At 63.1% G+C, this 55,896-nt stretch carries 56 protein-coding genes and 1 tRNA gene (1 of these 57 only partly in view); 36 read left to right on the top strand and 21 right to left on the bottom strand.

The features are described from left to right. The 6 genes from JQ641_RS32930 to JQ641_RS32905 form a co-directional block, all read left to right on the top strand. Positions 1–56 carry the 3' end of an NAD(P)/FAD-dependent oxidoreductase gene (locus tag JQ641_RS32930; RefSeq protein ID WP_212000429.1) on the top strand. The gene continues 1,162 nt to the left of window position 1, outside the view, so the window shows 56 of its 1,218 coding nt (coding positions 1,163–1,218); the start codon falls outside the window, past its left edge; the stop codon is at positions 54–56. Between the two features lie 92 nt (positions 57–148). Continuing rightward, on the top strand, positions 149–1,075 hold the full coding sequence (locus JQ641_RS32925) for an MBL fold metallo-hydrolase (RefSeq protein WP_212000427.1): 927 nt from the start codon (positions 149–151) through the stop codon (positions 1,073–1,075). A gap of 125 nt (positions 1,076–1,200) precedes the next feature. After that, entirely contained in the window at positions 1,201–2,130 is a 930-nt protein-coding gene (locus JQ641_RS32920) for an MBL fold metallo-hydrolase (RefSeq protein ID WP_212000422.1), read from the top strand. A 110-nt stretch (positions 2,131–2,240) separates the two neighbouring features. Further along, positions 2,241–3,041: an acetoacetate decarboxylase gene (locus tag JQ641_RS32915; protein ID WP_212000421.1), complete on the top strand. Its 801-nt coding sequence runs from the start codon at positions 2,241–2,243 to the stop codon at positions 3,039–3,041. 32 nt (positions 3,042–3,073) lie between these two features. Continuing rightward, a complete protein-coding gene (locus JQ641_RS32910; RefSeq protein WP_212000419.1) occupies positions 3,074–4,249 on the top strand; it encodes a DUF3734 domain-containing protein in 1,176 nt (391 codons plus the stop codon). 45 nt (positions 4,250–4,294) lie between these two features. After that, on the top strand, positions 4,295–5,077 hold the full coding sequence (locus tag JQ641_RS32905) for a 3-hydroxybutyrate dehydrogenase (protein WP_212000417.1): 783 nt from the start codon (positions 4,295–4,297) through the stop codon (positions 5,075–5,077). Between the two features lie 108 nt (positions 5,078–5,185). Here the strand turns inward: JQ641_RS32905 and JQ641_RS32900 are convergent, their stop codons facing one another. Continuing rightward, positions 5,186–5,812, bottom strand: coding sequence for a TetR/AcrR family transcriptional regulator (locus JQ641_RS32900; RefSeq protein ID WP_212000416.1), 627 nt, complete (start codon positions 5,810–5,812; stop codon positions 5,186–5,188). An 82-nt stretch (positions 5,813–5,894) separates the two neighbouring features. Between JQ641_RS32900 and JQ641_RS32895 the strand changes: the two genes are divergently transcribed. The 4 genes from JQ641_RS32895 to JQ641_RS32880 all read left to right on the top strand — a co-directional run bounded on the left by JQ641_RS32895 (position 5,895) and on the right by JQ641_RS32880 (position 10,245). Next, positions 5,895–6,923 carry an HlyD family secretion protein gene (locus JQ641_RS32895; protein WP_212000407.1) on the top strand — a complete coding sequence of 343 codons (1,029 nt, stop codon included), beginning with the start codon at positions 5,895–5,897 and terminating at the stop codon, positions 6,921–6,923. Then, positions 6,920–8,527: an MFS transporter gene (locus JQ641_RS32890; protein ID WP_212000405.1), complete on the top strand. Its 1,608-nt coding sequence runs from the start codon at positions 6,920–6,922 to the stop codon at positions 8,525–8,527. Before JQ641_RS32895 ends, JQ641_RS32890 begins: the two co-directional genes overlap by 4 nt. Before the next feature lie 67 nt (positions 8,528–8,594). Next, complete coding sequence (locus JQ641_RS38555; RefSeq protein WP_212000403.1) at positions 8,595–9,191, top strand: TetR/AcrR family transcriptional regulator C-terminal domain-containing protein; 597 nt, start codon at positions 8,595–8,597, stop codon at positions 9,189–9,191. Positions 9,192–9,213: 22 nt separating this feature from the next. Next, a complete protein-coding gene (locus JQ641_RS32880) occupies positions 9,214–10,245 on the top strand; it encodes a TetR/AcrR family transcriptional regulator C-terminal domain-containing protein (RefSeq protein ID WP_212000400.1) in 1,032 nt (343 codons plus the stop codon). On the opposite strand, the gene JQ641_RS32875 is transcribed toward JQ641_RS32880, so the two are convergent. Continuing rightward, positions 10,242–10,754 carry an Lrp/AsnC family transcriptional regulator gene (locus JQ641_RS32875; RefSeq protein ID WP_212000399.1) on the bottom strand — a complete coding sequence of 171 codons (513 nt, stop codon included), beginning with the start codon at positions 10,752–10,754 and terminating at the stop codon, positions 10,242–10,244. The genes JQ641_RS32880 and JQ641_RS32875 overlap by 4 nt on opposite strands. Before the next feature lie 134 nt (positions 10,755–10,888). On the opposite strand from JQ641_RS32875, the gene ald reads away from it, so the two are divergent. Next, positions 10,889–11,986: an alanine dehydrogenase gene (gene ald, locus JQ641_RS32870; protein ID WP_212000396.1), complete on the top strand. Its 1,098-nt coding sequence runs from the start codon at positions 10,889–10,891 to the stop codon at positions 11,984–11,986. 150 nt (positions 11,987–12,136) lie between these two features. Beyond that, positions 12,137–12,931, top strand: coding sequence for an adenylate/guanylate cyclase domain-containing protein (locus tag JQ641_RS32865; protein ID WP_212000394.1), 795 nt, complete (start codon positions 12,137–12,139; stop codon positions 12,929–12,931). 63 nt (positions 12,932–12,994) lie between these two features. Here the strand turns inward: JQ641_RS32865 and JQ641_RS32860 are convergent, their stop codons facing one another. Then, on the bottom strand, positions 12,995–13,828 hold the full coding sequence (locus JQ641_RS32860; RefSeq protein WP_212000392.1) for a FadR/GntR family transcriptional regulator: 834 nt from the start codon (positions 13,826–13,828) through the stop codon (positions 12,995–12,997). A gap of 140 nt (positions 13,829–13,968) precedes the next feature. Here JQ641_RS32860 and JQ641_RS32855 point away from each other — a divergent pair, with 140 nt between their 5' ends. The 3 genes from JQ641_RS32855 to JQ641_RS32845 are packed head-to-tail and all read left to right on the top strand — an operon-like array spanning position 13,969 to position 16,753. Next, a complete protein-coding gene (locus JQ641_RS32855) occupies positions 13,969–14,967 on the top strand; it encodes a TRAP transporter substrate-binding protein (RefSeq protein ID WP_212000388.1) in 999 nt (332 codons plus the stop codon). 2 nt (positions 14,968–14,969) lie between these two features. Then, complete coding sequence (locus JQ641_RS32850) at positions 14,970–15,458, top strand: TRAP transporter small permease (protein WP_212000386.1); 489 nt, start codon at positions 14,970–14,972, stop codon at positions 15,456–15,458. Next, complete coding sequence (locus JQ641_RS32845) at positions 15,455–16,753, top strand: TRAP transporter large permease (protein WP_212000385.1); 1,299 nt, start codon at positions 15,455–15,457, stop codon at positions 16,751–16,753. Before JQ641_RS32850 ends, JQ641_RS32845 begins: the two co-directional genes overlap by 4 nt. Positions 16,754–16,820: 67 nt before the next feature. On the opposite strand, the gene JQ641_RS32840 is transcribed toward JQ641_RS32845, so the two are convergent. Continuing rightward, complete coding sequence (locus JQ641_RS32840; RefSeq protein ID WP_212000383.1) at positions 16,821–17,615, bottom strand: hypothetical protein; 795 nt, start codon at positions 17,613–17,615, stop codon at positions 16,821–16,823. 280 nt (positions 17,616–17,895) lie between these two features. Further along, positions 17,896–18,891, bottom strand: a complete 996-nt coding sequence (locus tag JQ641_RS32835) for an AraC family transcriptional regulator (RefSeq protein WP_502755019.1) — start codon at positions 18,889–18,891, stop codon at positions 17,896–17,898. Between the two features lie 126 nt (positions 18,892–19,017). On the opposite strand from JQ641_RS32835, the gene JQ641_RS32830 reads away from it, so the two are divergent. Together JQ641_RS32830 and JQ641_RS32825 are read left to right on the top strand one after the other, a co-directional pair. Continuing rightward, positions 19,018–19,554: a carboxymuconolactone decarboxylase family protein gene (locus JQ641_RS32830; RefSeq protein WP_212000381.1), complete on the top strand. Its 537-nt coding sequence runs from the start codon at positions 19,018–19,020 to the stop codon at positions 19,552–19,554. Between the two features lie 42 nt (positions 19,555–19,596). Then, positions 19,597–20,100 carry a YkgB family protein gene (locus tag JQ641_RS32825; RefSeq protein ID WP_212000379.1) on the top strand — a complete coding sequence of 168 codons (504 nt, stop codon included), beginning with the start codon at positions 19,597–19,599 and terminating at the stop codon, positions 20,098–20,100. A 261-nt stretch (positions 20,101–20,361) separates the two neighbouring features. Here JQ641_RS32825 and JQ641_RS32820 read toward each other — a convergent pair. Beyond that, positions 20,362–20,437 (bottom strand) — tRNA-Ile (locus JQ641_RS32820). Between the two features lie 149 nt (positions 20,438–20,586). After that, complete coding sequence (locus JQ641_RS32815; protein ID WP_502755018.1) at positions 20,587–21,579, bottom strand: Bug family tripartite tricarboxylate transporter substrate binding protein; 993 nt, start codon at positions 21,577–21,579, stop codon at positions 20,587–20,589. A 122-nt stretch (positions 21,580–21,701) separates the two neighbouring features. Here JQ641_RS32815 and JQ641_RS32810 point away from each other — a divergent pair, with 122 nt between their 5' ends. After that, the gene (locus JQ641_RS32810; RefSeq protein ID WP_212000375.1) at positions 21,702–22,682 is read left to right on the top strand and encodes a TAXI family TRAP transporter solute-binding subunit; all 981 of its coding nucleotides are present in this window, start codon (positions 21,702–21,704) and stop codon (positions 22,680–22,682) included. A gap of 127 nt (positions 22,683–22,809) precedes the next feature. Here JQ641_RS32810 and JQ641_RS32805 read toward each other — a convergent pair whose 3' ends face one another. Next, positions 22,810–24,021: an ABC transporter substrate-binding protein gene (locus JQ641_RS32805; RefSeq protein WP_212000372.1), complete on the bottom strand. Its 1,212-nt coding sequence runs from the start codon at positions 24,019–24,021 to the stop codon at positions 22,810–22,812. Positions 24,022–24,228: 207 nt separating this feature from the next. Between JQ641_RS32805 and JQ641_RS32800 the strand changes: the two genes are divergently transcribed. The 3 genes from JQ641_RS32800 to JQ641_RS32790 are packed head-to-tail and all read left to right on the top strand — an operon-like array spanning position 24,229 to position 28,447. Then, positions 24,229–25,341, top strand: a complete 1,113-nt coding sequence (locus tag JQ641_RS32800; RefSeq protein WP_212000370.1) for a molybdopterin-binding protein — start codon at positions 24,229–24,231, stop codon at positions 25,339–25,341. Positions 25,342–25,354: 13 nt separating this feature from the next. Beyond that, the gene (locus JQ641_RS32795; protein WP_212000359.1) at positions 25,355–27,301 is read left to right on the top strand and encodes a molybdopterin biosynthesis protein; all 1,947 of its coding nucleotides are present in this window, start codon (positions 25,355–25,357) and stop codon (positions 27,299–27,301) included. 15 nt (positions 27,302–27,316) lie between these two features. Continuing rightward, entirely contained in the window at positions 27,317–28,447 is a 1,131-nt protein-coding gene (locus JQ641_RS32790) for an FAD-dependent monooxygenase (protein WP_212000357.1), read from the top strand. A 158-nt stretch (positions 28,448–28,605) separates the two neighbouring features. Here the strand turns inward: JQ641_RS32790 and mobA are convergent, their stop codons facing one another. Continuing rightward, a complete protein-coding gene (gene mobA / locus JQ641_RS32785; RefSeq protein WP_349628659.1) occupies positions 28,606–29,229 on the bottom strand; it encodes a molybdenum cofactor guanylyltransferase MobA in 624 nt (207 codons plus the stop codon). After that, positions 29,219–30,109 (bottom strand): formate dehydrogenase accessory sulfurtransferase FdhD, encoded by an 891-nt coding sequence (locus JQ641_RS32780; protein ID WP_212000353.1) that lies wholly within the window; start codon positions 30,107–30,109, stop codon positions 29,219–29,221. Before JQ641_RS32780 ends, mobA begins: the two co-directional genes overlap by 11 nt. Before the next feature lie 93 nt (positions 30,110–30,202). On the opposite strand from JQ641_RS32780, the gene mobB reads away from it, so the two are divergent. The 5 genes from mobB (at position 30,203) to fdhF (ending at position 37,025) form a co-directional block, all read left to right on the top strand. Beyond that, on the top strand, positions 30,203–30,730 hold the full coding sequence (gene mobB / locus JQ641_RS32775) for a molybdopterin-guanine dinucleotide biosynthesis protein B (RefSeq protein WP_212000351.1): 528 nt from the start codon (positions 30,203–30,205) through the stop codon (positions 30,728–30,730). A 6-nt stretch (positions 30,731–30,736) separates the two neighbouring features. Further along, positions 30,737–31,990 (top strand): molybdopterin molybdotransferase MoeA, encoded by a 1,254-nt coding sequence (locus tag JQ641_RS32770; protein WP_212000350.1) that lies wholly within the window; start codon positions 30,737–30,739, stop codon positions 31,988–31,990. A gap of 42 nt (positions 31,991–32,032) precedes the next feature. Beyond that, positions 32,033–32,269 (top strand): sulfurtransferase TusA family protein, encoded by a 237-nt coding sequence (locus JQ641_RS32765; RefSeq protein WP_212000343.1) that lies wholly within the window; start codon positions 32,033–32,035, stop codon positions 32,267–32,269. A 284-nt stretch (positions 32,270–32,553) separates the two neighbouring features. Beyond that, on the top strand, positions 32,554–34,263 hold the full coding sequence (locus JQ641_RS32760) for an NADH-ubiquinone oxidoreductase-F iron-sulfur binding region domain-containing protein (protein ID WP_212000341.1): 1,710 nt from the start codon (positions 32,554–32,556) through the stop codon (positions 34,261–34,263). Beyond that, complete coding sequence (fdhF, locus tag JQ641_RS32755) at positions 34,260–37,025, top strand: formate dehydrogenase subunit alpha (RefSeq protein ID WP_212000339.1); 2,766 nt, start codon at positions 34,260–34,262, stop codon at positions 37,023–37,025. Before JQ641_RS32760 ends, fdhF begins: the two co-directional genes overlap by 4 nt. 202 nt (positions 37,026–37,227) lie before the next feature. On the opposite strand, the gene JQ641_RS32750 is transcribed toward fdhF, so the two are convergent. From JQ641_RS32750 to JQ641_RS32735, 4 genes are all read right to left on the bottom strand, one after another. Beyond that, positions 37,228–38,022, bottom strand: coding sequence for a Crp/Fnr family transcriptional regulator (locus JQ641_RS32750; protein WP_192740144.1), 795 nt, complete (start codon positions 38,020–38,022; stop codon positions 37,228–37,230). A gap of 291 nt (positions 38,023–38,313) precedes the next feature. Further along, positions 38,314–39,483, bottom strand: a complete 1,170-nt coding sequence (locus JQ641_RS32745) for an Ig-like domain-containing protein (protein WP_249150982.1) — start codon at positions 39,481–39,483, stop codon at positions 38,314–38,316. Between the two features lie 117 nt (positions 39,484–39,600). Further along, positions 39,601–40,617: a magnesium and cobalt transport protein CorA gene (locus JQ641_RS32740; protein ID WP_192740142.1), complete on the bottom strand. Its 1,017-nt coding sequence runs from the start codon at positions 40,615–40,617 to the stop codon at positions 39,601–39,603. A gap of 176 nt (positions 40,618–40,793) precedes the next feature. Further along, on the bottom strand, positions 40,794–41,006 hold the full coding sequence (locus JQ641_RS32735; protein WP_212000329.1) for a hypothetical protein: 213 nt from the start codon (positions 41,004–41,006) through the stop codon (positions 40,794–40,796). A 299-nt stretch (positions 41,007–41,305) separates the two neighbouring features. Here JQ641_RS32735 and JQ641_RS32730 point away from each other — a divergent pair, with 299 nt between their 5' ends. Further along, complete coding sequence (locus JQ641_RS32730) at positions 41,306–41,506, top strand: hypothetical protein (RefSeq protein ID WP_212000328.1); 201 nt, start codon at positions 41,306–41,308, stop codon at positions 41,504–41,506. 322 nt (positions 41,507–41,828) lie between these two features. On the opposite strand, the gene JQ641_RS32725 is transcribed toward JQ641_RS32730, so the two are convergent. From JQ641_RS32725 to JQ641_RS32700, 6 genes are all read right to left on the bottom strand, one after another. Further along, positions 41,829–42,167, bottom strand: coding sequence for a hypothetical protein (locus JQ641_RS32725; RefSeq protein ID WP_212000326.1), 339 nt, complete (start codon positions 42,165–42,167; stop codon positions 41,829–41,831). Positions 42,168–42,226: 59 nt separating this feature from the next. Then, entirely contained in the window at positions 42,227–43,207 is a 981-nt protein-coding gene (gene dapA / locus JQ641_RS32720) for a 4-hydroxy-tetrahydrodipicolinate synthase (RefSeq protein WP_212000325.1), read from the bottom strand. Positions 43,208–43,213: 6 nt separating this feature from the next. Next, on the bottom strand, positions 43,214–43,657 hold the full coding sequence (locus tag JQ641_RS32715) for a hypothetical protein (RefSeq protein WP_212000322.1): 444 nt from the start codon (positions 43,655–43,657) through the stop codon (positions 43,214–43,216). Positions 43,658–43,692: 35 nt separating this feature from the next. Then, on the bottom strand, positions 43,693–43,950 hold the full coding sequence (locus JQ641_RS32710; protein ID WP_212000509.1) for a hypothetical protein: 258 nt from the start codon (positions 43,948–43,950) through the stop codon (positions 43,693–43,695). Between the two features lie 143 nt (positions 43,951–44,093). Further along, on the bottom strand, positions 44,094–44,378 hold the full coding sequence (locus JQ641_RS32705) for a hypothetical protein (RefSeq protein WP_502755017.1): 285 nt from the start codon (positions 44,376–44,378) through the stop codon (positions 44,094–44,096). 15 nt (positions 44,379–44,393) lie between these two features. Then, positions 44,394–44,861, bottom strand: a complete 468-nt coding sequence (locus JQ641_RS32700; protein ID WP_212000320.1) for a hypothetical protein — start codon at positions 44,859–44,861, stop codon at positions 44,394–44,396. Positions 44,862–45,141: 280 nt separating this feature from the next. On the opposite strand from JQ641_RS32700, the gene JQ641_RS32695 reads away from it, so the two are divergent. The 9 genes from JQ641_RS32695 (at position 45,142) to JQ641_RS32655 (ending at position 54,265) form a co-directional block, all read left to right on the top strand. Then, positions 45,142–45,372, top strand: a complete 231-nt coding sequence (locus tag JQ641_RS32695) for a hypothetical protein (protein WP_212000318.1) — start codon at positions 45,142–45,144, stop codon at positions 45,370–45,372. A 10-nt stretch (positions 45,373–45,382) separates the two neighbouring features. Then, a complete protein-coding gene (locus tag JQ641_RS32690; RefSeq protein ID WP_016846764.1) occupies positions 45,383–45,472 on the top strand; it encodes a K(+)-transporting ATPase subunit F in 90 nt (29 codons plus the stop codon). A 116-nt stretch (positions 45,473–45,588) separates the two neighbouring features. Beyond that, complete coding sequence (kdpA, locus tag JQ641_RS32685; RefSeq protein ID WP_212000317.1) at positions 45,589–47,292, top strand: potassium-transporting ATPase subunit KdpA; 1,704 nt, start codon at positions 45,589–45,591, stop codon at positions 47,290–47,292. Between the two features lie 25 nt (positions 47,293–47,317). Then, positions 47,318–49,432 (top strand): potassium-transporting ATPase subunit KdpB, encoded by a 2,115-nt coding sequence (gene kdpB, locus JQ641_RS32680; RefSeq protein ID WP_212000314.1) that lies wholly within the window; start codon positions 47,318–47,320, stop codon positions 49,430–49,432. 11 nt (positions 49,433–49,443) lie between these two features. Beyond that, positions 49,444–50,049, top strand: coding sequence for a K(+)-transporting ATPase subunit C (locus JQ641_RS32675; RefSeq protein ID WP_212000310.1), 606 nt, complete (start codon positions 49,444–49,446; stop codon positions 50,047–50,049). Between the two features lie 41 nt (positions 50,050–50,090). After that, positions 50,091–52,814 carry a DUF4118 domain-containing protein gene (locus JQ641_RS32670; protein WP_212000309.1) on the top strand — a complete coding sequence of 908 codons (2,724 nt, stop codon included), beginning with the start codon at positions 50,091–50,093 and terminating at the stop codon, positions 52,812–52,814. Next, complete coding sequence (locus JQ641_RS32665) at positions 52,811–53,500, top strand: response regulator (protein WP_212000308.1); 690 nt, start codon at positions 52,811–52,813, stop codon at positions 53,498–53,500. The genes JQ641_RS32670 and JQ641_RS32665 overlap by 4 nt, the downstream gene beginning before the upstream one ends. Before the next feature lie 27 nt (positions 53,501–53,527). Beyond that, entirely contained in the window at positions 53,528–53,968 is a 441-nt protein-coding gene (locus JQ641_RS32660; RefSeq protein ID WP_212000307.1) for a PTS sugar transporter subunit IIA, read from the top strand. 66 nt (positions 53,969–54,034) lie between these two features. After that, positions 54,035–54,265, top strand: a complete 231-nt coding sequence (locus JQ641_RS32655) for a DUF6496 domain-containing protein (RefSeq protein ID WP_212000306.1) — start codon at positions 54,035–54,037, stop codon at positions 54,263–54,265. 136 nt (positions 54,266–54,401) lie between these two features. Here the strand turns inward: JQ641_RS32655 and ku are convergent, their stop codons facing one another. Further along, positions 54,402–55,286 carry a non-homologous end joining protein Ku gene (gene ku / locus JQ641_RS32650; protein WP_212000304.1) on the bottom strand — a complete coding sequence of 295 codons (885 nt, stop codon included), beginning with the start codon at positions 55,284–55,286 and terminating at the stop codon, positions 54,402–54,404. Positions 55,287–55,896: the final 610 nt, after the last annotated feature.

The raw sequence follows: 55,896 nt of genomic DNA, 5'->3' as shown, positions 1-55,896 counted from the left end.
CCGCGCTGGCCTCGGCCGATCCGGAGCGTGTCACTGATGTGACCGGCTTCCTCTAGAGCCTTCGCGCGAAACGGGCCGCGTTCCGCGCTGGCTGCGCGGCCCGATCAACCAAGATCAACCAGCAGCCTTACCGTGAAAGGAGAGAAACATGAATCTGGACATCAGCGTTGCCAACGCCTCTTGCCCCGTCAGGCCGGTGCCCAACGAATTGGTTCCGTCGCGCTATGCGCTGCGGGTTGGTGAGATTGACGTGATGGTGATCAGCGACGGGGTGCTAACGCCGCCAGCCGAGTCAATGGCGACGAACGCCGACCCGGCTGCGCGGGGTGCCTGGCTCGACGACATGTTCCTGTCGCGGGACGCGTTCGATTGGGCGCTGAACGAGGTCGTAGTGCGTAGCGGCGACCAGACCATACTCATCGACAGTGGGCTGGGTATGGAATACCCGGACTTTCCGCGGGCCGGGCAGTTGGGCTCTCGACTGGAGGCCGCCGGCATCGATCTTGGATCGGTGACCGACGTGGTGCTGACCCACATGCATTTTGACCACGTCGGCGGGCTGCTCGTCGACGGCGTGAAGGAACGCTTGCGCGCCGACCTGCGGATCCACGTTGCCGCCGCTGAGGTCAAGTTCTGGGCGTCGCCCGATTTCTCCCGCACCGCCATGCCGCCGGCGCTCGCGGATTTGGCTCGGAGCGCGTCTCGGCGGTTCGTGGACGATTACCGCAGTCAGCTGCGGCCATTCGAGGAGCAGTCCGAGGTGGCGCCGGGGGTGGTCGTCGCGCGCACCGGGGGCCACACGCCCGGGCATAGCGTTGTGCGCCTGGCGTCCGGCGGCGAGCGGCTGATGTTCGCGGGCGACGCCATCTTCCCGGTCTCGTTCGACCACCCCGAATGGCACAACGGCTTTGAACACGACCCGGAGGAGGCGACCCGTGTACGCATCGGGCTCATGCGGGAGCTGGCGACAACCGGCTCGTGGCTGGTGGCCACGCACATGCCGTTCCCGTCCGTCGGCCGGGTAGCAATCGCCGGCGACGTCTTTCGTTGGGTCCCGACCTGGTGGGACTACTGACCACAAGATCCGAACAAGGGCGCGCAGCAAGCGCGTCATTCGAAACGGGCCGCGTTCCGCACTGGCTGCGCGGCCTGCTCAACCAAGACCAGCCAGTAACCTTCACCATGAAACGGGAGACAAAGATGAATTTAGACACAAGCCTGGCCAACACCTCGCACCCCGCTGCACCGGGCCCTAACGAGTTGGTTCCGTCGCGCTACGCGGTGCAGGTCGGCGACATTGAGGTGCTGGTGGTCAGCGACGGCGTGCTGCCGCTCCCGACCGCGATGCTGGCACACAACATCGACCCGGCCGTCCGGGCGACTTGGCTGAAAGACATGTTCCTGCCGCCGGACGCTTACGATTGGGCGCTGAACGTGGTCGTGGTGCGCAGCGGCGACCGGACCATCCTCGTCGACGCCGGGCTTGGTCTCGACCCGGACTTGCACTTGCCGCGGGCAGGGCAGCTGATCAAACGACTGGAGGCCGCCGGCATCGATCTTGCGTCCGTGACCGACGTGGTGCTGACGCACATGCACATGGACCACATTGGCGGGCTGCTCGTCGACGGCGTCAAGGAGCGGCTGCGTCCGGACCTGCGGATCCACGTGTCGGCCGCCGAGGTCAAGTTCTGGGAGGCGCCCGATTTTTCCCACGTGTCCATGCCGCCGGGATTTCCGGACGCGCTTCGATCGACAGCCAAGCGGTTCGTGAAAGAGTACCGCAGCCAGCTGCACACGTTCGAGGAGGAGTATGAGGTGGCGCCGGGAGTGGTCGTCACTCGCACCGGCGGCCACACCCCCGGGCACAGCGTGGTCCGCGTGGTGTCCGGCGGCGACCGGCTGACGTTCGCCGGCGACCTCGTGTTCGCGGTCGGGTTCGAGCACCCCGAGTGGTACAACGGCTTCGAACACGACCCCGAGGAGTCGGCCCGCGTTCGCATCAACCTTTTGCGAGAACTGGCTGATACCCGCGGGCTGCTGGTGGCAACTCACCTGCCGTTCCCGTCCGTCGGCCATGTGGCAGTTGACGGCGGCGCCTTTCGTTGGGTGCCGGTGTTCTGGGACTACTGACCGCACGGTCTGAACGAGGGCGCGTCGCAAGCGCTTGATCCGATACGGGCCGCGTTACCGACACGACAGCGCGGCCCGCTCACCCAAAATCCCTTTGGAGTTCGACCTCGATGAAACACGAGACCGTGCGCGCGACCGCGTTCGCCATGCCGTTGACGAACTCGGCCTTCCCACCCGGCCCCTACCGGTTCATCAACCGCGAGTACTTCATCATTCGCTACCGAACGGATCCCGAAGCGCTGCGCCGGGTCGTGCCGGAACCGCTCGAACTGACCGAGCCGGTGGTGAATTACGAATTCATCCGCATGCCTGATTCAACCGGCTTCGGCGACTACACCGAAAGCGGCCAGGTCATCCCGGTGTCCTACCGGGGCGAGGCCGGCAGCTTCGTCCACCAGATGTTTCTCAATGATCATCCGCCCATTGCCGGCGGGCGCGAACTGTGGGGCTTTCCCAAGAAGCTGGCGCAGCCGAAACTGGTAGTCGAGACCGATACGCTGGTCGGCACGCTGAACTACGGCTCAGTCCGCATCGCCACCGGCACCATGGGCTACAAGCACCGCGCCCTCGACACATCGGTCGAAGCCAGAAAACTCGCCGCACCCAACTTCCTGCTCAAGATCATCCCGCACGTCGACGGCACGGCACGTATTTGCGAGCTGGTGCGCTTCCATCTCGAAGACATCACCGTGAAGGGCGCATGGACCGGGCCGGCGGCGCTCGACCTGTGCTCGCATGCGCTCGCTCCCGTCGCCGAGCTGCCGGTGCTTCAGGTGCTGTCCGCCAAGCACGTTGTTGCCGACCTCACGCTCGGGCTTGGCACCGTGGTCCACGACTATCTGGCGCCTGGCGCGACGCTGCGTCGACGCGGGACCGGGTCCGAAATCCTGATCGAAGCGAATGCCGGCTGATGGGATCAGCCACAATGCAGGGAGTTTTGGCAATGCTGAACGTGATGCGTAAACAATCAAGTCCGGTGCCGCAGCAAGAAAGGCCGCTGCCGTACGATGTCGTCGCTCTGGTGCTGCAAGGCGGCGGCGCGCTTGGAGCCTATCAGGCCGGCGTCTATGAGGGCCTGCACGAGGCCGGCATCCGGCCGAACTGGCTGGCCGGCATCTCGATCGGCGCGCTCAACGCCGCGATCATCGCCGGTTCGCCGGAAGGCGAGCGTGTCGCACGTCTGCGCGAGTTCTGGGAGACGATCTGTGCCTTTTCGATCGAGTGGCCCGCCGGCGAGGGGCTGGCCAACGCCTTGCCGTTTGCTTTCGACATCAACTCGGTGCGCAACAGGTTGGCGGCGACGCGGGCCCTGGTCCAGGGCCAGCCCGGCTTCTTCAAGCCGCGCTTCCCGTCGCCGCTCTGGTCGCCGTTCACAGGCGATGCCGCGACCAGCTTCTACGACACCGCGCCATTGCAACAGACGCTGGAGCGACTCGTCGACTTCGACCGGCTGAACTCGGGAGAAGTGCGCGTCAGCGTCGGCGCGGTCAACGTCCGCACCGGCAATTTGACCTATTTCGACACCGCCGAACGCCGGCTGGGACCAAAGCATTTCATGGCTTCCGGCGCGCTGCCGCCGGGATTTCCCGCCGTCGAAATCGAAGGCGAGCACTATTGGGACGGCGGCGTGGTTTCGAATACGCCGCTATCGCGCGTGCTGTCCGGCGAGCCATCTGACACCCTGACATTCCAGATCGATCTCTGGTCGGCCAGGGGTCGCGTTCCCCAGGACCTGATGGAGGTGTCGAGCCGGCAGAAGGACATCCAGTATTCGAGCCGCACGCGCGCCGTCACCGACCAGGTGCTGCGGATGCAGAAGATGCGTCAGGCGTTGCAGCGGACCATGGAAGAGCTGCCGGCAAGCGCAAAGGCGAAGCCGGAAATCCGCGCCATCGCCGACATGGCGCGCCATCGCTCCTACAACATCGTTCACCTGATCTACCAGTCCAAGATCTACGAAGGCCATTCGCGGGACTACGAGTTCGGGTTGAGCGCGATGCGTACGCATTGGCAGAGCGGGCTCGAAGACATCCGCCGCACGCTGGCCGATCCGCATCGCCTCGACCCGCCGGCACCGGAGCTCGGCATCGTCACGCACGACGTCCATCGCCGCGACTGAGCTCCCGGCGGACTTCATCTCTCAAAACATCCGAAAGGAATTCCAATGTTGAAGGGCAAGGTAGCGATCGTGACCGGATCGACCAGCGGCATCGGCCTTGGCATCGCCAGGGAACTGGCGAAGGCCGGCGCCGACCTGGTGTTGAACGGTTTTGGCGAGGCGAGCGAGATCGAGGCGATCCGCAGCGGGATCGAACGCGAGCACGGCGTGCGCGTCGTCTACGACGGCGCCGATATGTCGAAGGGCGACGCCGTGCGCGGATTGATTGCCGCGACGATCGCGAAATTCGGGCGCCTCGACATCCTCGTGAACAATGCCGGCATCCAGTTCACCGCGCCGGTGGATGAGTTTCCAGCGGCCAAGTGGGATGCAATTCTCGCGATCAACCTGTCGGCGGCGTTCCACGGCATCGCAGCGGCGGTGCCGCAGATGAAAAAGCAGCGCTGGGGACGGATCGTCAACATCGCTTCCGCGCATGGCCTCGTCGCGTCGACGCACAAGGCCGCCTACGTCGCGGCCAAGCACGGTATGGTTGGCCTGACCAAGGTGGTCGGCCTGGAGACCGCCGGGAGCGGCGTCACCTGCAATGCGGTGTGTCCCGGCTGGGTGCGAACGCCGCTCGTCGAAAAGCAGATCAGCGACATCGCAGCCCAACGCGGCATCAGCCAGAAGCAAGCCGCCGAAGAGCTGTTGTCCGAGAAGCAGCCGTCGCTGGATTTTGCGTCGCCGGAGCAGCTTGGCGGCACCGTCGCGTTCCTGTGCTCGGTTGCGGCCGAGCAGATCACAGGCACGGCGATCTCCGTCGATGGTGGCTGGACCGCGCGCTAGGCCCGACGATGAGCATTTCCTCACATGACGGAGAGAATGATGATCGCTATCAGCACTCGGCCGAGCCGTTCAGAAAACCGCTCGATTCCGAAGACGACAACAGGCTGTCTACTTTTTCCGGCCAGGTCGAACACCGTTCAAGAACACCTCGACGGCCGAACCGACCGCCGCCTGCACTTCCTTGTCCGCCGGCGCCGCGCGCAGCCCGAGAACGACCTGCAGATGAAGGTTGTCGCGGATCATGCCGACAAAGTGACCGGCCATTCGCGAGCAATCATCGGTGCGAATCTCTCCTCGCTTGTTGGCGGCTTCAAGGACCTCGGCGAGTCGGGACGTCGCCCGGCCGGGTCCTTGTTCGTAGAACGACTTCACCAGATCAGGAAAGCGGTTGGCCTCGGTGACGGCAATTCGGTAGATGCCGATCAGGGTGGGCGACATGTAAACGCCCATCAGATGCTGACCAAACGCCGTCAGCGTCGCCTTGAGATCGTGGCCTTCGGTCTGCTCGATGACCAGGGTCGAAAGCACCCTGTCCGCGTTTTCCCTGACGATGGCGGAGAACAGGCCCTGCTTGTTGCCGAACTCGCTGTAGATGTTGCGTTTCGAACCCCCGGCGCGTTCGATGATCGCGTCGATGCTCGTCGCCGCGTAGCCCTGTTCAAAAAACACCTCGGCCGCAGCGCGAAGCAGGGCCTCCCGGCGACCGTTCGGGCGCCCTTTCTTAGCCACAGCCATTCATCCATCTCGATCCATCCCTTGACTGGTAACGATCATTACCATAAACGTCAAATGGTAACACCCATTACCGGAGGCCGTCATGCAGCGTAACAGGAAGAAGACGATCGGCTTGCTGCTGTGTCTTGGCGCGGTGGTGATCGTGGCCACCGGATGGAGGGCGCGCTCGATCGGCGAGACCTCGACCGACAATGCGTATGTCCGCGGCGACGTGACCTCCATGGCCCCGAAGGTTGGCGGCTATGTCACGGCCCTCGAGGTCGAGGATAACCAGACCGTCCAGGCGGGTGACATCCTGTTCCGGATCGACGACCGGGACTATCGCGCAAAGCTTGCGCAGGCGGTGGCCAATGTCGAAGCGGCCCAGGCTCGCCTCACCAATGTCGATGCGGACATCCAGCTTCAGCACGCGCTGGTTCGGCAGGCCGAAGCCCAACGACGTTCGACCGTGGCCGAGAAGATTCTGGCGAGCAAGGCCTCCGATCGCCGCCGCGAACTTATCCGCACCAATGCCGTCAGCCAGGCCGCGGTCGATGAAAGCGACGCGGCGCTATCAAGGGCCGAGGCGGGTGTGTCGGCGGCGTCGGCGATGGTGGAGGCCCAGCACCAGCGAATTGCCGTCCTTGCCACCCAGCGCGAGGCGGCCGTTGCGGCCGTGGCGCAGACACAGGCCGCGCGCGATCTCGCCCAGATCGATCTCGACAACACGGTGGTACATGCGCCGGTCAGCGGCGTGATCGGCAACCGCCAGGTCCGCATCGGCAGGCTGGTCGCGCCGGGCACCCCGTTGCTCGACATCGTTCCGGTCAAGGACGTCTGGGTGGTGGCGAACTTCAAGGAAACCCAGATCGAACATATCCAGCCCGGCCAGCGCGTCCGCATCAAGGTCGACGGCTACCCGAATGAGACGATCGAAGGCCTGGTAGACAGCTTTGCGCCGGGCAGCGGGTCCGCCTTCAGCCTGCTTCCGGTAGACAATGCGACAGGCAACTTCATTCGTGTCGTTCAACGCGTACCGGTGAAGATCCGGTTTGCCAGCAACCCGTTGCCGGGCCGCCTCGTGCCCGGCCTGTCCGCACGCGTCGAGGTCGACCGGAGGAGCGGCTCATGACCGCTGTAGTCGCCGATACGCCGAGCCGCGACAGATCTGCGACCGGATCGCTTCTTGTCGTGGGTGTCGTGCTTGCGACGCTGACGGAGGCGATCGCAGGTACCGTGCTGTCGCTTGGGCGCGGCTATATCATCGGCGACACCTATGCAACTCCCGATGAGGCCGCCTGGCTCGACATCGGGTACACCGCGTCGAAGCTGATCGGGTTCATGACCGCCTCCTGGCTGATGAGCCGTGTCGATCCGCACAAACTGATCATCGGCGCAACGCTGGTCATGGGGGCGGCATGCGGCATTGCCGTCATCACAGCCCGGCTGGACCTGTTGATAGCACTCCGCATGATACAGGGCTTCGCCGGCGGCACCTTGCTTATCAGCGGCCAGGCGATCATTTTTCTCGCCTATCCGCGCGCCCACCAACCGATCCTTCAAGCCCTGTTTGCGATGGGATCGGTCGTCGCCCCCGCGACCATTGCCCCGGCTCTCGAGGGATGGTTGATCGACAGCCAGTCCTGGACATGGATTTTCGTCAGCGTCGTTCCGGTGGCCCTGGCAGCGGCCGGCGTCTTGTTGATTTCGGACGCCCCGAAGCCCGCCGCGGCCGTGCGCCGTCCGTTTGACTGGATCGGCTTCTCGCTGATGTCAGTCGCATTTTTCTGCCTCGCCTATGTCCTCAGTCAGGGCAACCGATGGCGCTGGTTCGAGGAACCTCACATCCTGTGGATCACGGCCCTCGGCGTCGCCGCCTTGCTGATCTTTCTCGGCCATCAGGCGATCGCCAAAGGGCGGGGCCTGCTCGATTTCACCCTGTTCCGGACGGAGGATTTTTGCTTCGCCTTCATTGTCAGTTTCGTCGCCGGCGCCGCATTGTTCGGCAGCGGATACCTGATCCCGTCCTTTGCGGTATCCGTTCTCGCATTCAGGCCTACCGACGCCGGCCTGCTGTTGTTGCCAAGCGGCGCATTGTTCGTCGGCACGCTTTTCCTGGCGGCCTTCCTCTTCCAGGTTCGCCGCGTTCCTCCGGTCGCTACAGTGCCCTTTGGAATCCTCTTGATCATGCTTGCGATGTGGATGCTATCAGGATCGACCAGCGAAAGCGGTGCGCACGACATGATGGCCGCCATCATGTTGCGCGGCTTCGGGCTTGGTTTCCTGTTTCTGTCCATCGTGCTGATCGCTTTCACGAACCTCAATGACCACAACCGTGCGTCCGGCATCGGTCTCTTCAATGCCGGCCGCCAGCTTGGCGGTCTGATGGGGGTGGCCGGACTCCAGACACTGATTGACCATAACGTCGCCGGCAATGTTGCGGTGCTCGGCGCCAGCGTCACCGCGGGCGTTCCTGCGGTCAGCGAGCGGCTGACGGCGATGACAGCCATGCTCGCGGCGCGGGGAATGGACGCCGTGGCCGCCAGCCGGGCTGCCACGAGCCTGCTGGGCAGGGCCGTCACCGGCCAGTCCACCGTGATCGCCTTCGACACCGCGTTCAATGCCGTCGCGTTGCTGTTCGTCATCGCCGCGCCCGTGCTCGTCTCCATCAAGATCGGATTCCACCGCTACGCCAAAGCGCACGCAGCGCAGTCATCCCGGAGCAAGGAGCCCTAACATGAGACGTTCCACGTCCGCTCGATCGGACAATGCTGAATCGAGGCCGGACATTCGCTCCGACATCGTGTCGGCGATCAGCGCAGTGCTCGCTGATCCCTGCGATACGCCCGCCGGCCTCAATGGAATTTTTCATCGCAGCGGATATTCGGAAGGCGATATCTGGGCGGCATTCGAAGGTATCGACGATCTCGTCGTCGCGGTTGCCGAGCACGAAGCCCTGTACATATCGCAGCCATTGGTGAGGAGGGTGCGTCCAAATACCCTTGACGATGTGCGCGATACCCTTGTCGCCTTCGGCCTGGTTGCCTCGCGAGAATATTCGACCACCCTGGTCGGCTTCATCCGGATGATGATGGCCGAAGTTGCGCGCAACCCTTCTCTCAAGAGGCGGGTCTACGAGGCAGGGTCGGAGATCGTCACAAGGAGGCTGCGGGAGTTTCTGTCGGACACCAATGAAAGAGGGATCCTGTCGATATCGGACGCGCAGGTATGCGCCGAGCAATTGATGGGACTGCTGAGGGAGCCGCTCTACCAGGCATTGATGCTGAATCCTGTGACCAGCCAGAACGGGACAACCGCCGACCGCGTCAAGGCCGGCGTTGAAAGGTTCCTGCATGGATGTGCAAGCGCGAGGAGCGCCAGATATGAACGCGCCATTTGATACGGCCCGCGCGGGACGGTCCTTGCTGGCGCGGAGCAGCGACAGCCCATCGAGCCTGAAGGTCGTCGACGATGTCCCGTCGGATCTGGCCAACTGCGCCGACGAGCATGGCTCGCTGGTGACGGTCGAGCCCGTCGACTGGATCATTTGCTTCGTCCCCGGCCTGAAACGGCAATGGTGGCATCGGTTCGTCCATCACAAGCATAAGCACGTCTTTGCCATGCGGCCGACGAACACCGGGAGCTGGCTGCTCGTGGAGCCGTGGTGGACCCGCATGATGGTGACGATCCTGCCGCCGGCCGATGCCGTCAAATTTCTGCGGTGGGGTGGGACGGGCGATATCCTTCGCGTCCGCGAGCAGGTCCCGGGCAGAGCGAGCCAGATGCGCGGCTGGTCGAATTGCGCTGTTATCACGGCGTTCGTGCTTGGGCGGCCGAGTTGGACATGGACGCCGCACGGTCTCTACAAGGAACTGCTCCGCGAGAAGACAACGCGGCGCGAGAACGTGGAGCAGCTTCTGGTCGACCAGTTCGCTAAGGTCGTCAGCCAGTACTCGTCCAATGCACTGAGTGTCAGTGCCGACCAGCTTTCCCTGCCGCTCAGGGAACTGCTCATCATCATCGGGCGCAATCTTCTCGAGACGATGATGACGCCGGCCTTGCTGGAGGTTTGTTACACCGCCATCCTCGAAGCGGACCGCTACCCGAATGCGACGCGGGTCTACGCGCAGCATGGCCCAAAGCGGGCCATCGCCGTCCTGACAAAAATTCTTGCAAGAGCGAAGCAGGCCGGCGAGATCGATCTTGCGGATTGCGAAGCCGGCGCCCGCCAGTTTCTCGGCATGCTCTATGGCAACATTCACCTGGAAGCTGTGCTCCAGCTCGGCGCGATACCAACGCTTTCCGAGATCGATCTGCGCGCCCGCACCGCGGTGAAAGTTTTTCTAGACGGCGCCGGGCCCGACGAGACGGCAATCCTCGAACGACCGGTATTGCGCAAAGACGGCGGGTCGTTGCCGATGGCTACCCGCCGGGCTTGGGTCTACCTGCGTTAGCCGGCCTGTTTTCTGGTTGGCTTCCGTGCTGGACGCCCCGGTTTTCCGAAGATCGCCGGGGGGACCGCGCGATCGATGATCTCGCGAAGGGCGAAATTCGACTGGATGCGCGAGACGTGCGGCAGGCGCGACAGTTCGGTCCGGTGAATTCTCTCGAAGTCTTCGATGTCGCGCGCCAGCACGATCAGGAGATAGTCGTCGTTTCCCGACATCAGAAACGTGCGGATCACCGACGGGCAGTTGACGACGGCGGCTTCGAACGATTTCAGCGCCTCGTCGCTTTGGCTGTTGAGCGCGATTCTGACCAGCACCGTCGTGTTGAGGCCGAACCGGCCCGGATCAAGGATGGCCTGATAGCCTCTGATATATCCTTCGTCTTCCAGCGCGCGTTGCCGCCGCGCGATCGCGGTGCTCGAAAGTCCCACCCGGTCCGCCAGTTCGGTATGACTGACCCGCGCGTTGGCGCTGAGTTCGGCGAGAATGGTCATGTCGATCTTGTCGTGGTCCATATGTTTAAAATCCTGCGCCATAGTGCCAAGCAGCGTTGAATTTCTGCACTATTTGCCGGTATGCGCGCAAGTTTGCTGAGAAACAACCGCGGTTCCCTCCTAGAAAAGAGGCGTGCCATACAGCGGAGGTTGCCATGAAGGTCGGGGTGCCCAGGGAGATCAAGACGCACGAATATCGTGTCGGTCTGACGCCGGGGGCCGTTCGCGAATATGTGGCGGCGGGGCACAGCGTCGTCGTCGAAACCAATGCCGGCGCCGGCATCGGCGCGACGGATGACGCTTATCGCAAGGCCGGCGCTACTGTGCTGGACTCCGCCCGCGAGGTGTTTGCGTCCAGCCAGATGATCGTCAAGGTCAAGGAGCCTCAAGCTTCGGAATGGTCGCAGCTGCGGCAAGACCAGATTCTCTTCACATACCTGCACCTGGCACCGGATCCCGAGCAGGCCAAGGGCCTCATCGAGTCCGGATGCACCGCCATCGCCTATGAGACCGTGACGGACGCCCATGGCGGCCTGCCGCTGCTGGCGCCGATGAGCGAGGTGGCGGGCAGGCTTGCGATCGAAGCGGCCGGCGCGGCCTTGCGGCGGCATGCGGGAGGCCGGGGCCTCTTGATCGGGGGCGTGCCGGGCGTGCAGCCGGCACGCATCGTGGTGATCGGAGGCGGAGTCGTGGGGACGCACGCGGCACGCATGGCGGTCGGCCTCGGCGCCGAGGTCAGTATTCTCGACCGTTCGATCGGCCGCCTCCGCGAACTGGACGAACTGTTCGAGGGGCGTGCTCGCACGAGATTCTCGACCATCGACAGCATTGAGGAAGAGGTGTTCGCCGCCGACGTCGTGATCGGCGCGGTGCTCGTCCCGGGAGCGAGCGCGCCGAAACTGGTGACGCGGAATATGTTGGGTTCGATGCGCAAGGGCGCTGTGATCGTGGATGTCGCGATCGACCAGGGCGGCTGCTTTGAGACATCGCACCCGACCACCCATGCCGATCCAACCTTTGAGGTGGAGGGCGTCATCCACTACTGCGTCGCCAACATGCCGGGCGCTGTGCCGCTGACCTCCAGCCAGGCGCTGAACAATGCGACGCTGCCTTTTGGCCTCGCGCTCGCCAACAAGGGATTTGCGGCCGTGCTGGAGAATCCGCATTTGCGCGCTGGTCTGAACGTCTACCGGGGCCGGCTGACCTGCGAGCCGGTGGCCAGAAGCCTCGGCATGCCGTTCTCACCGCTTTGACTCGAAGCTGACATCGCAGCCCGGCGAACGTGAATTGACGCGAGGGCCGTCGGCAAATCCCCGATTGGAAGTACTGTTGCCAACGCAGGAATGTGCGACTACGCTTTACCTCTGGTAGACCCAAACGGTCTTTCGATTGGCCGCACGTTCATGCCCAAGTTCCTTCGCATTGGAGTCCATCAGTCGAACGTTTCCGGATACACGTCCAAGGCATGGTGTATTCGACGCGTTGGCTCGGCGGTTTTCCTGAAGTGGGGCGCCGTGGAGGTCCATGGCGCCGGAGATGGGCGAAAGGTTTTCTGGACGCTTCCACCGAGGGTGAAAACCGTTCGTTGCGGTACGGCGCAGCGTGCCATGGACTATGCAAAAGCCGCGATCGCGCGGCGACGTAGCCATCGCTATGAACCGCTGCCGGGCCCCATTGCGATGCGGCGCCGATCGGCCGGCCGTGGCGCCGAACCCGAAAAGGCGCTCGCCACGATCCTGTTTGTCGATATCGTCCGGTCCACCGAAAAAGCCGCGCGGCTTGGCGATGCCCGCTGGACGCAGGTGATGAGTCACTATTACGTCGCCGTCCGCAGAGAGCTGAAGACCCTGCGCGGCAAGGAAGTCGTGACCACGGGGGACGGACTGCTCGCGACCTTCAAGGCGCCGGCTGCCGGGGTCCGTTGCGCGACCGCGATCCGCGAGGCCGTGCGCACGCTGGGGCTGGAGATCAGGGTGGGGCTGCATGCGGGCGAATACAAAGTGAGCGGGGCCGAGATGGTCGGTCTCGCGTTTCACATCGGCGCGCGCGTCGCCGCGAAAGCGCGTGCCGGCGAAGTCCTGGTCTCGAGCGCGGTCAAGGATCTGATGTCGCAGTCGGGAATCCTCTTCAAGGATCGCGGCGTTCATCGACTGAAAGGCGTGCCGGAGCGATGGCGCCTGTACCGGGTCGAACATTAAGGCGTCCCGAAAGATCGGGCACCGGTTTTGCCTTGACGGTTTGTGCCTCGCGCCTGGTGCGATTCAGGAGGCTTTTGCAATGCCTCCAGCGCGCGGAGATTTGGATCCGATTTTCCCTTTCTTCGCTAATCCGGCTTTCTCCTTTCCGGGCGCAAGCATCTGCACCAGATCCGAATCCGATGTCCGCATGAGATCGACGACGGCCTGATAGGCGCGATGCGGTTCGCGCGCGATGATGGCATCGCGCACGGCACGGTGTTCGGGCAGGCATTGCTGATTGTGGGCGCTGCCGATGACGCGGAAGCCCGCGATCAACGCTGGCTCCAGCAAGCGTCCGACCGGCCAGAAAAACTCGTTGCGGGTGGCAAGGTAGATGGCCTGATGAAATCGGAAGTCGGCGGCAACCCAGGCCTCGAGGTTATCCGTCGAGGCGGCCATGTCTTCATACGCGCGATGCAAACGTTCGAAGTCCTCGAACGTCGCGTTAACGGCGGCGAGTGACGCAGCCGCCGGTTCCAATGCGTGGCGGAATTCCGATAATTTCATCAGGAAGGGGCCGATATCGCCCATCGCCAGCAGCCAATCGAGCAGCGCCGGATCAAGGAAATTCCACTGCGCGCGCGGATTGATCACGGTGCCTACCTTCACGCGCGGCGTCACCATGCCGTTCGCGGTAAGAAGGTTGATCGCCTCGCGCAAAACGGTCCGGCTCACGCCCAGTTCGCGACAGAGCTCGGGTTCAACGGGAATATTCGAGCCGGGTTGGTAATCCCCAGCCAGGATGCGCAATCCGATCGCCCTTGCGATCTGCAGCGTGCGCTTCTCGGACGGCGCGCCTTTAGGTTCGCGGCTGGCAATCTTCGTCTTTGTTTTTCCGAGCGTCTGCTTGCGCGCCATCGCGCTGATCCTCCGTCGATGTTGACCGGTCGTCGCTCGCGATTCGGTTTGATATTATGAATCATCATTGACGGCAATCCATTCATATGATCAATAAGAAAATAAAAAAACTCAAATCATTGCACTCCGGGGAGAGAGACATGAGCGTATTGCCGTCCTTTCGTTCTCTATTTGCCGGTCTCGTCGCACTTTTGGCGGCATCGGCAGTCGCATCCGCGCAGGAGATCACGCTGCGCGTCGGCCACGACCAGCCCGTCGGCAGCATGTACGACGAAGGTCACAAGATGTTCAAAAAGCTCGTGGAGGAGCGCAGCAACGGCCGCATCCGCGTCAACGTCTTTCCAGCCGGACAACTCGGCGCGGAAGTGGCGATGCTGGAAGGCGTGCGCCTCGGCACCCTCGACATGTCGTCGTGCAGCGCAGCCAACGCGGCGACCGTCATTCCCGAGCTTGGCCTGCTGAGCGTCTCTTACCTGTTCAACGATCGCGCGCATGTCGCACGCGTCATCAACGATCCGAAATTCAGCGAGCAGATCGACGCAATAGTCGCCGGCAAGAGCCTCGGCCTCAAGCGGATAGGCTACTACACGTCCGGCGTGCGCAATATCTACAGCCGCAAGGGTTCGGTGGCCGGTCCCGAGGATCTGACTAACGTGAAGATCCGCGTGCAGAACAACCCGGTCGAAGTCACCATCTGGAAGGCGTTCGGCGCGATTCCGACGCCGATGAATTTTGGCGAAGTCTATCAGGCGCTGCAATCGGGCGTGATCGACGCCGCCGAAAACGGTCTCGCCGTGATCGAATCGAACAAGCACTACGAGGCGGCGAAATACATCAGCCAGACCGAGCACCAATACGGCATCAATCCGGTGTTCATGAACGAGCGCAAGCTCAACTCGCTGCCCGCCGATCTCAAGGCGATCGTCCTTCAGGCCGCGATCGACGCCTCCGTCCACGAGCGCATGAAGGACGATGAGTTCGTGGATGCGGCGGTCGAGGGGCTGAAAACCAAGGGCGCGGTGCTGACCAAGCCCGACAAGGCCAAGTTCATCGCCCTCGTAGCGCCGATCCAGGACAAGGTGGCCGGCGACATCAAGGCGGTGCCGCTTCTGGAAACCATCCGCAGCCAGAAGAAGTAAGCATGCCCTGGCCTGAGCGACTGTTTGCCCGGATCGAGCAGGGGCTGTTGCCGCTGCTCGCGCTGCTTCTCGCTTTCACCACGGTGGGCGTCTTCATCCAGGTCCTGATGCGTTTTCTGTTCGCGAAGTCGTTCCTCTGGGGCGAGGAGCTGTCGCTGTTCGCATTCATCTGGTGCGTGTTCCTCGGCACCGCGATCGTCTCGATGCGGCGGACGCACTTCGCCTTCGATGCGCTGGACGGCGTCCTGCATGGGCGCGCGTTGTATCTGCAGCAACTCATTATCAACATATGCATGCTGATCGTAGCGTGGGTCATGACAGTCGAGGGCTGGTACTTTTCGGTTGTCAGCCTCCAGCGCCTCTCGCCCGCGCTCGGCATCACGCTTTTCATCCCGACCATCATTATTCCCGTGGCTGGCGCACTGATGATGCTCGTCAACGTTATCGATATCACGCGCTGCTGCCGCCGTCTCTGGACCGGAACGCAATGACCCATCCGCTCACGCTCTTGATGGTTTCGCTTACCCTTCTCCTCGTCATCGGCGTCCCCATCTCGTTCTCGCTCATTCTCTCCTCGCTGTTCGTCATCTGGTACGCCGACCTGCCGACGGTGCTGGCGGTGCAGCAGATGTTCACGGGCATCAACGCATTCACGCTGCTGGCGCTCCCGTTTTTCTTCCTCGCCGGCAACATCATGACCGATGGCGGGATTTCCGAGCGGCTGGTGAAGCTGGCCATGTCCCTTGTCGGCCATCTGCGCGGAGGGCTCGCGCATGTAAACGTCGTGGTCGGCATGTTCATTTCAGGCATTTCCGGCAGCAGCACCGCGGACGCCGCGGCGATCGGCTCGATCTTCTGCCCGGCGATGAAGAAGCGGGGCTATGACGAGCGCTTTACGGTCTGCCTCACAGCCTGCACATCGACGATGGGTGCGGTGATTCCGCCGTCGATCCTGATGGTCATCTATGGCGCGACCGCCAACGTCTCCATCGGCGCCTTGCTGATCGGAGGCATCCTGCCGGGCGTGCTGATGGGCTTGTCGCTGATGATTCAGACGCACTTCTTTGCGATCAAATACGACTTTCCACGAGAGCATCCGAAGTTTCTTGGGTTCCGCGCGATCTGGGACGGCGTCAAGGCGGCAAGCTGGCCGCTCGGCGTGCCCATTATCGTGGTTGCGGGCATGATCGGCGGCGTATTCACGCCGACGGAATCGGCGGCCGTCGCGGCGGTCTATTCGCTGTTTATCACGTTGTTCGTGTTTCGCAGCCTGACTTGGCGGCAGCTGCCTGCAATGTTCGGCGAGACCGTCACGCAGTTTTCGCAGGTGTTGTTCTGTCTCACGGGAGCCGTCCTGTTTGGCTGGTTGCTCGCCTACTATCAGGTCCCCGATATCGTCACCCAGTTCATGATCTCGTTTTCCCGGGACAAGTATGTGGTGATGTTCCTGATCGTCATCCTGAACATTCTGCTGGGCACTTTCATGGATGCCCTGCCTGCGATCCTGATCTTTGTTCCCATCATCAATCCGATCGCGATGCAGGTCGGGATCCATCCCGTGCATCTCGGCGTGATCGTGGTGATGACGCAGTCGTTCGGGCTTCTGACACCGCCCGTCGGCATGTGCGCGATGACGGCGTGCGCCGTGGGTGGCGTGCCGATGGCGAAGATTCAGGGGCTGCTACATATCATGATGATCCCGCTGCTGATCGTGATCCTGATCTGCGCCTTCTCGGAATGGACGGTCCTGGCGCTGCCACGACTGTTTACGCCGGGATGGGTGTAAGGCCAGGCCAGCGAATGCTCGACCTCAGCTAGCTGGGCATGACCCCACGGCGGACATTCAGGCACGGTCAATGTTGATGGCCAATTCCATTATTAGCGCATTCTGAGCTCTCACATGGCCAATGAAGCGCCAGAATGATCATTGCACTTGGGCGTAATACCGATTGTTTTTTGATCATCGCTGACTTGCCAAGATCAAGACAGATATTGACGATCAAGTAGGTGACCAATGGCTTGTCGCGCATTGGGAGACCATTGTTATCCAGCTGATATTTACCAAGAGCATATGTCGGGGTCGGCCAGGAGCCAGCAGTATTGTAAGCGCCTAGAACAAGCCTGTTCACGCAAGGGTGGCTCGTGGGCATCGGGTAAACAAGTGCCGGATAGGTCGGCTTTGATTGCTTGATTGCATAAATGCTTCCTTGGGACAAAGGCACCGGAGTAAGTCCGGTCAAAAACGACTGAACGCGATAACCACCAAACTTTCCTCCTTTCTCGGGAGAACTCAAATTTGTTCCATCTGTCTGTATTCCCACTTCACTGGATAACCAGTTGCTAGCGAATACTAGCGGCCGGGATGGAAGGCTTCCGACGTCAGACGGATTTTGGCTTATGTTTTCCTGGGCCAAGATCATATCAATCGCATTTGAAAGACCTTGTTGCGCTGAAAGGAATCTCTGCAAGTCGGTGTTGGGATCAGGAATTGTGAATTTCCCATTTGCATTAAACTGAGGGATCAAACGCATTAAGCCTTCCGGGCTGCACAACAATTCTGACTGCGCGGACAAAGCAGCTGCACTGGAAAGAGATGAAGCTGACACTGCGACGGCGAGGAGAGCAGTCCTAATAGAAAAAATAAACACGGCCGAGACTCTCCGAATCCGAACCGCACGAACCTTGCGTTTTTCCCGCGCTTTGGCAAGGCAAGCAGCGGTCGCGAGCAGCAGATGGCCTGCCTTGTTTCTTCGGACCAGTATTAGCTTGTGCAAACACCGACCAGGTACCGACTTCGAGCGGGCGAGCGCTGGCCATCGATCATCAACGAAATGCGATTGCACTTCGCGTTGCTGAGCAGACCGCATTCTGACCAAGGAGCGGGATCGTCCGCCACGCAACGGCCGCTAATGGGGCAAAGCGCGGATGCTAACCCTTCGCTTCCTCAGTCTTCCCTTCGACAGCTGCTGCGCGCTTTGCGAACACGCCCCTGGCAGGCAGCTCCTGCATCTTGCGCCACTGCGCCGGAGTGACGCCCATGTGGCTCTTGAAGGCGCGCTGGAAGGCCGCTTCGGATTGATATCCGACCGCCTCCGCCACAGCGCCGGTTGAAAGCATGGGGTTCTTGAGTTCGTTGGCCGCGAGCGTCATGCGGATGTCGGTCAGGAGGTCACTGGCCGATCTTCCCAGCTTCTCCTGAAACTGCCGCGCGAGCGTCGCTCGCGACATGTTGGTGAGGCGCGCAAGGTCAGGCAGCGACCATGCGCGTGCGGGCTCGTTGAAAAGAGCGGCCACCGCCGGTGCCAAGCGGGGATGACCGGCCAGGGCAAGAAGGCCCCGCGGGGAAACCTGGGTTTCGCTCGCGAGGCGTAGCACAAGCGCGAACATTGCCGTCGACAGCGCGTTCAGCATGGCGCGGCCGCCCATGCGATCGTCCGCCGACTCGCTCCGCATCAGCGAGACGAGGCCCGCGAGTTGCGCAGCCGTTTCCTTCTGCCCGGCGAAGGGCCCGACATGCACGACGAGGCGCGGCGGCAGATAGCTGCGCAGCAGGCGGTCGTGCGGCGGAGCGACGGCGAAGTGTCCGCACAATAGATCGAGCCGCTCCTCCGAACCGTGATTTTCGCTGATCGTGAAGTTGAGGGCCGCGCGGTTGCGGGACGGCAGCGGCGTGGCCCCGCTGCCGTCGTGCATCACGTGCCGCGGGTTGCCTGGAAGCAGCAGGATGTCGCCGGCGTTCAGCTGCAGCGGTCGGCCGCCCGCCGGATCTTCCAGCATCGCGGAGCCGGCGAGCACGGCGTGGTACGGGATTTCGTTGGCCTCGCCGGGCCCCTGGTCGATGCGCCAAGGGGGGCCGTAAGAGCAGCGCAGGTCGAGCCGCCCGCGCACCGGCATCATTTCAAACAGCCGGCTGAGCCAATCCACGGCGCCCCCTAGCATCATACTTGAGACGATAGAGCATATAATCGAGGTTATGTAACATTCAACGTCTCAAATCTCGATCCTATAGTCGCTCCGCAATCGTTCACCAACGAAACCAAGGAGCGTCCCATGTCACGTCTTTCAGTCCCGAACCTCGAATCCGACGCCGGCGGGTCGGGCCAGATCTATGCCGAGATCAAGCAGGCGATCGGCAGCGTGCCGAACACGTTCGCGGCCATTGCCGCGCACGGCCCTGCCGCCCTCAAATCGGTCCTCGCCGCCGATGCCGTCCTCGCTGCAGGCAGCCTGACCAAGCGCGATCAGGAGATTATCAAGCTCGTCATCAGCGCCTCCGGCGGCTGCGACTATTGCGTCGCCGCCCACAGTCACCTCGCCAAGCTAGCCGGCGTGAAGCCGGAGGTACTGAAGCAGATCCGCGAGGGCCAACCTACCGGTGACGCCAAGCGCGATGCACTGGTCGGCTTCGTCCGCAAGCTTGCGCAGTCCAGCGGCACCGTCAGCTACGAGGATTTCGCGGCGATTAAGGCGGCCGACTACAGCGACGCTCAGTTGGTGGAGATCAGCCTGGCTTTCGCGACCACCGTCTTCACCAACGTCTTCAATCGCATCAACGACACCGAGATCGACTTCCCCGCGGTCGCGTGAAGCGACTGCTCCAGATCACACCTCTCTGAAAGGATCACGACCATGACCACGCTTGCCAATACCGCTCAATCTCCACTTGTCCGTGCGCTGCACCGGTCCGGCCTGCTTGCCGAGGATCTCGACTACCACGTTGTCCGCGCCTCGATGGTGATCATGTTCTTCTTCTTCGGTTACCAGAAGTGGTTTCTGTACGAGTTCGAACGACTGGTTCCCTTCATCGACAACGGGCCGCTGATCTGGTGGCTCTATCCGGTATTCGGCCACGCCGGCGCCAGCTACTTCCTCGGCGTCTCGGAGTGGACCTTTGGGTCCCTGCTGCTCGCAGGCTTCTGGGACAAGCGGCTCGGCATCCTAGGCGCGCTCGGCTCGACGGGCACCTTCATCGCGACGGTCACGATCATTCCGTTCATGCCGGAAGGCTGGGATGTTGCCGCGGGCGGATTCCCTGCGATGACGGGGAACGTTCCCTTCCTGATGAAGGACGTCGTTCTGCTCGCTGTTTCGTTCTATCTTCTGAGGCAGGACGTGGTTCGCCTGACGCGGTAACAGGATGGCACTCTGCTGATGGCGATGCGTCGCCGGGGAGCTTCCCGCTCGCCGGCGATCGCGCCGTTATGAGCGAGGCTGCGCCACGCGTAGCCCGAGGGGCTGTGGCTTGCCGAGCCGCAGCTCGCGGCCGCGCCCGCCTTCGCCTGATGAGTATTCCAGTCCGTCTTCGCTTTCGCTTCGCTCAAGCTACGCCGGACACCACGCTTCGCCCCTCGGCCTCCGCTTGGCTGCGCCACGCGTAGCCCGAAGGGCGAAGCGTGGTGGGCCCGGCAGGACTCGAACCTGCAACCAGACCGTTATGAGCGGCCGGCTCTAACCATTGAGCTACAGGCCCCGCCGCGAGCGGCCGTTTGAGGCGGCCGGCAACGGTGCGGGCATCGTTTACAGTGATGATCTCCATCCCGCAATGCGGTGATTGCAATCCCGCGATTGCGGTGATGACAATCCCGCAATTGCGGTGATGACGATCCCGCAATGCCGGGGTTAATCCACCGAAACGCCGGCAAATTCCACGACTTTGCGCCATTTCTCGGTCTCGCCGGCGACGAGCTTGCCGAATTCGGCTGGTGTCATCGGCTTGGGAATGCCGCCGACCTCGGCGAGCCGCGCCACCAGCTTGGGGTCCTTCAGCGCTTCGCCGACCGCCTTGTTGAGGATATCGATGACCTCCTGCGGCGTGCCCTTCGGCACCGAAATGCCGTAAAAACCGACGGACTCGAAGCCCGGCACGGTTTCGGCGATCGCGGGCACGTCCGGCACCGTCGGCCAGCGCTGCGGGGAGGTGACCCCGAGCGCGCGAACGGTGCCGCCCCGAACCTGTTCGAGCGCCGACGGCAGGTTGTCGAAGATCAACTGCACCTTGTCGGAAATGATGTCCGGAAATGCCAGCGCCGAGCCGCGATATGGCACGTGCAGCATGTCGCATTTGGTCATCGCCTTGAACAGTTCTGCCGACATGTGCACCGACGTGCCATTGCCCGATGACGCATAGGAGATCTTGCCGGGGTTCGCCTTGCAGTAGTCGATGAACTCCTGAACGGTTTTCGCCGGCGTCGCGTTCGACACCACGAACATGTTGGTGAGTTGCATGATGCTGGCGACCGGCGCGGTGTCGCGCAGGAAGTCGAACGGCAGTTTCTTGTAGAGCGAGGTCGAGATCGCGTTGTTGGGCGCGACGAACAGCAGCGTGTAGCCGTCCGGCGGCGAACTGATCGCCGCGGCCGCGGCGATATTGCCTCCAGAGCCGGTGCGGTTCTCGACCACGAATTGCTGGTTGAAGCGGTCCGACAACCACTGGCTCATGATACGCGCGACGATATCGACCGGGCCGCCGGCGGCAAAGCCGATCACCCATTTCACCGGGCGGTTAGGGTAGTCGGCGGCGGCGGAAGGGGAGGTGTTGGCCGCAAAGCTCAAAAGGCAAACCAGACCAAGCAATGCTTTTCGCGAAAATCGGATCATTATGCTTTCCGTCATTTTCTTGTTACCGTTGCGCCCATGCTTTCATAAAAGCCCGAGCTTGCCTACAACCTCCACTGGCGTTGATTGGTCATTCCTCGGGAGTAGACTTGCTCCTGGAAACATGCTTGAGGCCAAATATGAAACTCGCTCATATCGTCTGCGCCGGCGTTCTCCTGCTGGCAGGCGGCGCGGCGGCGCAAGATGGAGGCAAGACTGCAGGAGATATGGCCATTACAAAATCAACAATAAGCCTTGGGACCGCGACACCGGGCGGCGGCTTCCCGGTCTATGGCAATGCGTTCGCGGAAGTCCTGAACGCCGCCGATCCGACACTGTCGATCGAGCCGCGTAACACCAAGGGCAGCAGCGAGAACATTCCGTTGCTCGAGACGGACGGACTCGATATCGCGCTGGTGGCCGGGGAGCCTTCCTACGAAGCCTTCATGGGCATCGGGCGGGCGCCGACCAGGCTGAAGATCCTGACCGCGATGTATTCCAGCCCGGGCATGTTCGTGGTGCGCGCCGACAGCCCCTACAAGACCATTCGCGATCTCGTCGGCCAGCCGGTGGCGTTCGGCGCCAAAGGCTCGGGTCTGCCGATCCTGTCGCGCTACATGCTCGACGGCATCGGGCTGAAGCAGGACGAGGATTTCAAGTCGATCTATCTCGACCGCGCCGGCGACGGTCCGGCCATGGTGCAGGACGGCCGTGCCGCGGCGCTGTGGGGCGCGGGCATCGGCTGGCCCGGCTTCAAGAGCATGGCGGAAAGCCCCGGCGGCGCCCGCTTCATCGCGCCCGACGCCGGCGAGATCGCCAAGGTCCGCGCCAAGCATACCTTTCTCAAGCCGCTGACGGTGCCCGCCAACAGCTACCCGAACCAGCCGGCGGCGATCGATTCGATCGGCTCATGGAGTTTTGTCCTCGCGCGCGAAAGCCTGCCGGATGATGTCGCGTACCGGCTGGCGAAGACGCTGCACGGCGCGGAAGGGGCGTTGTGCAAGAAACTGCCGCAGGCCTGCGAGACAACGGCGGTGAACACCGCCGCCGCTGCGCCGAATGTGCAGCTGATCCATCCGGGCGTGCTGAAATACTTTCGCGAAGTTGGGGTGGTGAAATAGGGCGCTGCTTGTCCCAAACCGTCATGCCCGGCCTTGTGCCGGGCATCCACGTCTTTCTTCGTACGCATCAAAGACGTGGATGGCCGGGACAAGCCCGGCCATGACGATGTTTGATATTTGCGATGCCTTATTTCTTCGCCATCGCGCATGCCGGATCAATGGGCCCGAACGCCTCGTCGCCGGGGATCTTGGCCAGGATCTTGTAATAGTCCCACGGATATTTTGATTCTTCCGGCTTCTTGACCTCGACCAGCCAGAGGTCATGCACCATCAGATTGTCCTCGCGCAGCCTGCCGTTGCGGGAGAAGAAATCCTCGATCGGTTTTTCGCGCATCTTCGCCGCCACTTTCAGCGGCTCGTCGGTGCCCGCCTCCTTGATGGCGTTGAGATAAGATATGACCGAGGAATAGACGCCGGCCTGCCACATCGTCGGCATCCGGTTCATCTTGGCGAAATAGCGTTTCGACCATTCGCGGGTCTTGTCGTCCATGTCCCAGTAGAACGAGGTCGTCAGCAAGAGGCCCTGCGCCGCCGGCAATCCCAGCGAATGGATGTCGGTGATCAGCGCCAGCAATGCCGCCATCTGCTGGCCGCCCTTCAAGACGCCAAACTCCGAGGCGGTCTTGATCTCGTTCATGTTGTTGGGCGGGCCGGCGGCGATGCCGATGATCTTGGCCTTGGAAGCCTGCGCCTGCAGCACGAAGGACGACAAGTCGGGGGTCGCAAGCGGCGGTCGCACTGAACCCAGCACCTTGCCGCCATTGGCGGTGACCACCGCGGAGGCGTCGCGTTCGAGCGCGTGGCCAAACGCATAATCATCGGTGATGAAGAACCAGCTGTTACCGCCGCGCTTCACCACTGCCTGCGCGGTGCCGGCCGCGAGCGAGCGGGTGTCGATCACCCACTGCATCGCGTAGGGCGAGCAGAATTTGCCGTGGAAATCCGCAGACAGGGTCGAATGCGTGATGAACAGCTTCTTCTTCTCATTGGCGATGCCTTGCACCGCCAGCCCCACTGCCGATACCGGAACGTCAACGATCAGGTCGACCTGATCGACGTCGTACCAGCGCCGCGCGATGCCGCCGCCGATATCAGGCTTGAGCTGGTGATCGCCGACGACGATGCTGATCGGCTTGCCCAGCACCTTGCCGCCGAAATCGTCGATCGCCATCTGCGCGGCCGTGACCGAGCCCTGACCGGTTGGCGTCGCCGCCGGGCCGTTCATGTCGGTGAGAACGCCGATCTTGACGATGTCATCTGAAACTTGCGCAAGCGCGGCAGGCGACGCCAGCATCGCGGCCGCAAGCGCGCCAAGCATGGATAGGTTTTTGACGAGCATCCCCTCTTCTCCCTGTGAACAGGCACGTTGGCCGTGTGTGTCTTCAGGCGGTTGCTTTCCGCCAATTGGTCCCATCTGCAACTAAAGCCAATTGGTCCCAATTGCAACTAATTTGAGCCGGCGTCAACTTGGTCGGAAGGAGGGGGCCCGGCCGCCAGCGGTATCGGGTTCTGTTTATTTCCGACCCGATTCAGGGCATAGCGGGCCATGATTTCGCAACAGCGCCTTCCGACTTCGCTTACGCCGCTCGATGTGGCGCTCGCTGCCCTTTTGCACGGGGTCGAGCCGGTAACGCCGTCGGAACTGCCGCTAGCGGAGGCGCTGCGTTGTATTGCCGCCGACATGCCGCCATTGGGCGCGCTGCCCCCGCACGACATCGCCGCCAGCGACGGCTTTGCACTATGCGCCCGCGATCTCGTCGGCGCGTCGTCCTATTCGCCATTGCCATTGACGGCGTTGCCGGTCTGGGTCGAAGTCGGCGACGCCATGCCTGATGGCTGCGATTGCGTGCTCGATGCCGATTCCGTCGAGCTATCAGGCCCGATGCCGCAGGTGCTGGCGGAAGCGATCCCGGGGCAGGGTGTGCGCCGGGCCGGTGGTGACATTGCCGCTGGCAGCAGTGTGGTCGAGGCCGGGCGGCGCGTGCTGGCACGTGACCTCATGATCGCGCGGGCGGCGGGAATTGAACGGCTGAAGGTGCGGCGGCCGCGCCTGCGCATCGTCAATTTGCCCGGCGGCGCGGTGACGTCGGATCTGATCGCGGAGAGCGCGCGCACCGCCGGCGCCGATGTGGTGTCCGTTGCCGCTGTTGGCCGCGATGCCGCATCGATTGTCGCGGCGATCGACGTCGGCGCGTGCGATCTGCTGCTGATTGTCGGCGGCAGCGGCGTCGGCCGCACCGACGCGACGGTGACGGCATTGGCCCGATGCGGCGAAGTCATCGCTCATGGCATCGCCGTGCAGCCCGGCCGCACCTCGGCGGTCGGCCGCATCGGCAACACGCCCGTGGTCGCGCTGCCGGGCGCGCCCGATCAGGCGTTCGCGGCGTGGTGGACGCTGGCGTTGCCCGCACTCGACCGGCTGTCGGGGCGGCGGCCGCGCAAGACGCTCAATCTGCCGCTGGCGCACAAGATCGCCTCCGGGGTTGGCATTGCGGAAGTCGTGCTGTTGGAGCGAAAAGCGGGAGCCTGGGTGACGCTGGCGGTCGGGGAACTGTCGCTCGATGCGATCGCCCGCGCCGAGGCTTGGTTAACCGTGCCGGGCGCCGCGGAAGGATTTGCGGCAGGCAGCGGCGTCGATGGCTATATGCTGCGGGAATGATATGGATGCCGGCATGACCACGCCCTCGCCGAAAGACCGTGAACCCGTCGATCAGGACCAGTTCTTGATCATCCTGTCGCGCGAGGAAGCGCTGGCGCGGTTTGAAGCCGCGCTGTTTCCGCGCGCGGTGCCCAGCGAGCAGTGGGCGCTCGCGGACGCACTCGGCTGCGCGTTGGCCGAAGATGTCGTGGCGCCGATCGACGTGCCGCCGTTCGATCGTTCCAACGTCGATGGTTTTGCGGTGCGTTCCGCCGATCTCGCTTCATCAGGCGAAGCAACGCCGGTGCGGATGATGCTGAATGACGAGGTGATCGCCTGCGGCACCGCGCCGACGCGGCCGGTGCTATCGGGAACCGCCACGTCGATTGCGACCGGCGGTCCGGTGCCACGCGGCGCCGATGCCATCGTTATGGTCGAGCACACCCAGCCGTCGGGAACCCGCGCGATCGAAATTCGCCGCGCCGCTTCGCCCGGTCAGTTCGTGTCCTATGCCGGCTCCGACATCGCGCGCGGCGAGGTGCTGCTGCGCGCCGGCACTATGATTGGCTCGCGCGAGATCGGGATGCTGGCGGCCTGCGGCATCGCGCAAGTTGCCGTCGCGCGCCCGCTGCGCGTCGCCATCATCTCGACCGGCGACGAACTGGTGCAGCCGGGTTCGCCGCTGCGGCCGGCCGCGATCTACGACACCAACGGCGCGATCGTCACCGCGGCGATATCGGAGAACGGCGGCGAGGCGATATTTCTGGGCGCCATTCCCGACGACGAGGCGCAGCTTGAATCTGCGATGCGCAGTGCGCTGCAAATCAGCGACATGCTGGTGCTCTCGGGTGGCACCTCGAAAGGTGCGGGAGATGTGACCCACCGCATCATCGCGCGGCTCGGTCAGCCCGGCATTATTGCGCATGGCGTCGCGCTGAAGCCGGGCAAGCCGCTCTGCCTCGCGGTTTGCGACGGCAAGCCGGTGGTGATTCTGCCGGGATTTCCGACCTCGGCGATGTTCACCTTCCACGACATGATCGTGCCGGTGCTGCGGCGCATGGCGGGCCTGCCGCCACGTTTGGACGCCAAGGTCAGCGCCAGAATTCCGGTGCGGATCGCCTCCGAACTCGGCCGTACCGAATTCGTCATGGTCTCGCTGGTCGAGGGAGCGGACGGTCTGATCGCCTATCCCACCGGCAAGGGCTCGGGCGCAATCACCTCATTCGCGCAGGCCGATGGTTTTCTGCGCATCGATGCGCTGGCCGACCAGATGCCGGCAGGCACTGATGCCGAAGTGACGCTGTTCACGCCCCATGTGCGGGTGCCAGATCTCGTGATCGTCGGCAGCCACTGCACCGGGCTCGATCTTGTCACCGCGCCGCTGGCGCGCACCGGGCTCTCGGTACGTTCGATCGCGGTCGGCAGCCTCGGCGGATTGGCGGCGGCCAAGCGCGGCGAATGCGATTTCGCGCCGATCCATCTGTTCGATGACAAGACCGAAACCTACAACACGCCATATCTCACCGACGGACTTGAACTGGTGCCGGGCTGGCGGCGGATGCAGGGCATCGTGTTCCGCAAGGGCGATGCGCGCTTCGAGGGCCTGGGCGCCGAGGCCGCGGTGCGTGCGGCGCTCGCCGATCCCGCCTGCATCATGGTCAACCGCAACCAGGGCGCCGGCACGCGCATCCTGATCGACCGGCTGCTGGCGGGGGCGAAGCCCGACGGTTACTGGAATCAGCCGCGCTCGCACAACGCGGTCGCCGCCGCCGTGGCGCAGCATCGTGCCGACTGGGGCATGACCATCGCGCCGGTGGCCCATGCGTCCGACCTGGGTTTCATTCCCTTTGCCGAAGAGCATTATGATTTCGCGCTGGTGACGGCGCGCAAGCAGCGGGCGGCGGTACAGGCTTTTCTCGACGCGCTGGCGTCGGAAGAAGGCCGCGCGGCACTGGAAAGAGCCGGGTTCCGACCGGCCTGAAATGGCGGGGAGGCGATGACGCGGCGTCTTTCGATTGCAATCATCGGCGCCGGCATGGGCGGCCTCCCTTCGGCCGCGGCGCTGCGCCGGGTCGGCATCGACGTCACCGTCTATGAGCAGGCCTCGCAATTCGCGCGGCTCGGCGCCGGCATTCAGATCGGCTGCAATGCCATGAAGGTGCTGCGCGGCCTGGGGCTCGAGGAAAAGTTGCGCAGCCAGTCGTTCTATCCACGCTCCTGGAATAACCGCGATTGGAAGACCGGCGAAGTCAAGTTCGACATGATCTTTGGCGAGAGCGCCGAACAGAAGTTTGGCGCGCCCTATCTGCTGGCGCATCGCGGCGATCTGCATGCAGCGCTGGCGAGCGCCGTTCCCGATGAATGCGTCAAGCTCGGCCATAAGCTGGTCGGGCTTGACGAGACCAGCGATGGCGTCCGACTCACTTTCGCGAATGGTGAAACCGCGGTCGCTGACGCGGTCATCGGCGCCGATGGCATTCACTCTGTCGTGCGGGACATATTGTTTGAGACCTCGCCGGTGCACTTTACCGGGCGCATCGCTTACCGAACCACTTATCCGGCCGCATTGCTCGGCGGCGAAAAAATCGACGACTGCACCAAATGGTGGGGCGAGGACCGGCACATCGTCATCTACTACGTCAAGCCGGACCGCAGCGAAATCTATCTCGTCACCAGCCAGCCGGAGCCGGAATTCCGGATCGAGTCGTGGTCGGCCAAAGGCGACGTCAGGGAATTGCGCAAGGCTTTCGTGGGCTTCGATCGCCAGGTCGAGCAGGTGTTGGCCGCGTGCCCGGACGTGCACAAATGGGCGATCGTCGATCGCAATGCGCTGGAACGCTGGGGCGAGGGCAAGGTGACGCTGCTCGGCGACGCCTGCCACCCGATGACGCCCTACATGGCGCAAGGCGCGGCCATGGCGATCGAGGACGCCGCCGTGCTGTCACGCTGTCTCGACGGCGTCGAGCGCGATGGCGTGCCGGATGCGTTTCGAAGATTTGAGGCAACCCGCAAGGACCGAACCGCGCGGATCCAGCAGACCTCGCGAACCAATACCTGGCTGAGCGGAAAGACCGATACCGATTGGGTCTATGGCTACGACGCCTGGACCGTGCCGCTGGCGGCGTGAATTTGCGGGGGGCGTGAACTCCGATCGTGTCCCGGACGCGGTGCAGCGCATCTCGCGCTGCTCCGCAGAGCCGGGACCCATCGCCGCCGCGACTTAGTGATGGATGGGCCCCGGATCAGCAGCGCATCACTTCGTGCTGCGCAGCATCCGGGGCACGCTCAACCCCCATCCAGCGCCGCCAGCCGGTCCGCTTCCGCAATGTCATCCATAGTGTTGGCATTGAAGAACGGGTCGAGCGGTTCGACTGGCCAGGTCACCGTGGCGAGCCTGTAGCGCGCGGTCCAGCGGTCGATCTTCCTGACGTCTTCTACGACCAGCGCGTGGCGGAGTTGTTCGCGCAACGCCACGCTCCACAGGCCGATCACCGGATGCGACTGGCCGTCGGATGCGGCGACCGCAAGCTCTGCGTTCTCGTCGCGTAGCGCCGCAACGAGACGCACCACGAGATCGCGCGGCAGGAACGGGCAGTCCGCCGCGGCACTTAGCACCCACTTGACCTCCGGCCGGTTGGCCGCGGCCCAATCCAGCGCCGCCAGAATGCCGGCCAGCGGACCGGGAAAATCGGCGACGCCGTCCGCGATGACAGGCAGGCCGAACGCCGCAAAGCGCGCGGGATCGCCGTTGGCGTTGAGAATGAGGCCATCGCATTGCGGCTTCAGCCGCGTGATGACGCGGTCGAGGATGGTGCGGCCCCCGATGGTGCGCATCGGCTTGTCGCCGCCGCCCATCCGCCGCGCCAGGCCGCCTGCAAGCAGCACGCCTGGGATTAGTTCAGTCGTCACGGTCTTCGCCCTTGCGCTTGTGCCGCGCCGATTCCTCTTCGACAAAGGCAAGGTTCTGGTCGAACACGATGCGCTCCTGGCCTGACAGCGCGATGAAGCGTTTGCCGCGCGTGCGCCCGACCAGCGTCAGCCCGACCTGCCGCGCCAGCTCGACGCCCCATGCGGTAAAACCCGAGCGCGACACCAGGATGGGAATTCCCATCCGCACCGTCTTGATCACCATTTCGGAGGTCAGCCGTCCCGTGGTGTAGAGAATCTTGTCGCCGGGATCGACGCCGTGGCGATAGATCCAGCCCGCGATCTTGTCGACGGCGTTATGGCGGCCGACATCCTCGGTGTAGCAGACCGGCGTGCCTTGCTTGCACAGCACGCAGCCATGGATCGCGCCGGCCTCGAGATAGAGCGAGGGCATGGTGTTGATCGCATGCGTCATCTCGTAGAGCCAGGAGGTACGCAGCTCCGCCTTCGGCAGTGCGACGCTTTCCACGGCCTCCAGCAGGTCGCCGAACGCGGTGCCCTGCGCGCAGCCCGAGGTCTGCGTGCGCTTCTTCAGCTTGGCCTCGAAATTGGTGTGATGCTCGGTGCGCACCACCACCACCTGCAGGTCGTCGTCATATTCGACCTCGGTGACGACGTCGTCGTATTTCAGCATGTTCTGGTTCAGGAGATACCCGAGCGCGAGGTATTCCGGATAGTCGCCGATCGTCATCATGGTGACGATCTCCTGCGCGTTCAGGTACAGCGTCAGCGGCCGCTCCACCGGCACCCTGATTTCCACCGTGGCGCCGGTCTGGTCGGTCCCGGTGACGCGCTCGGTCAGCCTGGGATCATCAGGATTGGGCACGATCAGGGGGACGGGGGCTTTGTCGATCTTCATCATTTCCGCAGGTTAGCATGACTTTACCTGCCACCCGATATAAAGCACGTCAGGAGAAAGCCCAGCCCGGTTCCGGCTAGGGCTGCGGAGAATGCAATGAAAGTGATTGGCCTCGCGGGGTGGAGCGGCGCCGGCAAGACCACCTTGCTGGCGCGGGTGATCCCGCATTTGCTGAAAGACGGCCTGCGGGTTTCCGTGATCAAGCACGCCCATCATGCCTTCGACGTCGATATTCCCGGCAAGGATTCCTGGCGGCATCGCGAGGCCGGCGCCACCGAAGTTCTGGTGTCTTCCGCGCGGCGCTGGGCCCTGATGCATGAATTGCGCGGCGCCGAAGAGCCGCGTCTGCCGGAACTGCTGGCCCGGATGTCGCGGGTCGATCTCGTCGTCATCGAGGGTTTCAAGCGCGAGCCGCACCGCAAGATCGAGGTTTTCCGCGCCGCCAACGGCAAGCCGTTTCTGTTCCCCGATGATCCCGGCGTGGTCGGCCTCGCCACCGATACCGCGGTTGAAACCAGGCTTCCCACCGCCCATCTCGATGATATCGAGGCGATTGCCGCGATGATGCTGCGCTCGGCGATATCGGTCGAAGAGGTGCTGGCAAAGAGCGAAGCGGAGAGCTAATTCGCGATGGCGCAATTGTCCGACGATTGCTTTGCCTTCGGCGGTCCGATGATGTCGGTCGATGAGGCCGTCGGCATCATCGCTGCGCGGGTCACGGCCGTGCAGGAGGTCGAGACCGTCGCGCTCGCCAATGCCGATGGACGCGTGCTCGCGAAGGATGTTTCGGCGCCGCTGCCGCTGCCGCCTTTCACCAATTCCGCCGTCGACGGCTACGCGGTGTCGAGCCGCGATCTGCCCAAAGACAAGGAGCAGGCGTTTGCGGTGTCCGGCCGCGTGCAGGCCGGCGCTTCCGCTTCCGCGCCGATCAAGCCGGGCGAGGCGGTGCGCATCTTCACGGGTGCACCGATGCCCGACGGCGCCGACACCGTGTTCATGCAGGAAGATGTTCGCGTTGAGGACGGCAAGGTGGTGCTTCCGGCCGGGCTGAAGCCCGGCGCCAATGTACGTCCCGCGGGCGAGGATATCCCGTCAGGCCACGCAGCGTTGAAGGCCGGACAAAGGCTGCGGCCGCAGGATGTGGCGCTGGCAGCCGCATTCGGCCTGACCGAACTTGGCGTCAACAGGCGCATCCGCGTCGCGGTGTTCTCCACCGGCAATGAGCTGGTGTCGCCGGGCGAGCTACGCGCGGCGGCGCAGCTGTTCGATTCAAACCGTTTCATGCTGATGGCGATGCTGGCGCGGCTCGGCTGCGAGGTCAGCGACCTCGGCATTATCAGGGACGAACCCACCGCGCTCGCTGCCGCGCTGCAAAAGGTTGCCGGCGCCCATGATCTGATCCTCACCACCGGCGGCGTATCGACCGGCGAAGAAGATCACGTCAAGGCCAGCGTCGAAAGCGTAGGTTCGCTCGTACTGTGGCGAATGGCGATCAAGCCGGGGCGCCCCGTGGCGATGGGGATCATCGGCGGTACGCCGTTCATCGGCCTGCCGGGCAATCCGGTGGCGAGTTTTGTCACCTTCGCTCACGTGGTGCGGCCGACCATTTTTGCTTTGTCAGGCGCGCGGCAACAGAAGCTGGTGCCGATGCCGGTTCGCGCCGCCTTCGCGTACAAGAAGAAAATCGCCCGCCGCGAATATGTCCGCGTCACCCTGCGCAAGGCCGGGGATGGCGCGCTCGAGGCGATAAAATTTCCGCGCGAAGGGGCGGGGCTGTTGTCATCGCTGGTCGACACCGACGGGCTGGTCGAACTCGGCGAAGAGATCACGCTTGTCGCGCCTGGCCAGACCGTCGGCTTCCTGTCCTATGCAAGCCTGATCTGATGGCGCATTGACGATGCGCATCCGCTTCGCCATGTTCCCGGCATGACTACGACAAAGCTCGATCTCACCGGTCTCAAATGCCCGCTGCCGGCGCTGAAGACGCGCAAGGCGCTCAAATCGGTCAAGCCCGGCGAACGGCTTGAAGTCCACTGCACCGATCCGCTGTCGGTGATCGATATCCCGAATCTGATCCGCGAAACCGGCGACAAGGTCGAGATCACGGAGCGCGCGGAGACCCGCATCGTGTTTCTGATCGAAAAGGCGAACGGCGGAAACTAGGACGAGTCATTTTGAATTCGTATCGACCGATTGCAAAACCAAATCGATGCGTATTCCCTATCGCATCATGAGACAGCTTTATTGATCTTTAGATCGATTCCAGTTCTCATCCGCTGATCGGCAACGGCTGCTCCGACAGGAGGGGTGCCTTTGGGCGGAGAAGAGTACCGCCGCGCCATTGCGTGTCGCCTTAAATGCTTATCAAAACGCGACAATTCTCTTGGCATCTGGCATGCCACGAATTATGATCGCGGAAACATACAGGCAGGAACGAGACGTTTTCCATGGTTCAAGACGTGCAGAAAGTGCGCTCGTTCGAGCATCCCGGCGCCGGGCGGAAGCGGGCCAAGGCGACGCCGAAGGGCCGCCAGGTTGATCCGACCGCCGCGCACGAGATTGAACAGCTGCTCGGCGACCGGTCGCGGCAGCGCGATCTCTTGATCGAACATCTGCATCTGATCCAGGACACGTATCACCAGATTTCCGCAGGCCATCTCGCAGCCCTCGCGGACGAGATGAAGCTGTCGTTTGCCGAAGTGTTCGAGACCGCAACCTTCTACGCGCATTTCGATATCGTGAAGGAAGGCGAGCCGGATGTTGCGCCGCTGACCATTCGCGTCTGCGATTCGCTGACCTGCGCGATGCTGGGCGCGGAAAAACTGTTGCATGAATTGCAGGACAGCGCCGGCCCCGGCATTCGCGTGGTGCGCGCGCCCTGCGTCGGTCGCTGCGACACCGCGCCCGCGGCCGAAGTCGGCCATCACTTTGTCGACCATGCCACCACTGCAAGCGTGCTCGCCGCGGCGAAGGGCGGCGAGACGCATGCGCATCTGCCTGAGTATGTCGGCTACGACGCCTATGTCGCCGGCGGCGGTTACGCGCTGCTCAATCGCTTGCGCTCTGGCGCGCTTTCAAAGGAAGATTTGCTCAAATCGCTCGACGACGCCTCGCTGCGCGGGCTCGGCGGCGCCGGCTTCCCGACGGGGCGCAAATGGCGCGCGGTGCTCGGCGAGCCCGGCCCGCGGCTGATGGCGATCAATGGCGACGAGGGTGAGCCCGGCACCTTCAAGGATCGCTTTTACCTCGAGACCGACCCGCACCGCTTCCTCGAAGGCATGCTGATCGGCGCGCATGTGGTCGAGGCGACCGATGTCTACATTTACCTGCGCGACGAATATCCGGCCTCGCGCGAAATTCTCGAACGCGAGATCGCCAAACTGCCGCCGGGCGGTCCGGTATTGCATATGCGCCGCGGCGCCGGCGCCTATATCTGCGGTGAGGAATCCTCACTGCTCGAAAGCATCGAGGGCAAGCGCGGGCTGCCCCGCCACAAGCCGCCATATCCGTTCCAGGTCGGCCTGTTCGGCCTGCCGACGCTGATCAACAATATCGAGACGCTGTGGTGGGTGCGCGACATCGTCGAGAAGGGCGCGGATTGGTGGAAGGGCAACGGCCGCAACGACCGCCACGGCCTGCGCAGCTATTCGGTGTCGGGCCGCGTCAAGAACCCCGGCATGAAGCTGGCGCCTGCGGGTGTCACCGTGCGCGAGCTGATCGACGAGTTCTGCGGCGGCATGGCGGACGGACATACGTTCCACGCCTATCTGCCGGGCGGCGCGTCCGGCGGCATCCTGCCGGCGTCGATGGACAACATCCCGCTCGATTTCGGCACGCTGGAAAAATACGGCTGCTTCATCGGCTCGGCCGCGGTCGTGATCCTGTCCGAACACGATAGCGTACGGGGCGCGGCGCTGAACCTGATGCGCTTCTTCGAGGATGAGAGCTGCGGCCAGTGCACGCCGTGCCGGGTAGGCACCCAGAAGGCGGCGATCCTGATGGAACGCCCGGTCTGGAACCGCGAACTGCTCGACCAGTTGAGCCAGGCGATGCGCGATGCCTCGATCTGCGGGCTCGGGCAGGCGGCCTCGAATCCCCTGACGTCAGTGATTAAATATTTTCCGGAAGAATTCGTGCCGAAAGAAGCCGCGGAATGACCAAGATCAAATTCGAACTCGACGGCAAGCAGGTCGAGGCCAACGCAGGCGAAACCATCTGGCAGGTGGCAAAGCGCCAGGGCCAGGAAATCCCGCATCTGTGCTATTCGCCCGCGCCGGACTATCGGCCCGACGGCAATTGCCGCGCCTGCATGGTGGAGATCGAGGGCGAGCGCGTGCTGGCGGCATCCTGCAAGCGCACGCCTACCGTCGGCATGAAGGTGAAATCCGAAAGCGCGCGCGCGGTCGCAGCGCAGAAGATGGTGATGGAGCTCTTGGTCGCCGACCAGCCGGCGCGCGAGACCTCCCACGATCCTGACTCAAAATTCTGGCATTGGGCCGAGAAGGTCGAGGTCACCGAAAGCCGTTTTCCCGCGGCCGAGCGCTGGGAAAGCGACGTCAGCCATCCCGCGATGAGCGTCAATCTCGACGCCTGCATCCAGTGCGGCCTGTGTGTACGCGCCTGCCGCGAAGTGCAGGTCAATGACGTCATCGGCATGGCCTATCGCAGTCACGGGTCGAAAATCGTGTTCGACTTCGACGATCCCATGGGGGAATCGACCTGCGTCGCCTGCGGCGAATGCGTGCAGGCGTGCCCGACCGGCGCATTGATGCCGTCGGTGATGCTGGACGAGAACCAGACCCGCGTGACCTATCCGGACAAGGAAGTCGACTCGCTGTGCCCGTTCTGCGGCGTCGGCTGCCAGGTCACCTACCAGGTCAAGGACGAGAAGATCATTTACGCCGAGGGCCGTGACGGCCCGGCCAACCACAACCGGCTCTGCGTCAAGGGCCGCTTTGGATTTGACTACATCCATCACCCGCATCGCCTGACCAAACCGCTGGTGCGGCTGCCGAACGCGAAGAAGGATGCCAACGACCAGGTCGATCCGGCCAATCCGTTCACGCATTTCCGCGAAGCCTCGTGGGAAGAGGCGCTGGATATCGCCGCCAACGGTCTCGTGAAGATCCGCGACGAGCAGGGCGTCAAGGCGCTGGCCGGTTTCGGCTCCGCCAAAGGCTCCAACGAAGAGGCCTATCTGTTCCAGAAGCTGGTGCGCACCGGCTTCGGCTCCAACAATGTCGATCACTGCACGCGGCTGTGCCACGCATCGTCAGTGGCGGCGCTGTTCGAAGGCCTGAGCTCCGGCGCGGTGTCGGCCCCGTTCGCGGCGGCGATGGACGCCGAAGTCATCATCGTGATCGGCGCAAATCCGACCGTCAACCACCCGGTCGCTGCAACCTACATCAAGAACGCGGCGAAGAAGGGCGCGAAGCTCTTCGTCCTGGATCCGCGTCGGCAGACGCTGTCGCGCCACGCGACCAAACATCTGCAGTTCAAGCCCGGCTCCGACGTCGCCATGCTGAATGCGATGATCAACACGATCATCACCGAAGGCCTGACCGACGATCAGTACATCGCGGGCTACACCGAGGGCTTTCAGGATCTCGAGGAAAAGATCAAGGAGTTCACGCCGGAGAAGATGGAGCCGATCTGCGGCATCCCGGCACAAACCTTGCGCGAGGTGGCGCGGACCTATGCGCGCGCCAAATCGTCGATCATATTCTGGGGCATGGGCATCAGCCAGCATGTCCACGGCACCGACAATGCGCGCTGCCTGATCGCGCTGGCGCTGATCACCGGACAGGTCGGCCGTCCCGGCACCGGCCTGCATCCGCTGCGCGGCCAGAACAACGTGCAGGGCGCGTCCGACGCCGGCCTGATCCCGATGTTCCTGCCGGACTACCAGCCGGTTTCCCGCGACGACATGCGCGGCAATTTCGAGAAGCTGTGGAGCCAGGAGCTTGACCCGGTACGCGGCCTGACCGTGGTGGAGATCATGAACGCGATCCACGCCGGTGAGATCAAGGGCATGTATATCGAGGGCGAAAACCCCGCGATGTCCGATCCCGATCTTCAGCATGCGCGCGGAGCGCTCGCCATGCTCGATCATCTCGTGGTGCAGGACCTCTTCGTCACCGAGACTGCATTCCACGCCGATGTCATCCTGCCGGCCTCGGCTTTTGCGGAAAAGGACGGCTCCTTCACCAACACTGACCGCCGCGTGCAGCTTGCGCGCCAGGTGATCAAGCCGCCGGGCGACGCGCAACAGGATCTCTGGATCATCCAGGAGATCGGCAAGCGTATGGGGCTGCCGTGGAATTATTCGGGCCCCGGCGACGTCTACACCGAGATGGCGCAGCTGATGCCGTCGCTCAAGAATATCAGCTGGGAGCGGCTGGTCCGTGAAGGCGCCGTCACCTATCCGGCGGATGACCCGAACAAGCCCGGCAACGAGATCATCTTCACCACCGGCTTCCCGACCGAGAGCGGTCGCGGCAAGATCGTGCCGGCCAAGGTCATTCCGCCGGACGAACTGCCGGACGGCGAGTATCCGATGGTGCTGTCGACCGGCCGCGTGCTCGAACACTGGCACACCGGCTCGATGACGCGCCGCTCCAATGTGCTCGACCAGATCGAGCCGGAGGCGGTGGCGTTCATGTCGCCGAAGGATATGCGGCGCCTCAGCGTATGGCCCGGCGATTTCATCAAGCTGGAAACCCGCCGCGGCGCGGTCGAGATCAAGGTGCGCTCCGACCGTGACGTGCCGGAGAACATGGTGTTCATGCCGTTCTGCTACGCCGAGGCGGCAGCGAACCTCTTGACCAACCCGGCGCTCGACCCGTTCGGCAAGATCCCCGAGTTCAAGTTCTGCGCGGTGCGCGCCGAAAGGGCCGAGCTGCGGACGGCAGCGGAGTAGGCTTCTCAAAGGGCGAGCATAAAACCAAGGCCTCTCACTTTGCGTCGTCATGCCCGGCCTTGTGCCGGGCATCCACGTCTTTGCTCGAATTAAGTAGGAAGACGTGGATGGCCGGGCATAGGCGAGCGTAAGCGACGCCGTCCTTCAGACGGCTATGCCCGGCCATGACGAGAAGAGACGCTCTTGCGCGCGTATCCGCCGATCAGTTGGGGCCGTTCGCAGCCGCGGCCTGCTGCAAGGACTTGTGTTGCGCGACAATGCCTTCGAGTCGCGCAATGTTTTCCAGCAGGCGCTGGCTGGTCAGGACCAGGAAGTAATAGCCGAACTGCGGGTTCTGAAAGTAGATCTCGAGCAGCTTGTCATAAGTGATGGTCAGCACATGACCATCCTCGATGCATTCGATCGTCGCCGTGCGCCGGTTATCGGGCGTGAGGAAACCAAATTCGCCCATCAGGCGTCCCGGCGGAAGTTCGACGCTGATTTCCTTGACCAGGAATTTTCCGGTGACGGTCAGCAGCATCTCATGGGCGGCATCGTCTTTTTTGAATAGAACGTCGCCCTTGCGATATTTGCGCTCGGTCATGAACGGCTTGAGCCATTCCAGCGAGGTATCGCCTTTCGTCGCGCTGCGTGCCTTCTTCACCAGAACGAGCATCTGCCGGAGGCGATACGCGTTGATGGGGACCATCAGGAGATACAACAGGAAGGTTGTGACGGATGCCGTGAGCGCGCCGAACAGGGCGAAGAATGCGCAACCGATCATGTTGGCGACGCGCAGCGGCACCATGGTCTGCGTCAGCAAGGTGGCGACGAAGAAGATGGCGCCGACCAGGGCGAACATGTTGGCCAGGGTGATATTGTGGAGAAAAATCTCCAGCAGGCGATTGAACAGCGCGTCGTAGGTGACGTTGTTGGGGTCGAGCCCCAGCTGGACCAGGATTTTCGCTATCCTGAGATTATCCGCGGCCGCGTCGAGAATTCGATCAAATATTGTCACTGGTCTGCACCGCTACACTTCATTTAGCCGCTACACAGGAGAATACAGGCGGGTTGTACCGCCTGAAAGCCCCGCAGGGAAGCGTACCAAGGTGAAGGTGCCTTGGCACAAATGATTGAAAGCCGAAAGGTCTCCGAGGCGCCGTGTGGGCCAGGGCCGGGCTGTGGATCGCGGCGGAGTGAAGAGAGCTAGTCGTTCACCCGAGACGTGGCGGTCGTCATGCGCGTCCAGCAGAACCGCCGCACATAATGGAGCGCGAGCTAGAAAGCCGCGCAATCTCTCGCGCAGACGCTATGGCCGCGCTTCAGGCATCGGAACGACAAAAACCTGGCCGGGATAAATCAGGTTGGGATTGCGGATCTGTTCCCGATTCGCCTTGTAAATGACGGCGTAGCGCGTGCCCGCTCCGTAGGAGAGTTGGCTGATGCGCCAGAGGCTGTCGCCGCGCGAGACGGTGGTGGTGTTGATCTTCGGCACGACCACGGTGGAGGGCGAGCCGTTGTCTGGCGGCGAGCCCTTGTCTGGCAGAACGGCGGCCATGGCGGCCGCCAGCTCCGGCGGCCGTGCAGCGGCAACGTCCAGCCGTTTGGCCGCGGTGGCCGGCACGGAGGCCGTGACCATCGTGTCGGGAACGTTGAACGGCACCTCGGCGCGTGCGCGCACAGCGCCGGAATTCTGCTCCACCTCGTCCAGCCTCACGCGGTAGCTGCCGGAGGCGACCCCCTCATTGATCGTGACCGCAAAACGTCCATCTGCGCCAGCCGTTGCCGACGCAATAAAACTGTCGTTGAGATAAAGCTTCACCGCGGCGCCGGGGCGGGCGCGGCCGCTGACATGGAGCTTGCCGCCCGGCTCGATCTCAACCGTCTCCGCAACCACTGCACCGGCCATCGGCTTTGGCGCAGCCGGCTGCGACAGCACGACGGTGGGTTTGTCCGGCGCCATCAACGCTACGACCGGCCGGTCGGTTGATTTCGGCTCAAGCGCCACCGTCACGCTCTGTTTGGACGAAGTCTGCTTGCCGTCCGGCTCCTTGGCCCGCAGCGTCAGGTCATACGTCCCTGAAGGAAGCCGGGGCGGAACCATGACGAATTGTCCGGACTGATCCGCCACCACGCGATCGTGGATCTCGCCGTTGCGCAGCAGTTCCACCGCTGCGCCCGGCATGGCCCGGCCGGCGATGACAGCTTCGCCCGTCGGCTCGATGCGGGCAACGTCGAACGACGGCACGCCGTCCGGCGGTGGGGGTGGTCCGCCCAGCTTGGCCGTCACGGCGTTTGCTTCCGCCAGTGCGGCTGTGAGCGCACCCTGCTTTGGGGCGTCCAATGCCGGCTTCGAGACTGCCGGCGCAGCGGCCACTGCCTTGGTGTCGACCCGCGGTTCGCGGCTGATGTAATAGACGGCGACGATGGCCGCCACACTGCAAGCCGCGACCATGGACGGTACGATTATTCGACTCATCGATGTCGCAATCATGATGCTCATCCGTCGGCCAAATCACTGGCTCGACAGCATTCTATAGCGTCTTGGGCAAAGTTGGTACTCGTTTGCGTTGCGAAAACGGGGTAGGCCGGTCAGCTAAAGCCATCCGGCACGCCGGAATCGCCAGAACAGGCCCGCGCAAACGGTCAGGATCGTGCCGATAATGGCGAAGTAACCATACTCCCACTCCAGTTCCGGCATGTGCTTGAAGTTCATGCCGTAGATCCCGGCGATCGCGGTCGGGACCGCGATGATGGCAAGCCATGAGGCGAGTTTCTTGGAGACCGCGGTCTCCTGGGCCTGACCCACCAAAAGGCTGGCCTCGAAGGCAAAAGCGAGGACTTCGCGGAGCGAATCGATCTGCTCCTGGACGGTGCGGACGTGGTCCGTGACGTCGCGGAACAGCGGCTGCATGGTGGGGCGGATCATCGGCAGATTGTCGTGCTCCAGCCGGCGGCAGACCTCGACCAGAGGTCCGACCGCGTTCCGCAGCCGCAACAGATCGCGCCGCAACAGGTACAGCCGCTCGATCTGCGCCCGCGTCATCGCGCTGGCGAGCACCTGCTCCTCCATCGCTTCGACCTCTTCCTGGATGGTCTCGAGCACCGGCGAGTAGTTGTCGACGATGAAATCGAGGATGGCGTAGAGGATATAATCCTCCCCGCGGGCCAGCGCCCGCGGGCAGCTTTCGCAGCGCGCGCGCACCGGCGCGTAGGACGTCGAGGCGCCGTGGCGAACGGAGACGAGATATCCTTCGCCGACGAACAGATGGGTTTCGCCGAACGCGATGCTGTCGCCGACGAGCTGCGCGGTGCGCGCCACGATGAACAGGCCGTCGCCATACTGTTCGATCTTCGGCCGCTGGTGCGCGTTGTTCGCATCTTCAATGGCAAGATCATGCAGCTGGAACTGCTGCTGCACGCTCGTCAGGATCGTCATGTCCGGTTCGTGCAGCCCGATCCAGACCACATGGCCGGGCTTGCTGCGCCAGCTCGAAGCTTCCTCGATGGCGATATTGGCGACCCGCCGGCCGTCGACATAGGCTCCGGCCGCGACCACACCGTCGGAAGCAACGGGATCGTGCGTCGTGCCCGCTTGCGGCGCTATGTTCATGGCTTCCATCCCTCAATGATCGCTGCTGAAACCTGCGCCGACGCCGTGTTCTCGGCAAGGCTAGCCACCCGGGAATTTGTGGTCAAATGTATGTTCGGCCTCCTGGACCGCGATTGTTAAGAGGTTTTTCAAGGCGGAAAGCAGCAGAACCTTGTTCGCGCGTCGTTCGGCCCGCATCAATAGCTGATGCGCGAAAGGGCGATCATGGCCTTGAGCGCGATGATGCCGGCTACCCCACCGCCTATGAGCAGGACCACAACAGCGGAGAGGCAGAATCGCCTGAGCATCGCAATGTGTCCGCCACCCGTGATCGCGCCCGATATCTCCGGCCGTCCGGATAGATAGGAGGCGGGTTTGTATCGGCCGCCATGATGGGTCAGCATCGTCATGTCCAGATCCTTATCGTTGGTCTTGTTGGCTATGCGCCAACAATTGACCGGCCCGCGCGGCCCTCCTGAAAGCCCTGACGTCTTCGATGTGCCGTTGATGCCATAGGTTTGCGAGATGAACGGGCATCCCATCTCATAGGAAAGTTATAGGAATTCAGGAGATGGGATGGTGTCGCCGCGATCCCGGCCGCTTATGCCGCGGCTATGCGATGGTGCGGACGTCTGCCTCGATTTCCTATGCCGGCCTGCGCATCTTCAGGTCAGTCGCTCGCGCAGCGAGTTGACCGTGGAGATACAAGATGGCTCATTTGGTCACCAGCGATTACCGGTTTGGCCGGATCCCTGACAAGCGCGTCAGCATACGCGCCCGTGGCGCGTTCGGACGCGTCAACGGTTTTTTCAAAAGCATGATCGAGGCTATCGCCGATTCGAAGATGCGCCGTATCGAGCGCGAACTCGAACTCCGCGGATATCGCTACGACCGGTCCAGCAAGGATTGAGCTGCGGCATTTGCCGACTCCAGACCAATCATTCGCGTGGAGGACCACATGCAGCAGCTTCCATTCCGGGCATCGGCCCTTGTTTCTCAAATGCGCCGCGTTATCGGCGTCGTGGTCACGTTTCTGAGTCCATCCTGGGACGGCCCGGTCACAAGATATCGGCCGGAGGACCACTATATGCGCGGCCCCGGACCGAAATGGCGGGAAAAGCACGGCCTCTAAAGCGTAGTCTCTTTATCCTTAAGAGGCGTCTTGGGCGCGGGACGCCCGGTTGAACGCGAGGCTGCGATACGGCTCACTGCAGGCTTGATGACTCCCGCGCTCAATGATTGCTGCGGGAGGAAAGTCCCTTCCACAGCTCGTTGCGCGCTCGAGCGGCCCGGCTGATCGGAGAGACGACCGGCTGCGGACTGGCATCGATCGCTGCTGCAAAGGCACGTTTGAGACGGTCATCGTCAAGCCGCACCAGATATTGTTGCAGAACCGCGGTCGCGCGTTCATTCGGTTGCAGGATCGCCGTGCAAAGCTCAGCGCTGGTGCGGCGAAAAAATTCGAACTCGGAGCTGCCGTCCTGCCGCGGATGGAGTCGGTCGATTTCATGGGCGATCCGGAGCACGGCCAGCCGGTCGGCGTTATCAAGCGTCACGGCATAGCGCAGCATTGCCAGTTGCCAGGCGCGCAGCGTGGCGGCAAACCAATCCGTGCCATGAAACTCGGAAGTCATCCGCGCCGTGCCTGGGACGCCGTCACGGCATCCTCGTGAAGCCGAGGCCCGTGCCAGTGCTCGACCGGGCAGGCGATATCCTCGTCGCCGATTGGTGCGATCGCGCTCGCGACTTCCGCTTTCGCGTCGTCGGTAAGTTCGACGATCGGCAGGCGGGCGGCCGGGGACATGAAGCCGAGCAGGAACAGCGCGTATTTCAGCGCCGCCGGGCTCTCATTCGCAAGGCAGGCCGTCAGTGGCAACAGGCGGTTATGCAGGTATCGCGCGGTCTGCGGCCGCGCCAGCCGGCAATTGGAGAATACCGCCTGGCACAGTTCCGGCGCGACGTTGGAGACAACGGAAATACAACCGTCCCCGCCGTTGGCGATGAAGGGCAGCGCCGTCGTGTCGTCGCCGGACAATAGTCGAAAGCCCGCGGGCAGAAGCTGACGCAAGCGGCATAGCCGGGCGATGTCGCCGGTCGCATCCCTCAACCCGATGAAGTGTTTTGAGTTGGCGAGCCGCAACACCGTGTCATCGGACAATTCGCGCATGGTCCGCGATGGAACGTCGTGCAGGATGATCGGCAGCGCGGTGGAGATCGCGATCGCCCTGAAATGGGCCTGGATGCCGGCCTGCATCGGCTTGTTGTAGTAAGGCACCACCGAAAGCAGCGCATCGGCGCCGGCCGCTTCAGCCCGCTGCGCCAGCTCGATCGCGTGGCTGGTCGAATTGGATCCGGCGCCGGCTACGACACGGACGCGGCCCCGCGCCGCTCTGACGGCGGTGCGAATAATGCCTTCCTGTTCCGCAGGTGTCAGCGTTGAGGCTTCACCGGTGGTTTCGCTGACCAGGATGGCGCTGACGCCGGCCTCAATCTGACGCTCGCACAGCATCGCAAGAGCTGCCAGATCCACGGCGCCGTGTTCATCGAACGGGGTGGGAATGTCGGGTATGTAGCCCGCCAGCCAGGTGGCGGGAGTTGAAATCGACGTCATGGGGATTCACGCCGCCTTTTCCATCTGGCCAAAACCGTGCCGGATGGCTGACAGTACGAACCCCTCCTGGCACCTGACGCCGGCTTCGATTCGAAAGCCCATCTGCTCCAGCCTTTCCCGGATGCACAGGCCGGCACCGGTTTCCCGGCAGTCGATCAGGACCGCGATGGCGGCGCTGGTGCCAAGGAACGGCAATAGCTCCACGATCGCGGCTTCGATTGCCTGGAGGGAGTTGCTTCCCGCGATCAGCCCGACCGGGTGCTGGCCTTTCGGAATCCGGCAGGTTTGGGCAGTGGCTACGCGCGGGAAGCCGCGCCGTCGCAGCGCAAGATAGAATTCCATGCTGCCGCTGCCCGCAATGATCGCGCGGTGCAGATGTGTCAGGCGCGTGAGGCCAATCATGGTATCGACCACCTGCTCCCGCTCCGCAACCGAATGAAGCTGAACCATCACACTCTCCTGGAAACGGGTATCCGATCGGCCGGCTACGCGACACGCCGAACGGCGCTGGAGATCGTGGGCGCTTCGCCCATGTCGAGTTCGATCTCGCGCGCCAGTTCGACGATGCTTTCGGGATGACGGCCGTTCTCGAACAGCGCATATTTGACGGCTTGCGCACGGCTGACGAACAGGCCGCCATAAAGACCGTTTTGTTCCTGGACGACCCATTGGCCGCGCCGGTTCCTGCCGATAAAGACGATTGCAGAGGCAGAGCTACACGAGGGAGGTTCGACGAGCTTCACGTTGGTATTCCTTCCAGTGGTGAGCCGCGCGATCTGAGAGACGGCTTGGCTCATGCCGCCAATATCTTCCCGGCTGGATATGAATTCGAGAGTGGTGGGATGGCGATCGCATAGGAGCCGCATAGGATCGCGCGTCGAGCGCTTCAAACCGGAGCGGTTCGGATGAAGCCGACAGCCAGGCTGCACAAGGCAGCGTAGGCCATCAGTTCATCCCAGTGGTTGAGAACCGTATCGAATGGCGGCTCCCGCCGGATGGCGCCGACGACGGCGCTGAGGATGGCGGCCATCCACAGCAATGCGACGAGGCTTCTGGCGAATCCGATGCTGCCGAACGCCGCGAAAGCCATCAGAATGGCCATGCGCAGGGAAAAGCGAGCCAGTACCTGGATCGATTTCAGTTCTCGCGGCAGGTTCGGGAGTTGCGCCAAGGTTTGCTCGCGGCTTCAGGCGAAATTGTCGCTCAGGACCGGCTGGTAAAGTACGTCTGCCTTTTGCGGCACCATCGGGACGCTGGTCCGGTCCGTCCGCGCGCTGAGGCGCTGCGCCTCGACGAACGCGCTGAGGATCGCCAGCGCCAGATCGGCGTGACGGCCCTCGGCGGATTGGTCGAGCCAATCCGGCAATTCGCGTTCGCGCGACAGCGCGCAATGCCATTCGCCCTCGTCATAGGCGATACGGCGCAGCTGCCATTGCGGCAATTCCAGGTCGATCAGGGCCAGCGCGGCATCGGTCCAGGCGCCGGATTGAATCAGACGCTCGATGCGGGCGGTCTTGCCGCTCTGGCTCACGGACGGAAAGCGCCGGCAGGTCTGGTCGACGATGTCGGACAGGAATTCAGCGGTCACGGCATACGCGTTGCGCAGCCGGTCACCGAGTTCAGCGGGGGTTTGGGATTCTGCGAGAATAAACATGGCTATATCTCACTCGTGGGGCGACTGCCACCGCAGCCGTGGGTCCAAGGTGGTCAGAACGCCATTTGAAAACGAGATGCGGCGAGGGATGAAGAAATAGGGATTTCATAAGTGGGTGATGTTGGCACGCTCTCTCCCCGCGTCGTCCCGGCGAAGGCCGGGACCCATAGCCACCGTCGGAAACTTTGCGGATGGTCTCTGCCGTCCTGCTTCATCGATAGCGCAGCGCGGTATGCGATGCGCAATTGCGCATCTGAGCTCAGGCCGGGACGACGTGAGGATGGAGAGCCGGGGAGACGGGCACTTATGGAATTCCTATAACGTCGCCATTGCCCCCATCTCGAAAACCTATGCGCCCGGTGGCACTTCAGCCATCCAAAGCGAGCCGTCCGTTCGGCCCGCGGCTCATGTCGCACAGGAACATCCCATGCTGGACATTATCATGCTGGCGCTAGCCGCAGGCTTCTTTCTGGCGGGCATCGGCTACGCCTACGCCTGCGAACGGTTGTGAGGGTAAGGCCATGATCTTCGATTATTCACTCGCCGGGCTCGTATCGCTGGGTCTCTTGTTCTACCTGACCTACGCGCTGCTGCGGCCCGAACGCTTCTGAGGGCGCCATGATCACGCTGGTCCAAGTCGTCCTGGCGTTTGTCGTTACCTCGGCGCTCCTGATCGCGCTCATTCACCTGCTGCTACCCGCAAAGAGATTCTGAAGGGTTCCCGACCATGACCGTCATTGGCTGGATTCAAATTTTCCTGTACTGCGCCATCGTCGTCGCGCTGGTCAAACCGCTCGGCTGGTACATGACCCGCGTCTTCAACGGCGAGTCCACCTTTTTGTCGCCCGTGCTGCGGCCGGTCGAACGCGGACTGTACTGGATCGGCGGCGTCGATGAGAAGCGCGAGCAGCATTGGCTGACCTATACGGTCGCGATGCTGCTGTTCCATGTCGGCGGCTTTCTCGTCATCTACGGCCTGATGCGGCTGCAGGCGCTGTTGCCGTTCAATCCGCAGGATCAATCCGCGGTCGCGCCGGATCTGTCGTTCAACACCGCGATCTCCTTCATCACCAACACCAACTGGCAGAACTACGGCGGCGAAAGCACGCTGTCCTATCTGGTCCAGATGCTGGGCCTGACGCACCAGAACTTCCTGTCGTCCGCGACCGGCATCGCGCTCGCGGTGGCGCTGATCCGCGGATTCTCGCGTTCCTCGATGCGTACCATCGGCAATTTCTGGGTCGATGTGACGCGCTGCACCCTTTATGTGCTGCTGCCGATCTGCGTGGTCTACACGCTGTTCCTGGTCTGGCAGGGCATGCCGCAGACGCTGGGCGCCTATGTCGACGCCACGACGCTGGAAGGCGGCAAGCAGACCATCGCGGTCGGCCCGGTCGCTTCGCAGGTCGCGATCAAGATGCTGGGCACCAATGGCGGCGGCTTCTTCAACGCCAACGCCGCGCATCCGTTCGAGAATCCCACCGCGCTGTCGAACTTCGTGCAGATGCTTTCGATCTTTGTGATCGGCGCCGCCATGACCAACGTGTTCGGCCGCATGGTCGGCGACCAGCGCCAGGGCTGGGCGATCCTCGGCGTCATGGGCGTGCTGTTCCTCGCGGGCGTCGCCATCACCTATTGGGCCGAGGCCAACGGTACGTCGACGCTCACTGCGCTCGGGCTGTCCGGTGGCAACATGGAAGGCAAGGAAATCCGTTTCGGCATCGTTGCATCCTCACTGTTCGCCGTGGTCACCACGGCGGCCTCCTGCGGCGCGGTCAATGCCATGCATGACAGCTTTACCGCGCTCGGCGGCATGATCCCGCTGATCAACATGCAGCTCGGCGAGATCATCGTCGGCGGCGTCGGCGCCGGCCTCTATGGCATGCTGCTGTTCGTCGTGCTGGCGATCTTCGTCGCCGGGCTGATGGTCGGCCGCACGCCGGAATATGTCGGCAAGAAGATCGAGGCGCGCGAGGTCAAGATGGCGATGCTTGCGATCCTGGTGCTGCCGTTGATGTATCTCGGCTGGACCGCGGTCGCCGTAGTGTTCCCGCCGGCGGTGGCGTCGATGGCCAATGCCGGGCCGCATGGCTTCACCGAAGTGCTCTATGCCTTCACCTCGGCGACCGGCAACAACGGGTCGGCGTTCGGCGGCCTGACCGGCAACACCATGTTCTACAATCTGACGCTGGCAAGTTCGATGTTCGTCGGCCGCTTCTTCATGATCGTGCCGGCGATGGCCATTGCGGGCTCGCTGGCGGCCAAGAAGTCGATCCCGCCATCGGCCGGCACGCTGCCGACCACCGGTGGCCTGTTCGTCGGCCTCGTCGTCGGTGTGATCCTGATCATCGGCGGTCTCACCTTCTTCCCGGCGCTGGCGCTCGGGCCGATCGTCGAACACCTCGCGATGAACGCCAACAATCTGTTCTGATAGATCCCTCTTCGGAGTTACGTCCATGGAAGCCATGAAACTGCAGAAAAAGGCGACGGCCTCGGCGATATCAGACCCGAAGATCCTGGTGCCGGCGATCAGGTCGTCGTTCGTCAAGCTCGACCCGCGGCTGATGATCAAGAGCCCGGTGATGTTCGTGGTCGAGATTGTCGCGGCGCTGACGTCAGTCATATTCGTGCGCGATCTCCTCACCGGCGGCGCGAATCTCGGGTTCACGTTCCAGATCATCATGTGGCTGTGGTTCACGGTGCTGTTCGCCAATTTCGCGGAAGCGGTGGCGGAAGGCCGTGGCAAGGCGCAGGCCGAATCGCTGAAGAAGACCCGCACCGAGAGCCAGGCCAAGCTGCTGACCGGTTCGGACAAGACGTTTCGCCTGGTGCCCGGCACCGCGCTGAAAGTCGGCGATATCGTTCTGGTCGAAGCCGGCGACAACATCCCGTCCGACGGCGAAGTGATCGAGGGCGTCGCTTCGGTCAACGAAGCTGCGATTACAGGCGAATCCGCGCCCGTGATCCGCGAATCCGGCGGCGACCGTTCGGCGGTGACGGGAGGCACCCAGGTGTTGTCGGACTGGATCCGCGTCCGCATCACCGCGGCGCAGGGCTCGACCTTCATCGATCGCATGATCAGGCTAGTGGAAGGCGCCGAGCGGCAGAAGACGCCGAACGAGATCGCGCTCAACATCCTGCTTGCGGGCCTTACCATCATCTTCGTGTTCGCGACCGTGACGATCCCGAGCTACGCCGCCTACGCCGGCGGCTCGATTTCGGTGGTCGTCCTGGTGGCGCTGTTCGTGACGCTGATCCCGACCACCATCGGCGCATTGCTTTCCGCGATCGGCATTGCCGGCATGGACCGGCTGGTGCGCTTCAACGTGCTGGCGATGTCCGGCCGCGCGGTCGAGGCCGCCGGCGACGTCGATACCCTGCTGCTCGACAAGACCGGCACCATCACGCTCGGCAACCGGCAGGCAACGGTGTTTCGCCCGGTCCGCGGCGTGACCGAGCAGGAATTGGCCGATGCGGCGCAACTGGCGTCGCTCGCCGACGAAACCCCGGAGGGCCGCTCCATCGTGGTGCTGGCCAAGGAGAAGTATGGCATCCGCGGCCGCGACATGAAGGAGCTTGCGGCGACATTCGTGCCTTTCACTGCGCAAACCCGCATGAGCGGCATCGACGCCGGCTCATCGTCCGTCCGCAAGGGCGCTGTGGAGGCGATCCTCAATTACATCGGCGGCGGTACCGCGCAGACCATGGCCAGCGGCAACGCGGTTCGTGCGATCCAGCCTTCGGTCGGGACTGAAGCGGCCCGCGAACTCCAGGCCATCGCGGACGAAGTCGCAAAGGAAGGCGGCACGCCGCTGGCTGTCGCCAAGGACGGCCGCCTGCTCGGAATCATCCACCTCAAGGATATCGTCAAGGGCGGCATCCGCGAGCGCTTTGCTGAACTCCGCCGGATGGGCATCCGCACCGTGATGATCACGGGCGACAACCCGATGACGGCTGCCGCGATCGCGGCCGAGGCCGGCGTTGACGATTTCCTCGCCCAGGCAACCCCCGAGGACAAGCTGAAGCTGATCCGCGACGAGCAGGCCAAGGGCAAGCTGGTGGCGATGTGCGGCGACGGCACCAACGACGCGCCCGCGCTCGCGCAAGCCGACGTCGGCGTCGCCATGAATACCGGCACCCAGGCCGCGCGCGAAGCCGGCAACATGGTCGATCTCGATTCCAACCCGACAAAACTGATCGAGGTCGTCGAGATCGGCAAGCAGCTATTGATGACGCGGGGTGCACTGACCACGTTCTCGATCGCCAACGACGTCGCGAAGTATTTTGCGATCATCCCCGCGATGTTCCTGGCGTTCTATCCGCAGCTCGAGGTGCTCAACGTCATGCATCTGGCGAGCCCGCAGAGCGCGATCCTGTCGGCGATCATCTTCAACGCGCTTGTCATCATCGCGCTGATCCCGCTGGCGCTGAAAGGTGTCGCCTACCGCGCCGTCGGCGCCGGCGCGCTGCTGCGCCGTAACCTGCTGATCTACGGCCTCGGCGGCATCATCATTCCCTTTATCGGCATCAAGGCGATCGATCTCGTGGTCACCGCCTTGAACCTGGCCTGAGGAGACACATCATGCTTCGCGAAATTCGCCCCGCCATCATCCTCTTGCTGCTGCTGACCGCCATCACAGGCCTCGCCTATCCGCTCGCGATGACCGCGATTGCCGACGTGATCTTTCCAAAGCAGGCGCAAGGCAGCCTGATCGAGAAGGATGGCAAGGTGATCGGCTCGGCCCTGATCGGGCAGGAGTTCAAAGAAGACAAATATTTCCACGGGCGGCTCTCGGCGACCTCGGCGCCGGACCCCGCCGATTCCACAAAGACGGTGTCGGCGCCCTATAACGCGGCCAATTCCGGCGGCTCCAACCTCGGCCCGACCAGCAAGGCTTTGGCCGACCGGCTCAAGGAGGATGTCGACAAGCTGAAGGCCGAAAACCCCAACGCTTCCGTCCCCGTCGACCTCGTCACGACCTCTGCCAGCGGCCTCGATCCGGACATCTCGCCGGAGGCGGCGCTATTCCAGGTGCCGCGGGTGGCAAACGCGCGGAAGATGCCGGAAGAGCGCGTCCGCCAGCTGGTCACGGAGCACACCCAGGGCCGCATGGCTGGATTGCTCGGCGAGGTCAGGGTTAACGTTCTGGCGCTGAATCTGGCGCTGGATGCCGCTACAGCCAAATGACGGGAGCTAGGCTGCGCCGGATGACATGACTATATTGCCGCATGGCAAATCAGCGCCAAGATCATGAGAAACGACCCTCGCCGGACGCGCTGCTGGAGGCTGCGCGCCGCGAGAATGATCGGGCCGGAAAGCTCAAGATATTCGTCGGTGCCGCCCCCGGCGTCGGCAAGACCTACGAGATGCTGCAAAGCGCTCATGCCAAGAGGACGGCCGGGATAGATGTCGTGGTCGGCGTGGTCGAGACCCACGGCCGGGCAGAGACCGAGGCGCTGCTGCATGGCCTTGAGGTCATTCCGCGCAGGAAGCTGGAATACAAGGACCAGATTCTCCAGGAGATGGACCTCGACGCCCTGATCGCGCGGCGTCCGCAGATTGCCCTGGTCGACGAACTCGCTCACACCAACGCGCCGGGCAGCCGCCATCCCAAGCGCTACCTCGACGTCGAGGAGCTGCTGTCCCACGGCATCGATGTCTATACGGCGGTCAACATCCAGCACATCGAGAGCCTCAATGACGTGGTCGCGCAGATCACGCATGTGCGGGTGCGCGAGACCGTGCCGGACAAGGTGTTCGACCGCGCTGACGCCATCGAGCTGATCGACCTCACGCCCGATGATTTGATCCAGCGGCTGAAGGAGGGCAAGGTCTATGTCCCCAAGCAGGCTGAACGCGCGCTCGAGCACTATTTCTCACCGGGCAATCTGACTGCGCTGCGCGAACTGGCCTTGCGACGCACCGCCGAACGTGTCGACGAGCAACTCCTGACCCACATGCAGGCCAACGCGATCGCCGGGCCCTGGGCCGCAGGCGAGCGTGTTCTGGTTTGCATCAGTGAGGATCCGCGATCGGCGGGGCTGGTCCGCTACACCAAGCGGCTGGCCGACCGGTTGCACGCGCAATGGACGGCGATCAGCATCGAGACGCGGCGCAGCCTGCAACTGACCGACGAGCAGCGCGACCGGCTCGCCGACACGCTGCGCCTGGCCGAAGCGCTCGGTGGCGAGGCTATCACCATTCCCGGCGTCGGACGGCGCATTGCCGATGACGTGGTCCAGTTCGCGCAAGCCAACAATGTGACCCAGATCATCATCGGCAAGTCGACGCGTTCGTGGTGGTTCGAACTCACGCGCGGCTCGGTCGTGCACGATCTGGTGCGCCGCGCCGGCAATATCACCGTCAACGTGATCGCCGGCGAGGAGCTCGCGGCCGAACCCGTTCCGAAGAACACGGTGCGCACGGCCGAACGGCAGGAGCCGTTCGATCCTGTACCCTATGCGATATCCCTGACGTTCGTCGCCATTGCGCTCGGTGCCGGCCTGCTGGTTCATCCGCGGCTGGGCATCGAAAACGTCGACCTCGTGTTCCTGACGGCCGTGGTCGGGGCTGCCGTCCGTTACGGGCTGTTGCCGTCGATTTTTGCAAGCGTGGTGGGCTCGCTTTGCTACAATTTCTTCTTCCTGCCGCCGCTCTATAATTTCACGATCACCGATCCACCCAATGTCACCGCCTTCTTCTTCTTCATGCTGATTGCGATCCTGGTCTCCAACGTCGCAGCGCGGGTGCGAACACAGGCTGTGACTGCGATGGGCCGGGTCCGCACCACGGAATCGCTCTACGCCTTCAGCCGCAAGCTCGCGGGCACCGCGACACTCGACGACGTGTTGTGGGCGACCGCCTACCAGACGGCCTTGATGTTGAAGGTGCGGGTGGTGCTGCTGTTGCCGGAGGACGGCATCATCACCGTCAAGGCCGGCTATCCGCCCGAAGATCAGCTGGACAAGGCTGATCTCGCCGCCGCGAACTGGGCATGGGGCAACGACCGGGCCGCGGGGCGCGGCGCCGATACGCTGCCGGGCGCCAAGCGCCTGTTCCTCCCCATGCGAACCGGACGCGGGCCGATCGGCGTCATCGGCATCGATGACGACAAGACCGGGCCGCTGCTCACCCCGGATCAGCGCCGGTTGCTCGACGCCTTGATGGATCAGGGCGCGCTCGCGATCGAGCGGGTGTTGCTGGTGGAGGATATGGACCGCGTCAAACGCACGGTGGAGTCGGATCGTCTGCGCTCGGCGCTGTTGACCTCGATCTCGCACGATCTCAAGACACCGCTGGCCTCGGTGCTCGGCGCCGCAAGCGCGATACGGGACCTGGACAGCGGCCTGAGCGACACCGAAAAGCGGGATCTGCTGGCGACCGTGATCGACGAGTCCGAACGGCTCAACCGCTTCATCGCCAACCTTCTCGACATGACAAAGCTGGAATCCGGCGCCGTGGTGCCGAATACGGCGCTGCATGATATCGGCGAGATCGTCGGCAGCGTGCTTCGGCGCGCCAGCAAGATTCTTGGAGGCCACAAGGTTTCGCTTGAGCTGGCCGCCGACTTGCCGATGCTGCAGCTTGACGCGGTGCTGTTCGAGCAGGTGCTGTTTAATCTGCTGGACAACGCGGCGAAATATGCGCCGGCCAACACCATGATTTCGATCAGGGGTTTGCGGGAAAGGGATTGGGTGTCCCTGCAGATCATTGACGAAGGCGATGGTATACCGCCCGAGGAGGTGGATATGATATTCGACAAGTTCCATCGCGCGCAAAAGGGCGATCACGTCCGTCCGGGCACCGGCCTTGGCCTGGCGATTTCGCGCGGCTTTGTCGAGGCGATGCATGGCACGATCTCGGCCGCCAACCGGCTTGACCGGAGCGGCGCCGTGCTGACGATCCGCTTGCCGGTCCCGGCCGTATCAGATGCACTGGACACCGCCGCATGAGTGCCGCGCCGATCAAGGTCCTGGTGATCGACGATGAGCCGCCGATCCGTAAACTGCTGCGGATGGGACTGAGCACGCAGGGCTACGAGATCCTGGAAGCTTCCAACGGCAAGATCGGGCTTGAACTGCTTGCGCAGGATCCCGCATTGATCATTCTCGATCTCGGATTGCCGGATATCCAGGGCCATGAATTGCTGCGCATGATCCGCGGGCGCAACGACAGCGTTCCGGTCATTGTGCTGTCGAGCCGCGGCGACGAGGTCGGCAAGGTGCAGGCGCTCGATCTCGGCGCCGACGATTATCTCACCAAGCCGTTCGGGATGGACGAACTGCTTGCCCGCATGCGCGCCGCGCTGCGGCATCAGTTGCAGGTTCATGGCGAACGACCGGTATTTCGATCCGGTGATCTTTCGGTCGATCTTGTGCGCCGCATCGTCAAAGTGGGTGACAAGGATGTCAAATTGTCACCCAAGGAGTATGAATTGCTGCGCGTGCTGGTTCAGCATGCCGGCAAGGTGCTGACCCACCGGTTCCTGCTGAAGGAGCTGTGGGATGAACTGACCGACGCGCAATACCTCCGGGTCTATGTGCGCCAGGTCAGGCAGAAGATCGAGGCAGATCCGGAGCGCCCGCAGTTCGTTCTGACTGAAACCGGAATAGGCTATCGGCTGCGCGCGCCCGATTGATACATTGCGGGCCCGCCTGGAGTTACAATGAAGATTTCCGATCTGCTATCGCCAACCGACGTCATGATCGACGTTCGGGCCTCGCAGAAGGGGCCGCTGTTGCAGGAATTGGCGGCCATGGCCGCAGCCAATCTCGGCTTGGCCGTCGATCAGGTGACGTCGCACCTCCTGAAGCGGGAAGAACTGGGATCGACGGGAACCGGCAACGGCATCGCCATTCCGCACGCCCGGCTGACGGGCTTGAAGCGGCCCTATGGGCTGCTTGCAAAGCTGAAGCAGGGCATCGAGTTCGATGCCATCGACGGACGGGCGGTGGACGTGGTGTTCGTCCTGCTGCTGCCTGCGGCAGTGGAGAGCGAAGCGCTCACCGCCCTGGCGCTGGTCGCCCGAACGTTGAGATCGCCGAATACGCTTGCGCGATTGCGGGCCGCGAAAAACCCGGCCGAACTCCATGCCGCGATGGCGTGAGGGTTGCAGGCGCTGGAACTTTCATACCATGCGACGATTATTTTCCCGAACACCGGGAGGTAATCCATGGCACGAAAATATTCCAGGAAGGCTTCGGCCGACGTCAGGCGCGCAATGAAGAAACGCAAGGCCGGCACCTTGAAGAGCGGCCGCTCCGGCAGAACGGTGAAGAGCAAGAAGCAGGCGATCGCGATCGGACTTTCCGAGGCGCGCGCCAAGGGCAAGAAGGTGCCGAAGAAGGCCAGGAAGACAACAAAGAAGCGGAAGACGTCGAAGAAGCGGAAGGCGAAGAAGTAGGCGTAGACATCCACTCGTTCTCGTCATGGCCGGGCTTGACCCGGCCATCCACGTCTTCGTCTCTATAGAAGCAAGTAAGTCGTGGATGCCCGGGTCAAGCCCGGGCATGACGAATGAGTGGCCTGCGTTCTCGAAATCACCCCGCCTTGCGGGCCCGAGCCGCCGACCGGTGCGCCTTCTTCGCTGCGCGTCGTGGTGGGGCCCGGCGCGAGGCCGGCGCGCTCGCCCGCCGCTTGGTGGCTGCTTTGCCTTTCAGGCTCTGTTTCAGCGCGTCCATCAGGTTGATGACGTTATCCGCCTTCTCCTCGCGCGGGGCGGCCTTTACCGGCTTGCCGGAGGCCTTGCGGCGGACCAGCGCCTTCAGCGCGTTTTCGTATTCGTCCTTGAATTTCGACGGATCGAAATGCGCCGCCTTGGTATCGAGGATGTGGCTGGCGAGTTCGATCATGTCTTTCGATATCCTCGGATTCTTGATGTCGTCGAAATAGCTGTCCTCGTCGCGCAGCTCGTAGGGGTAGCGCAACGTGGTGCCGAGCAGGCCCTTGCCGAGCGGCTCGATCGCGATGACGTGTTCGCGATTGGTCAGCACGATGCGCGCCAGCGCGACGCGGTCCTGGTCCTTCATGGCGTCGCGGATCACGGCAAAGGCGTCGATACCGGCCTTGCCGTCCGGCACGATATAATAGGGGTTGTTGAGGTAGCGCTTGTCGATCTCGTCACGGGGCACGAAGCTGTCGATGTCGATGGTGTGGTTGCTCTCGATCTGGACCGCCTCCAGCTCCTCTTTCTCGACCTCGACATACTCGCCCTTCTTCAGCTCGTAGCCGCGGCCCTTCTGGTCGCTCTCGACGACATCGCCGGTCTCGCTATCGACCATCTGCTGTTTCAGCCGGTTGCCGGTCTCCTTGTTGATCATGTGGAAGCGGGTCTTCTCGGCCGAGGTCGAGGCCGGGTACAGCGCAATCGGGCATGACACGAGGGAAAGCTTCAGCGAGCCTTTCCAGTAGGCGCGAGGGGCCATTACAATCTCCGGCGAGGGTTTTGGTTTCGGAGCTTCAACGGGTGGTGCTGGTTTTGGTTCCGGTTGCTGCCGTGCAGCGTAGCGCTCGATGAACGTGGAGTAAGTAGCTCGGATGAGCGCAGCGACATCCGGGACCACTACCGCCCCGGATATCGCTTGCGCTCATCCGGACTACGCCGTTGCTATCTCTGTCATTCCGGGGCGCGCGCAGCGCGAGCCCCGGAATGACAGAGAGGTGCGACAAAACAACCCGACGGGCAAATCACTTCCGATTTACGGAAAACGTGTCAAGTGGAAAGTTTCTGTAAATCAAAAATATTTCTGTTGTCGGCCGGCCCAAATCAGTGCGCATCTATCGCCATCCCGTCCTACTCAGAAGGGCGTCGGCCGTCGTCACGGACGTTGGACGGGTTGCGGTGGACGCTGGTTTACGCCTCGACGACGGCGTGGACTAAGCGTACGGCAAAACCGTGTGGTCCTGGCGCCCGTTGCAGGCGTCAAGCTGTCGGAGAAGCGCAAGCGGGAACGGCAGCGACGGAGTCAACCAAGAACTCGTCTCCGGGGAGATCACGGCATAAGCCGTAAAGCCATTGCGCAGGGAAGGCCGGGT

Source organism: Bradyrhizobium sp. JYMT SZCCT0180, from assembly GCF_018130165.1.
In the GTDB taxonomy this organism is placed as follows: Bacteria; Pseudomonadota; Alphaproteobacteria; order Rhizobiales; family Xanthobacteraceae; genus Bradyrhizobium.
This window is presented reverse-complemented; position numbering and strand designations above follow the sequence as displayed.

What these genes read in the sequence shown, in the direction of transcription:
- JQ641_RS32925 (WP_212000427.1), top strand. Translation starts at nt 149, where the DNA reads ATGAATCTGGACATCAGCGTTGCCAACGCCTCTTGCCCCGTCAGGCCG.
- JQ641_RS32920 (WP_212000422.1), top strand. Translation starts at nt 1,201, where the DNA reads ATGAATTTAGACACAAGCCTGGCCAACACCTCGCACCCCGCTGCACCG.
- JQ641_RS32915 (WP_212000421.1), top strand. Translation starts at nt 2,241, where the DNA reads ATGAAACACGAGACCGTGCGCGCGACCGCGTTCGCCATGCCGTTGACG.
- JQ641_RS32910 (WP_212000419.1), top strand. Translation starts at nt 3,074, where the DNA reads ATGCTGAACGTGATGCGTAAACAATCAAGTCCGGTGCCGCAGCAAGAA.
- JQ641_RS32905 (WP_212000417.1), top strand. Translation starts at nt 4,295, where the DNA reads ATGTTGAAGGGCAAGGTAGCGATCGTGACCGGATCGACCAGCGGCATC.
- JQ641_RS32900 (WP_212000416.1), bottom strand. Translation starts at nt 5,812, where the DNA reads ATGGCTGTGGCTAAGAAAGGGCGCCCGAACGGTCGCCGGGAGGCCCTG.
- JQ641_RS32895 (WP_212000407.1), top strand. Translation starts at nt 5,895, where the DNA reads ATGCAGCGTAACAGGAAGAAGACGATCGGCTTGCTGCTGTGTCTTGGC.
- JQ641_RS32890 (WP_212000405.1), top strand. Translation starts at nt 6,920, where the DNA reads ATGACCGCTGTAGTCGCCGATACGCCGAGCCGCGACAGATCTGCGACC.
- JQ641_RS32875 (WP_212000399.1), bottom strand. Translation starts at nt 10,754, where the DNA reads ATGGACCACGACAAGATCGACATGACCATTCTCGCCGAACTCAGCGCC.
- ald (WP_212000396.1), top strand. Translation starts at nt 10,889, where the DNA reads ATGAAGGTCGGGGTGCCCAGGGAGATCAAGACGCACGAATATCGTGTC.
- JQ641_RS32865 (WP_212000394.1), top strand. Translation starts at nt 12,137, where the DNA reads ATGCCCAAGTTCCTTCGCATTGGAGTCCATCAGTCGAACGTTTCCGGA.
- JQ641_RS32860 (WP_212000392.1), bottom strand. Translation starts at nt 13,828, where the DNA reads ATGGCGCGCAAGCAGACGCTCGGAAAAACAAAGACGAAGATTGCCAGC.
- JQ641_RS32855 (WP_212000388.1), top strand. Translation starts at nt 13,969, where the DNA reads ATGAGCGTATTGCCGTCCTTTCGTTCTCTATTTGCCGGTCTCGTCGCA.
- JQ641_RS32850 (WP_212000386.1), top strand. Translation starts at nt 14,970, where the DNA reads ATGCCCTGGCCTGAGCGACTGTTTGCCCGGATCGAGCAGGGGCTGTTG.
- JQ641_RS32845 (WP_212000385.1), top strand. Translation starts at nt 15,455, where the DNA reads ATGACCCATCCGCTCACGCTCTTGATGGTTTCGCTTACCCTTCTCCTC.
- JQ641_RS32830 (WP_212000381.1), top strand. Translation starts at nt 19,018, where the DNA reads ATGTCACGTCTTTCAGTCCCGAACCTCGAATCCGACGCCGGCGGGTCG.
- JQ641_RS32825 (WP_212000379.1), top strand. Translation starts at nt 19,597, where the DNA reads ATGACCACGCTTGCCAATACCGCTCAATCTCCACTTGTCCGTGCGCTG.
- JQ641_RS32815 (WP_502755018.1), bottom strand. Translation starts at nt 21,579, where the DNA reads ATGACGGAAAGCATAATGATCCGATTTTCGCGAAAAGCATTGCTTGGT.
- JQ641_RS32810 (WP_212000375.1), top strand. Translation starts at nt 21,702, where the DNA reads ATGAAACTCGCTCATATCGTCTGCGCCGGCGTTCTCCTGCTGGCAGGC.
- JQ641_RS32805 (WP_212000372.1), bottom strand. Translation starts at nt 24,021, where the DNA reads ATGCTCGTCAAAAACCTATCCATGCTTGGCGCGCTTGCGGCCGCGATG.
- JQ641_RS32800 (WP_212000370.1), top strand. Translation starts at nt 24,229, where the DNA reads ATGATTTCGCAACAGCGCCTTCCGACTTCGCTTACGCCGCTCGATGTG.
- JQ641_RS32795 (WP_212000359.1), top strand. Translation starts at nt 25,355, where the DNA reads ATGACCACGCCCTCGCCGAAAGACCGTGAACCCGTCGATCAGGACCAG.
- JQ641_RS32790 (WP_212000357.1), top strand. Translation starts at nt 27,317, where the DNA reads ATGACGCGGCGTCTTTCGATTGCAATCATCGGCGCCGGCATGGGCGGC.
- JQ641_RS32780 (WP_212000353.1), bottom strand. Translation starts at nt 30,109, where the DNA reads ATGATGAAGATCGACAAAGCCCCCGTCCCCCTGATCGTGCCCAATCCT.
- mobB (WP_212000351.1), top strand. Translation starts at nt 30,203, where the DNA reads ATGAAAGTGATTGGCCTCGCGGGGTGGAGCGGCGCCGGCAAGACCACC.
- JQ641_RS32770 (WP_212000350.1), top strand. Translation starts at nt 30,737, where the DNA reads ATGGCGCAATTGTCCGACGATTGCTTTGCCTTCGGCGGTCCGATGATG.
- JQ641_RS32765 (WP_212000343.1), top strand. Translation starts at nt 32,033, where the DNA reads ATGACTACGACAAAGCTCGATCTCACCGGTCTCAAATGCCCGCTGCCG.
- JQ641_RS32760 (WP_212000341.1), top strand. Translation starts at nt 32,554, where the DNA reads ATGGTTCAAGACGTGCAGAAAGTGCGCTCGTTCGAGCATCCCGGCGCC.
- fdhF (WP_212000339.1), top strand. Translation starts at nt 34,260, where the DNA reads ATGACCAAGATCAAATTCGAACTCGACGGCAAGCAGGTCGAGGCCAAC.
- JQ641_RS32745 (WP_249150982.1), bottom strand. Translation starts at nt 39,483, where the DNA reads ATGAGTCGAATAATCGTACCGTCCATGGTCGCGGCTTGCAGTGTGGCG.
- JQ641_RS32740 (WP_192740142.1), bottom strand. Translation starts at nt 40,617, where the DNA reads ATGAACATAGCGCCGCAAGCGGGCACGACGCACGATCCCGTTGCTTCC.
- JQ641_RS32735 (WP_212000329.1), bottom strand. Translation starts at nt 41,006, where the DNA reads ATGACGATGCTGACCCATCATGGCGGCCGATACAAACCCGCCTCCTAT.
- JQ641_RS32730 (WP_212000328.1), top strand. Translation starts at nt 41,306, where the DNA reads ATGGCTCATTTGGTCACCAGCGATTACCGGTTTGGCCGGATCCCTGAC.
- JQ641_RS32725 (WP_212000326.1), bottom strand. Translation starts at nt 42,167, where the DNA reads ATGCTGCGCTATGCCGTGACGCTTGATAACGCCGACCGGCTGGCCGTG.
- dapA (WP_212000325.1), bottom strand. Translation starts at nt 43,207, where the DNA reads ATGACGTCGATTTCAACTCCCGCCACCTGGCTGGCGGGCTACATACCC.
- JQ641_RS32715 (WP_212000322.1), bottom strand. Translation starts at nt 43,657, where the DNA reads ATGGTTCAGCTTCATTCGGTTGCGGAGCGGGAGCAGGTGGTCGATACC.
- JQ641_RS32700 (WP_212000320.1), bottom strand. Translation starts at nt 44,861, where the DNA reads ATGTTTATTCTCGCAGAATCCCAAACCCCCGCTGAACTCGGTGACCGG.
- JQ641_RS32695 (WP_212000318.1), top strand. Translation starts at nt 45,142, where the DNA reads ATGGAGAGCCGGGGAGACGGGCACTTATGGAATTCCTATAACGTCGCC.
- JQ641_RS32690 (WP_016846764.1), top strand. Translation starts at nt 45,383, where the DNA reads ATGATCTTCGATTATTCACTCGCCGGGCTCGTATCGCTGGGTCTCTTG.
- kdpA (WP_212000317.1), top strand. Translation starts at nt 45,589, where the DNA reads ATGACCGTCATTGGCTGGATTCAAATTTTCCTGTACTGCGCCATCGTC.
- kdpB (WP_212000314.1), top strand. Translation starts at nt 47,318, where the DNA reads ATGGAAGCCATGAAACTGCAGAAAAAGGCGACGGCCTCGGCGATATCA.
- JQ641_RS32675 (WP_212000310.1), top strand. Translation starts at nt 49,444, where the DNA reads ATGCTTCGCGAAATTCGCCCCGCCATCATCCTCTTGCTGCTGCTGACC.
- JQ641_RS32670 (WP_212000309.1), top strand. Translation starts at nt 50,091, where the DNA reads ATGGCAAATCAGCGCCAAGATCATGAGAAACGACCCTCGCCGGACGCG.
- JQ641_RS32665 (WP_212000308.1), top strand. Translation starts at nt 52,811, where the DNA reads ATGAGTGCCGCGCCGATCAAGGTCCTGGTGATCGACGATGAGCCGCCG.
- JQ641_RS32660 (WP_212000307.1), top strand. Translation starts at nt 53,528, where the DNA reads ATGAAGATTTCCGATCTGCTATCGCCAACCGACGTCATGATCGACGTT.
- JQ641_RS32655 (WP_212000306.1), top strand. Translation starts at nt 54,035, where the DNA reads ATGGCACGAAAATATTCCAGGAAGGCTTCGGCCGACGTCAGGCGCGCA.
- ku (WP_212000304.1), bottom strand. Translation starts at nt 55,286, where the DNA reads ATGGCCCCTCGCGCCTACTGGAAAGGCTCGCTGAAGCTTTCCCTCGTG.